The sequence below is a fragment of the Marinobacterium zhoushanense genome, assembly GCF_014641945.1.
Classification (GTDB): domain Bacteria; phylum Pseudomonadota; class Gammaproteobacteria; order Pseudomonadales; family Balneatricaceae; genus Marinobacterium_D; species Marinobacterium_D zhoushanense.
In genome coordinates, this window is the sequence record NZ_BMIJ01000001.1 from 287,480 (window position 1) to 343,907 (window position 56,428).

Here is a 56,428-nt window from a genome sequence, read left to right on the forward strand (position 1 = left end):
GCTGATGACACCTGGCTGAAGGGGTTTATCGCCGATGGGCCGCAGCACACCCTCGATCTTGATTTGAACAGGTGAGTCGGTACTGAAAAACAGGTCAGATGCCCGTTTGTCCACCATCAACCGGAGATACTGGTTCAGATCGAGCATGAATCCTCCCTGCGAATCTCGCGCAACGCGCCTGTTACCGCAGACGCTGCTGGTTACTGTTGCTCGTTATCCCACAGGGAGCGCTTCGCATCAAGCGCATGGTCACAAGAGTTCATCGAAAATGCGACGATTACCGCCAACATCACCACTATAATCAGGCGCCCCATACCTTCCCTCTCCCTTAGCTGTAGACAGATTCAAACACCCGTTTGCAATTGGGATAGGATAACGGCAAGGCGGCACCCGATTAAAGGGTTAATCGCCCCAACTACACGAAGGTACCGTCCCGGTAATCACGCAGCGCCTGTTCGATCTCCTCCGAGGTAGTCATCACGAAGGGGCCGTACTGCACCACCGGCTCACCTATGGGCTTGGCCGCCAGCAGCAGCAACCGCGCCCCATCATCACCGGCGCGCAGACTGACGCTGTCACCCTCGCCCAATTCGGCGGCACTCTCACTGGGCAGATCCTTGTCGCCGATCTTGACCGCTCCTTCGAACAGGTAGACGAAGCCGGCAAGCTCCTGTGCCAAGGGCAGCTCAAGACTCGCACCCGCGGCCAACTGCAGATCGACAAACAGTGGCTGACGGCTGACGCCGGTCACGGGCCCCTTGAGTTGCCGTCCGGCAAAACTCAGCTCCCCGGCCACCAGACGGATCTTATTGCCCTGCTCATCCACCGCTTCCGGCACTTCCTCAGGCTCGATATTCTGATACGCTGCGGGCTTCATTTTCTCTGCCGCCGGCAGGTTGACCCAGAGCTGAAATCCACGCATCAGCCCCTGCTCCTGCTGCGGCATCTCCTCATGGATCACACCTCGCCCCGCCGTCATCCACTGCACCCCACCGGAGCGCAGCAACCCCTCATGCCCGAGATGATCGCGATGCCGCATCAAGCCATCAAGCATATAGGTCACGGTTTCAAAGCCCCTGTGAGGATGGGCGGGAAAACCGGCGATATAGTCATCCGGACTATCGGAGGAGAAGGCATCGAGCATCAGAAAGGGGTCGATGCGCGCGCCCATGCTTTGACCGACACTGCGCTTGAGGCGCACACCGGCACCGTCGGAGCTGTTGACCGCCCGAATGACACGTCGAATCGTTCTGTTACTCATCACCCAACTCCCCGCGCCCATGCGGCGCATCCAGATCGAACTCAGGCCCGACCGGGATCACGCCGCTCGGGTTGATGCCTTTATGACTTCTATAATAGTGCTCTCGTATATGATCGAATCGCGTCGTCGACCGAAATGCGGGGCGCTGATACAGATCGCGCAGATAGCCGGACAGAGCCGGATAGTCCTGTATCCGGTGCAGATCGCACTTGAAGTGGCTGACATACACCGGGTCGAAGCGCACCAGTGTCGTGAACAGCCGGATATCCGCCTCGGTCAGGCTATTGCCGACCAGGTAGCGCTGCCCTGACAGATGCCGCTCAAGGTGTCCCAACACGTCAAACAGTTCATGTACCGCGTCGTCATAGGCGCTCTGACTGGTGGCAAATCCGGCGCGATAGACACCGTTATTGACCGATCGGTAGATCAGCCCATTCCAGTCATCGATCTCCGCCTTGAGCCGCGCCGGGTAATAATCACCCTCTGCCGCCCCCTCTGCATCGAAGGCGGTGTTGAACATGCGGATGATCTCTGATGACTCGTTACTGACGATCGTCTGCCGCTTCTTGTCCCAGAGTAGCGGCACAGTGACCCGACCATTTGCATCCGGCTGTGCCCGTGTGTAGAGCTGGTGCAGATATCCGCTACCGAACAGCGAATCGCCTGTCGCGCCATCGAATCCGCGATCAAAGGTCCAGCCGTTCTCCAGCATCAAGGGGTGCACCACATCAACGCTGATCATCGGCTCCAAGCCCTTGAGCGCACGCATGATCAACGTGCGATGAGCCCAGGGGCATGCGTAGGAAACATACAGATGATATCGCCCGGATTCAGCGGCAAACCCCGCCTCACCGGAGGGGCCTGCCTTGCCATCGGCGGTTACCCAGTTACGAAAACGCGCGGTGTCGCGTTCAAACCGTCCACCCTGTGCCGCGGTGTCGTACCACTGGTCATGCCAGCGACCATTGATAAGCAGGCCCATGCTACCCTCCGTTACGCTGACTTGAGTTATTGAAGCTGCTGCCCCAGCACCTCACGCGCTGCGGACAGCGTCTGATCGCGCAGATCATCCATTGCAAGCCCCTCGGCAAAGATGACTCGGCTATCCTGGAGGCCGATGAAAGAGAAGAACTGGGTCACGAATGGGATCTGGAAGTCCAGCCCCGCATCCTTGTACAGACCGCCACGGGTAGCCAACAGCAGCACCGGCTTATCTTCCAGCAGACCTACAGGACCGGTGTCGGTATATTTGAACGTGACACCAGCGCGCGCCAGATGATCGAACCAGGCTTTCATCTGAGACGGTACACCGAAGTTGTACATCGGCACACCCACTACCAGCATATCGGCCTGACGGATCTCGTCGATCAGCTTATCGGACAGATCCACAATCGCCTGCTGTGCCTGGCTGCGCTCCTCCGCCGGGGCCAGAAAAGCACCGAAGCGCTCGCCATCCAGGTGGGGAATAGCGTCGACAGACAGGTCACGAGTAACAACTTCGCCCTCAGGGTTCTGCGCTTTCCAGTCGTCGATCAGCGTCTGTGCGAGCTGGCTGGACTGTCCCTGGTCACCGAAGATTGAACTTTTTACATACAGCAGCTTAGCCATGCGAACTCTCCTGTTGATTGGATATGCGTCCATTCTCATATCCAGACAAACTATTAAAAACAGTAAAAACCAACGCTTTTTGATCTAATATCTAGATATTTAATTCTGGAGAGGCACTATGCAGATCACATTGGAACAGTGGCAAACGCTGGTCGCGGTCGTTGATCAGGGCGGATATGCCCGTGCCGCCGAAGCCCTGAGCAAAAGCCAGTCGGCGGTCAGCTATGCCATACAGCGCCTGGAAGAGCGCCTGGGCATAGCCGTATTTCGTATCGAGGGCCGCAAGGCGACGCTGACTGAAGCGGGCAAGGCGCTGTACCTCCAGGCTCAAAGCCTGCTCAAGAGCGCACGCTTGACCGAGGAGCTGGCACAGCATTACAGCAGCGGCGCCGAAGCCCGCATTCGCCTGGCGCTCGATATAATCGTGCCGGAGATGCCGATTCTCTGCGCCCTGAGCCGATACGCCGAGGCCTTCCCCTTCGTCCGTATCGAACTGCTGGAAACCGTGCTCAGCGGCACCGACGAAGCCCTGATCAGGGGTGAGGCGGAGATTGTGATCAGCGGCCGAGTGCCTCCGGGCTTCAGCGGCGACCCGTTGATGCGGATGCGCTTCATTGCCGTTGCCCACCCGGACCATCCACTGCACCAGTTCGACCGGCCGTTGACCCACGAGGATCTGCGCCTGCACCGCCAGTTGGTGATTCGGGACTCCGGCAGCCGCAAGCTCGACGCCGGGTGGCTCGGTGCCGATCAACGCTGGACCGTCAGCCATATCAGCACTTCTATCGACTGCGCCTGCCGCGGACTGGGGTTCGCCTGGTATCCGGAATTGAAGATAGCGCGTGAATTAGAGCAGGGTCTGCTCAAACCCCTACCTCTGGAAAGCGGGGCGGAACGCTATGTGGATCTTTACCTGATCCTGCGTGACGCGCATTTGGCGAGCCCCGGGATCAGGCAGTTGGCGGCGCTGATCCGGGAACAGGTCGGCATGCTGTAGCCCTCTGCTCAGCGGTTAGCCCCCTTGTATCAGCCTATCCAGCTCCTCGGGCGGCAGCGGATGACTGAACAGGTAGCCCTGGCCAAAGTCACACCCCAGCTTGGACAGGTAGCCGAGCTGGCTATCGCGCTCCACCCCCTCGGCCATCACCTGCAGATTGAGCGAGCGCGCCAGCGTCACGATAGTGGAGACCAGCGGCTGGTTGATCTCCCCCTCCTCTATATTGCTGACAAAACTGTGGGCGATTTTCAGTTTATTGATATTGAACCGGCGCAGGTATGACAGCGACGAATAGCCGGTACCGAAGTCGTCGATGGCAAGACGAACCCCCAACGCCTTAAGCCGGGCAATACGCTGCTCAATCAAGCCGATACTGTCCATCAGGGCGGTTTCGGTAACTTCGAGCTCAATCACTCCAGGCGGCACACCGGTTTCCAGCACGGCGCGTTCGATACTGTCAACCAGACCTCGATGACGGAACTGCACCGGTGACAAGTTGATCGCCAAGGTGGACAGCTCCAGGCCCCGATCGAGCCAGCTCCGCATCTGACCGCAGGCTTCCTGTATAACCCACTCGCCAATCGATACGATCAGCCCCGTCTCCTCCGCCAGGGGGATGAACTTTTCCGGTGGCAGCACCCCGAGCTCGGGATGACGCCAACGCAGCAGCGCCTCCACGCCCGTGATCTCCCGGTCGCTCAGACGCACCAAAGGCTGATAAAACAGTACGAACTCCTGACGCTCCAGAGCCAAGCGCAGCGCCGCCTCCAGCGCCAGCTTTTCGCGCGCGCTCTGGGTCAACGCATCGGTATAGAAACGGTAGGTGTTACGCCCCCCCTCCTTGGCCTGGTACAGTGCGGCATCAGCATATTGCAGAATATCGTCGGTGCACTCGGCGTCCTCCGGAAACAGGCAGATGCCGATACTCAATCCCAGCGACACATGTCGCCCGTCACCGATATCGAACAGCTCATCGAACAACGTGATCAGATCGCGGGCTACCGAGGCCACGCTCTGCGGGTTGGATAGATCCTCCAGTAACACCACAAATTCGTCGCCCCCCAGACGCGCCAGGGTATCCCCCTCCCGCAGGCGGGTTTTAAGCCGTCTTGCGACCTCGCGCAGCACTCTATCGCCCGCCCGATGGCCATAGCTATCGTTAACCGACTTGAATCTATCCAGGTCCAGAAACATCACCGCACCATGGGCTCCGCTGCGATGCAGCCGCTCCACCGCATGCTCCAGTCGATCACGCATCATCGCCCGGTTCGGCAATGCGGTCAGCGGATCGTGGTAGGCCAGATACTCCAACTGGTCCTGAGATTGCTTGATCACCGAGATATCGGAAAACACACCGACGTAGTTGGTCGCCTCACCCTGTTCATCGAATACCGTGCTGACGGTCAGCCACTCCGGGTAGATCTCACCGCTCTTGCGGCGATTCCAGATCTCCCCGCGCCAAAAGCCACTCTGTTTGATCGAGCTCCACATCTCTTCGTAGAACGTGGTGTTTTGGCGACCGGATTGGAGAATATTCAGATTACGCCCCTTGATCTCATCCTGGGCGTAACCGGTGATTGAGGTGAACGCGGGGTTCACCGCCAGTACGTCCCCCTCCAGGTTGGCGATCACCACCCCTTCGTGTGAGCTGAGGAACACCGTGGCTGCCTGGCGCAGTTCGGAGTTGGCCTCATGGCGTTCTACCGTGCGTCTGCGCCTGAGCTCCGTGATAAGCAAAATAATCCCGCTGCCGCAAAACCAAAAAGCGCCACCACCGAGATAGACGGGGCGCTGCACCTCCGCTTGGCGCTGCTGAAAAGGTGCCAAAGGCACTGAAACACTGATTGCACCGACCCTATCCTCCACCGACCGGCGCAGGTGACAACCCCGGCACCGCGACTCCAGGCCCAAACGCTGGATCACACGCACGGTAGGCTTACGATCAGAATCGACCAGCTCGAACGCCTCACTGCGCTGGCTATCGATCATCCAGTCCAGCATCTTACGCTCCCAATGATCAGGGCGCTCAAGATCGGAGACAGGGGAGGCGCTGATCAGTCGGCTATCGACGCCGAGCTGCTGGCCGAAATGCTGGTAAAAGTGGCGAATCAGGTAGTCTGAGCTCATCAACGTTAGCTGGCGCCCATCGGGGGTCAGCAGACCGTGCGTCGACGCATCCAGCGCCCGGTTTGGCGGCGTATGCTCATTGGTCTCGATATAGAGACCACCGTGCTCGCTGATCCAGGTACGCAACGCGATATCGCGGCCGATGTTAGCTTTCGCCGCCTCCCGCGCCAGCGTCACCGAGCGCGCCTCGGTCAGCGCTTCATACTCCACAAAACCGCCGAGAAACAGCAACGACCAGATCACCAGTGCCAACAACGCATAGCGCTGAATACTGCGACACTCACGTTTGACCTGGTCCGATATATCGCTCATGCCCCTCTCCCTGGCATCGACTATATCCACCCACCCTGACCCGCCTTACTGGCCAGACCCTGCACTTTGCTAAACCCAGCCCACGGGTAAAGGTGCGGCCTCCCGGCCCATCAGGTGATCGGCCAGTGCGACTATTGCCTCGTGCTGATACAGCGTCGCCCGCCACTGAGGCGGAATAGCGTGATAACCGTAAAACGTACCAGCAATCTGTCCGTAAATCGCGCCAGTTGTATCAGAATCTTCGCCTAAATTGACCGCGAGCAAGGCCCCTTCAGAAAAAGTGTCGCTTTTCCCAAACGCCCACATTGCAGCCTCAAGGGCTGAGACCACATAGCCACGACCACGAATCTGCGGTGGCTCACGCTGCAGGAAGGAGCCCTCGGCAAGCTGGCGCAGTTCCCTGTGCTGGATATCGCCCGAGTCATGGGCGAGGGATGCAAACACCTCCTCTTTATCACGCCCCTCCCCCAGCATCCGAACCAGCCTCGCCAGCAACCGGTTCGCCTCGAGACAGCGAAGATCGCCGTGGGTTAACCGACAATGCTCCACTGCCAGCCGTTCCGCCTGTTCAGAGGCACGGTGGTAATAGATCAGCAACGGCGCAAGGCGCATCAGGGCTCCGTTACCCGCCGAGTCGAAAGACTCCTTGCCGGCGAACAGCTCGCCGTCATTTTCAAACCGCGCCAGCGCTTGCCGGGTACGGATGCCGATGTCGAAACAGCGTCCGGTGGAGGAGAGATACCCCTCGCGATACCAGCGCAGGAAACGCTGCATATGGTCTTGCGGATCGAAGCCGCCTCGCAGATACAGACTGACACCGGAACAGAGCGCCATCGAGGTATCGTCGGTCCAGTAGCCTGCCGGCAAACGGTGTGGACCACCGGGACGCATATCGCTCACCGGCTCGAAGCTGCCCGGCTTCATAAACTCCACCGGAGCGCCGAGCGCGTCGCCGACCGCCAGCCCAACCAGCATTCCGCGCAGCCTGTCTTGCTCAATATCCATTTTGCCCTCCCGTTAAGCCGTCGCGCCCCGTCCATCGGACAGTGCGACAGCCTAACACCGCCCCCGACTGTCAGCCCTGCGCCGGATCAACATTGAATCGGGCAAGAAAAACCCGGAGCCCTCGCGGCACCCCGGGTTCGCTTCATGCTGAAAGTAAGCTCACTGGAGAGCTCGCTGGCAGCGCCTCAGAGCCGTTCGAAGATAACCGCAATTCCCTGGCCGCCGCCGATACACATGGTGACCAGCGCGTAACGTCCTTCGACCCGCTGCAGCTCATAAAGCGCCTTGGTGGCGATAAACGCCCCGGAGCAGCCGATCGGGTGTCCGAGTGCAATAGCACCTCCGTTGGGGTTGGTTTTCTCCATATCCAGCCCCAGACCACGGGCAACCGCGATCGCCTGGGCGGCAAAGGCCTCGTTGGATTCGATGACGTCCATCTGATCCAGGGACAACCCGGCCTTCTTCAGTGCCAATCTGGACGCTGGGATCGGTCCTTCGCCCATGATCTCGTTGGAGACACCCGCCACCGCATAGGAGACCAGACGCGCCAGCGGCTTGTAGCCGGCCGCTGCGGCCTGATCGGCTGCAGCCAAGACCAGAAAGGCGGCGCCGTCATTGATGCCGGAGGCGTTGCCCGCCGTCACCGTACCCTCCTTTTTGAATGCCGGTCGCATCTTGGCCAGCCCCTCCAGCGAGGTACCCGGCTTGACATGTTCATCGGTATCGATGACCACGGCACCTTTACGTGTTTCCAGCGTTATAGGCACGATCTGCGATGCGAAACGCCCCTGCTCAATCGCCTGAGCAGCACGACGGTGCGACTCGACCGCCAGCGCATCCTGCTCGTCACGGCTGATCCCCCATTTCTCGGCCAGATTTTCAGCGGTAATACCCATATGGCCGGCCCCGAACGGATCATTCAGCGTTGCCACCATCATATCGACCATACTGGTATCACCCATGCGTGCACCCGAGCGCATCGCCGGTGACAGATAGCCCGCCCGCGACATCACCTCCACACCGCCACCGATACCATAATCGCAGTCGCCCAGCATAATGTTCTGTGCCGTGCTGACCACCGCCTGCAGACCGGAGCTGCACAGCCGGTTAACCGCCATCGCCACCGACTCCATCGGCAGCCCGGCCTGAATCGAGGCTACGCGCGCCACATAGGCGAAACGCGAATCGGTAGGGATACAGTGCCCAGCCGTCACGTAGTTGATCTGATTGGGGTCTACACCGGCACGGCTGACCGCTTCCTTCATCACCTGCCCGGCCAGTTCAGCCGGTTCTATACCGCTTAATCCTCCACCGAAACTGCCGATCGCCGAGCGCACTGCGCTTAGCACTACCACTTCTCTCGCCATCTCCAACCCCCGTGCCTCGTTGTTGTTTTATTGAGCTGTCTCGAGAATAGCACTCCATTCACGAGCGCGGCATTAACACAATGTATCAGCTGCCGGACGGGCTCGAGCGGAAGACCTGGAAGCACGTCGGCCGCGAATCGGTGCGACCATTCCAGTTAGTGGGAGGTAGACGCGCCTCTGTGGCGCCTCTTTGGGGCGAAGGCGACATGCTGATCAACGTCCAGATCCGCCAGCATTCGCGCCAGCACTATGAAGGCTCGGGCAGTCCCCCTTACCAGGTTAATCAGCATCAAACCGAAAGCCTCAGGCTCCTGTTGATGCAGCATCAGGAACTGGTCGGAGCTGATCTCGACCACGACCGATTCCACTTCCGCGACCGCAATCGAAGGCCGATCACAAAGTGCGATCATCGGGATGAAGCTCATATCGTCGCCCGGTTCATGCCGGCGTGCGAGCACTCGCCCTCCATCCGGTCTTGGCATGTAGTTGTTGACGGCTCCTTGTAAAACGATAAAGAAAGAGCCGGCAGGCTCGCCACTGGAATAGAGTGTTTCTCCGGCATCGAGACTGATCACCCGTCCATCGAGTAAAAGCCTATGAACCACTCTTTCCGGCAACGCGCCGAATGTGGATAGCTCTCGAAAATGGGTAACTCCCTGTGCCTGCCAATAATCCCGGGCATCAATTATTTTCATCTGCTGCCCTCTCAACCTTGCCAATATCAGGTTCAGTATAGCCAGCCACCCCGCATTGTAACGGCTATAGCGCCAAGCCCAAGGGCGCTAGGAGGCACTTCTGCGACCCATTTTTTGATAAAGCGCGGCACGGGATATACCAAGCACCCTGGCTGCTTCACTGCGGTTCCCCCCGGACAGCTGCAACGCCTCCTGAATGGCACGTTGTTCAGCCTCACGAAGCCGCTCTTTCAATAACAGCGAGCCCGACCTCATCGACTCTGCTGTCGGCTGAGGCGAACCTGTGTTTTGCCGGGCCAAAGCCGGCTTCGGTTCAGCGTTCAAACCGGGCAACAGTACGCCCAGTGCCTTGGCATCGACGTAAGCGCTGCTTTCGTTCAGGATGCACGCTCGCTCCAGCACGTTGTACAGCTCGCGCACGTTACCGGGCCAGCCGTGACAGGCGAGCAGTTCAAGCCCTTCGCCTGTCAGCACCTTGGTGCTGACCCCGAGACGGGTGCAACACTCATCCAGAATCCGCTCGCTCAGCGCTTCCAGATCGCTCAAGCGATCGCGCAACGCCGGCAGATGGATCGGCATGGCGCTGAGACGGTAATAAAGGTCGGCGCGAAACTCGCCCCCCTCCACCATCGCCAGCAGATCACGACTGGTCGCCGCCACGATGCGGACATCGGTACGCTGCACCTCATTGGAACCGACCCGCTCGAACTCCCGCTCCTGCAGTACACGTAGCAGCTTGGCCTGCAATGCCAGCGGCATATCGCCGATCTCATCGAGAAACAACGTTCCATCGGCGGCGATCTCCAGCTTGCCGGGGCGCCCCTCCTTCTTCGCACCGGTGAACGCGCCGGGGGCCACACCGAAGAACTCTGCCTCGATCAGGGTTTCCGGTATCGCTGCCACATTGATCGATACGAACGGCTTGTCGACTCTGGCGGAAAGATCGTGCAGGGCATGGGCAAACAGCTCCTTGCCGGTACCGGTTTCGCCGGTCAGCAGTACCGACACATCGAAGCGCGCGGCTTGGCGGATCTGCTCTTTGACCAGGCGCATGGCATCGCTCTGACCGGCAATCTGCGACAGCTGATAGCGAGCGGAGCGGGCATCGCGGAAGCGGTTGGCATTGCGAACTTCACGCTGCAACAGGTTGTACTTTTCCAGCAACGACTTCATTCCGGAGCGACTGTCGGTGGCAACGAAACCGAACGCTCCCTCGATCTCTCCGGCCTCGTTATGCAGCGGGATGACACTGACCAATACCCACTGGTTGCGGATCTGCAGCAGGTCCAGCAATACCGGCTCACCGGAGGCCAGCACCTGAGGCACGTAACTGCCCGGGATCACATCGGTGATGTGCTTGCCCAATGGCGGTTCCGACAGACCAAGAAACCGGCAGTAGTCATCACTAATCCAGTTGATGATGCCCTGGCGATCCACGGCGATCGTATCTTGATAAAAGGTTTCGAATGCGCGCTGCAGGTAGGAGAAAAAGCGCTCGCGTACCACTTTCGAAATATGACCGGTCATCGGCATGGCGCTCACCAAACTGTTTATTTTAATAGACAACTACCGTCAACAAATATAGACACTATGTCTATAAAAATACACACACCATTTTACCAAGATGCCAAATAAATATTTTTATCCCTTAAATAACAAAGAATTAAAATAACTGGCAAGCGATCTGCTTTATATGGTCTATACATAAGGGGCCGACGCAAAACGCGAGTGCACCCTGGAACGATCCATAACAATAACAAGGGTCCGACATGCAAACTCCACTCTGGACGCCGTCAACGGCGCGTATCGCATCTACCCGTCTCTGGAGCTTCATCCAGACGCTGAACACTGAGCTGAATCTCGATATCCAGGGCTACCCCGAGCTCTGGCAGTGGAGCGTAGACAATAGCGAAACCTTCTGGAGCCGTTTGTGGGATTACACCGGTATCCAGGCCCAGACCAAGGGTATTAATGTGCTCAAGGATGGCGACCTGATGCCGGGCGCCCAATGGTTCCCGGAAGCTCGTCTCAACTTTGCCGAAAACCTGCTGCGCTGGCGTGACGACCGTCCCGCCGTCGTCTTTTGCGGTGAAGATGGTCGCCGCACCGAACTCAGCCATGCCGAACTCTACCGCCGCGTGGCCGGTCTTGCCGCCGCGCTGAGAGCGCAAGGGATCAAAGCGGGCGATATCTGCTCCGGCTTTATGCCCAATGTGCCGGAAACGCTGATCGCCATGCTCGCCACCACGTCGATCGGTGCGATCTGGAGCTCCTGCTCACCCGACTTCGGTATCCACGGCGTCGTCGATCGTTTCGGCCAGGTAAAGCCCAAAGTACTGTTTACCACCGATGGTTACATCTACAACGGCAAGCGCCTGAACTCTCTCGACAAGGTGGCTGGTATCGTTGGTGATATCGACTCCATTGAGCAGATCGTAGTGGTGCCCTTCCTCGAACAAGCGCCAGACATCAGCGTACTGCCCGGTGCCAAACTGCTCGATGACTACTCGGACGCCAGCGCCACCGAGATCGAGTTTACCCAGCTGCCGTTCGATCACCCGCTCTATGTCATGTACTCCTCCGGTACCACCGGAGTACCCAAATGCATCGTGCACAGTGCCGGCGGCACGCTGATCCAGCACCTCAAGGAGCTGATCCTGCACTCCGATATCGACCGCGACGACCGCTTCTTCTACTACACCACCTGTGGCTGGATGATGTGGAACTGGATGGCCTCGGGCCTGGCCACCGGCTGCACCCTGGTGCTGTTTGACGGTTCGCCGTTTGCACCGGAGCCGGACGTGCTCTGGGATATGGCAGAGCGCGAAAAGATCAGCGTTTTCGGCACCAGTGCCAAGTACCTGGCCGCGCTGGAAAAGGCCGGCGTCAAACCGGGCAAGAGCCATGATCTCGGCGCACTTAAAGCGGTGCTCTCCACCGGTTCACCGCTGTCACATGAAAGCTTTGAGTACGTCTACCGCGATATCAAGGCAGACCTGCAACTCTCCTCCATCTCCGGCGGCACTGACATCGTCTCCTGCTTCGCCCTGGGCTGCCCGATCCTGCCGGTCTGGGCTGGCGAGCTGCAGTGCCGGGGACTCGGCATGGCGGTAGATATCTTCGATGACGAGGGCCGCTCACTGCTGGAACAGAAGGGGGAGCTGGTTTGCACCCGCCCCTTCCCCAGCATGCCGATCAAGTTCTGGAACGATCTGGATGGCCAGCGCTTCCACGACGCCTACTTCGCTCAGTTCGACAACATCTGGGCCCACGGCGACTACGGTGAAATCACCCGGCATGGCGGCGTGATCATTCACGGTCGCTCCGACGCCGTGCTCAACCCGGGCGGCGTGCGCATCGGTACCGCCGAGATCTACCGCCAGGTGGAAAAGGTGGAGGAGGTGCTGGAAAGCCTCTGCATCGGCCAGCCCTGGAAGGACGATGTCCGCGTCGTACTGTTCGTCCGCCTGCGTGAAGGGATCAGGCTGGACGACGCCCTGAACAAACGGATCAAGGACACTATTCGTGCTAATACCACGCCACGCCATGTACCAGCGGTGATCGTTCAGGTCGCCGATATTCCACGCACTATCAGCGGCAAGATCGTCGAGCTGGCGGTGCGTCAGGTGGTGATGGGCGAAAACGTAAAGAACAAGGATGCGCTGGCCAACCCCGAAGCGCTTGAGCTTTTCAGAGACCTGCCTGAGCTCTCCAACTGAGCTTCAGACGCGATCTCGACCGTACAAAAAGAAATGAGGAATTTAGCGATGAGTGTTCGCAAACTGGCACTGGTCACCGGCTCGACCAGTGGTATAGGTCTTGCCATTGCCGAGGTATTTGCCCGCAACGGAATCGAAGTGATTCTGCATGGTCTGGAATCGATTGCCGAGGGCGAGGAGCTGACGGAGCGTTTCGAGCGCGACTACGGCGTGCGCCCGCACTACTATCAATGCGATGTCGGCAGGTCTTCCGAGATCGAGAAGATGATGGCGCGGATCGAATCCGAAGTGGGCCAGATCACGGTACTAGTGAATAACGCCGGCATCCAGTTCACCGCGCCGGTACAGGAGTTTCCGCCGGAGAAGTGGGACAAGATCATCGCCATCAACCTCAGCGCCGCTTATCACGCCATGCGCCTGGCCCTGCCCGGCATGCAGGCGCAGGGCTGGGGTCGGATCATCAACATCTCCTCGGTGCACGGTCTGGTCGCCTCGACCCACAAGGCTGCCTACTGCGCGGCCAAGCACGGGCTGGTCGGCCTGACCCGCGTCACGGCATTGGAAACCGCTGCCCAGGGAGTCACCGCCAACTGTATCTGCCCGGGCTGGACCGACACGCCGTTGCTGAACGACCAGCTGATGGCCTTCGCCCGCGAGCACAACACCAGTTTCGATGAGGCCAAGCAGGGCCTGATCAGCTCTAAAGCGCCCTACCCCGACTTCGTCGCTCCCAGCGAAATAGGGGAACTGGCGCTGTTTCTCTGCTCCGACGCCGCCAGGGCGATCACGGGCACCGCAATGCCAATCGATGGAGGATGGACCGCTCACTGATACTGCTGCAATTGACCAACGCGAACGACCAAGGAACTTGAACGGCTAAAAATAAAAGGGTTAAACCAATGAAAAAAGTACTTCAAGCAACAGCACTGACCGTAACAATCGCCGCATCCACTACCGCCATGGCGGAGTTTGACAGAGTGCGTTGGCAGGTGCCGATGGGCTTCCCCTCCACCCTGACCGCTCTGGGCGACACCATGCCGGAAGTGGCCAAGATGGTAAGCGATATCTCTGGCGGTCGCGTGACTCTACAGACCTTCGAGCCAGGTAAGTTGATCCCCTCCCTGGGTGTATTTGAAAACGTCAGTAACGGTAACCTGCCGGCTGGCTACTCCTGGATGGGCTACGAGTGGGGCCAGATCCCGGCCTCCGCGCTGTTCGGCGCTACCCCCTTTGGCCTGGAGTCTCAGGAGTTTCTGGCCTGGATGTACCACAAGGATGGCGACAAGCTGTTGAAGGAGCTGTTCGCGCCCTACAACGTCTACCCGATCCTGTGCGGCACCATCAGCCCCGAGGCAGCAGGCTGGTTCCGAGAGGAGATGGACAGCGTCGATAAGTTCAAGGGACTGAAGTTCCGCGCCGCCGGTGTCGGCGGTGAAATCATGTCCGAATTTGGTATGTCGGTTACCCTGTTGCCGGGCGGCGAGCTCTACCAGGCACTGGAGACCGGCGTCCTCGACGCCACCGAGTTCTCCCTGCCTACTGTGGATGAGCAGCTCGGCTTCTACCAGGTTGCCAAGCACTACTATCTGCCGGGCTGGCACCAACCCTCCACCAACCAGTTCCTCTACATTAACCTGGATGAATGGAAAAAGCTGAACGGTGAGACCCAGGCACTGATCGAAACCAGCTGCAAGGCCGGCAACACCATGGCTCTGGCCAAGGCAGAAGCGTTGCAGGGTGCCGTACTCAAGCGCTTCAAGGAAAACGGTGTGCAGCTGCATCAGTACAGCCCGGAGATCCTGAATGCATTCCAGGAGGCCACCGACCGCGTGATGAAACGGCGCTCGGAGTCCGACCCGATGTTCGCCAAGATCTACGGCTCTATGAAGGAGTTTCAGGCCGAACATTCCGCGTGGAAGAAGTACGGCTACCTGCCGCGCGACTGGAACATGGATAACGAGTAACTTTCCACCCACCGGATTGACGGATATTCACCATGGCTGAATATGACGTAGATCTGGACCGGATCGAGGAGGCGGTCGCCCACCGGGCGACCGTCTACCCTCGCACTGCGGTCTCCGATCTGTTTGAGGGGATAGTCGAATTTTTCGGCAAATACTCCTCCTATATCTGGGTGGTGCTGATGCTGCTGATCGTCGGTAACGTCGTGATGCGCTATATACTCGGCACCAATTTCATTGCCCTTGAAGAGCTGCAGTGGCACCTGTTCGCCATCGGCTTCATGCTCGCCCTCTCCTACTGCATCGTCCACGACGACCATGTCCGCGTCGATGTTGTGGCGGAGAACCTGAACTGGCGTAAACGCGCGGTGATCGAGTTCCTCGGTATCTCGCTGTTCTTTTTGCCTTTCTGTGGTTTCGTCCTGGCCTACGCCTGGCCGTTTGTCGAACGCGCCTACCAGATTGGCGAGGTATCGGCGGCCCCCGGCGGTTTGCCGGCCCGCTGGCTGATCAAATCGGTGATTCTGTTCGCCTTCGGACTGATGATCCTGGCGGCGGTCGCCCGCTTGTTCAGAGTGCTCTCCTTCCTGAGTGGCTGGCCGCGCCCCCGGCCGGATAAAAGTGCCGACTGATCGGACGACAACAAAAACAATCGAATCGGAGCGGGAGCGCTCCCGGTTCCTGCTGCAGTGAGGTGGATTGCGTAATGGCAACCTACGAATTGATCGTAATCGCGATGCTGGTCAGCTTTATCCTGCTGATCTTCACCGGTTTCCCAGTGGCCTGGATATTGGCCGGCGTTTCCGTGGTCTTCAGCGTATTCTCGGTAATCGCGAGCCAGTATTTCGATGTGGATACCTACTTCCTGACCGACTGGCGCATCTTCGGCGTCATGGTGCAACGCATCTACGCCCAGATGTCGAACTGGGTGCTGGTTGCCCTTCCGATGTTCATCTTCATGGGACTGATGCTTGACCGTTCCGGCGTAGCGGAAAAGCTGATGAGAAACTTCGTCAACCTGTTCGGGCGCTTCCGCGGCGGCCTTGGCGTGGCGGTAGTACTGATCGGCATCCTGCTCGCGGCGTCCACCGGTATCGTCGGCGCTTCCGTGGTACTGCTCGCCATGCTGTCGCTGCCGGCGATGCTGGAGCAGAAGTACTCGAAGTCCTTTGCCTGCGGCATCGTCGCCTCTTCAGGTACCCTGGGGATCCTGATTCCACCCAGCATCATGCTGATCATCATGGCCGACCAGCTGTCGCTGGCCGTCGGCGACCTGTTCATGGGCGCACTGATCCCGGGTGTCATGCTAGGGCTGATGTATATGGTCTACGTGGTGGTGATCTCAGCACTGGTGCCATCGCTGAGCAGCCCGCCCAAGGATCTACCCCCGGTTACAGGTAGGATGGTGATCGACACCCTGAAAGCGGTCGTGCCCTCCCTGGGCCTGATCCTCGCGGTGCTTGGCTCGATCTTCTTCGGTATCGCCACCCCCACCGAGGCAGCCGGGGTCGGCGCCCTTGGCGCCACCCTTCTGGCGTGGATGAACGGCAACCTGAACATGGCGGTGCTGAAGGATGTCAGCATGAAAACCAGCCTGACCACCGCCTTCGTGTTTGGTATTTTCCTGGGCGCCACCTCTTTCGCCGTGGTGCTGCGTTCACTTGGCGGCGACGAGTTCATCGGTAGCCTGCTGCACTCAATCCCGCTGTCGCCGGGCGGCATCGTGGTAGTGATCCTGCTAATCGCCTTTATCGCCGGCTTCTTCCTTGACTGGCTGGAGATCAGCCTGATCCTGCTGCCGCTGGTGGGTCCGGTGGTCAAGGCACTGGGTTTCGACCTGACCTGGTTCGTGGTGTTGTTTGCCCTGGCATTGCAGACGTCCTTCCTGACCCCGCCGGTAGGCTTCTCATTGTTCTACCTCAAGGGAGTGGCGCCGCCAGAGATCCGCACGGTGGATATCTACAAGGGGGTGATTCCGTTCATTCTGATCCAGCTCACAGCCGTGGCACTGGTGTTCTGGTGGGAGGATCTGGTGCTCTGGTTACCCGCGGTACGCTACGGCGCCGGCTGATGCCGGCACCGCAATAACGTCACCTCTCGCACCCTTGATGGGCAGCCCCTGCCGGGTCCTGCCCATCTTTTTTATGAGAATCACTACATGGAGACGGAATCCAGCAGCATCCTCATCGCTTGTGCCAGGGTCTTCTCGGCGTCATGATGCTTGCCCGCCTCATGCTGCTTCATGCCCTCATCGCGCAACGCTTGCACCTCAGCTTTTACTTCATCGCTCAACTCCATCTTGGTCAGCGCAGCGTCGATCGACTTGGCATCCACCGGGCAATGGCTGGCAAAGGCCGGAGCAGACAGAGCCAATGCACACAACGCTGTGGCCAGAGCCGTTTTCACTTTAAACATGTTGGCACCCCCTCTTTAAGGTGGGTCGGTTGGATTACAGACTGAGTATAGTCGCCCCAAGCCACTTCGCTGCCGAGCAACCGACGACCACCGTCTAATGACCGAAAATGTCACGCCTGCCGAAGGTTCAGCCCGCTCATCGATCCCTGTGAAACAAGGTTAACTGCCCCTCTGCCATTTTTTGCCAGCGAATATGGCAGCTTTTGTCATTGGCGACTCGTGGCCTATCGACCATGCTTAAATCCATGGAGCACAGCACTCAAGCCGTGCGTTGCGCCAGGCGCAGATAGCCAGTTGATAGCCCCGTACATAACGACAAGAGGGACGAGTCATGCCGGAATACAAGGCACCTCAACGCGATATTCAGTTCGTGCTCAATGATCTGCTGCAGATGGAGCAGCACTACCAGTCTCTGCCCGGCTGCGAAGACGCCACGCCGGATATGGTCGGCGCTATCGTCGAAGAGGGGGCGCGATTTGCCGAGCGGATACTCTCACCGCTGAACCGTGTCGGCGACGAGCAGGGCTGCACCTTCGAGGACGGCGAGGTGACCACGCCGGAGGGATTCCGCGATGCCTACCAGCAGTTCGTAGAGGGCGGCTGGCCATCCCTGTCGCACAGTCCCGAGTTCGGTGGCCAGGGGCTACCGGAATCGATCGGCATCATCATCAACGAGCTGGTCGGCAGCGCCAACTGGTCCTGGGCGATGTATCCCGGTCTCAGCCATGGCGCCATGAATACACTGGAAGCCCATGGCACTGACGAGCAGAAACAGACCTATCTGACCAAGCTGGTATCCGGTGAATGGACCGGTACCATGTGCCTGACCGAGCCGCACTGCGGCACCGACCTGGGGCTGTTGCGTACCAAGGCGGAACCGAACGCGGACGGCAGTTACGCGATCAGCGGCACCAAGATCTTCATCTCCGCCGGCGAGCATGACATGGCCGACAACATCATCCATATCGTACTGGCCCGCCTGCCGGACGCTCCAGCCGGGGTGAAGGGGATCTCGCTGTTTATCGTGCCCAAGTTCATCCCCACCGCCTCAGGAGAGGTGGGCGAGCGCAACGGCGTCAGCTGCGGATCCATCGAACACAAGATGGGGATACACGGCAACTCCACCTGCGTGATGAACTTCGACGCTGCCACCGGCTACCTGATCGGCCCGCCGAATAAGGGCCTCAACTGCATGTTCACCTTCATGAACACGGCGCGTCTGGGCACCGCACTGCAGGGGCTGGCCCATGCCGAGTGGGGCTTTCAGAACTCACTGACCTACGCTCGCGAACGGCTGCAGATGCGCGCACTGAACGGCCCTGCAGCGCCGGACAAAGCCGCCGATCCGATCATCGTGCACCCTGAGGTGCGCAAGATGCTGCTGACACAGAAGGCGATCGCCGAGGGCGGCCGCGCACTGATCTACCACTGCGCCCAACTGGTGGACAAAACCAAGCTGGCCGGAGATGAAGAGAAGGCGCAGGCCGACACCCAGCTCGCGCTGCTGACGCCGATCGCCAAGGCGTTCCTGACCGAACTGGGTTTCGAGAGCGCCAACCACGCCATGCAGATCTATGGCGGCCACGGCTATATCAGCGAGTGGGGTATGGAGCAGAACGTGCGCGACAGCCGTATCTCCATGCTCTATGAGGGCACCACCCAGATCCAGGCACTGGACCTGCTCGGGCGCAAGGTGCTGATGAGCGAAGGCAAGACTCTGATGGCATTCACCAAGGTGATCCACAAGTTCTGCCAGGCGGCGTCCGAAGAGCCGAAGATGCGCGCCTTTGTCGGCCCACTGGAGAAGCACAACAAGGAGTGGGGCGAGCTAACCCAGCAACTGGGTATGAAGGCGATGATGAACCGCGACGAGGTGGGCGCCGCCTCGGTGGACTACCTGATGTACTCCGGCTACGTCACCCTGGCCTACTTCTGGGCTCGCATGGCACAGGTCGCCCAGCAGAAGCTGGCTGAAGGAACCAGCGACGCCGCGTTCTACCGCGCCAAGCTGACCACCGCCCGCTTCTACTTCGAGCGCATCCTGCCGCGCACCCGCTCGCTGGTGGAGACGATGCTGTCCGGTTCCGATAACCTGATGGCCTTGAGCGAAGAGCATTTCGCCTTCTAAGCTCGATCCGCCGATGGCGTATCTCTTCGGGAGAGGCGCCATCGGACCATCTCTGACACACCCTATAACAACAAATCAGGTAGATGATGGACAACCCAATACGCACCGGCCAAAGCATCCCGGCTGAGCTGAACCCGGAGGGGTACCGCAACATCCCCGAGTTTCTCGACGCGGCCTGTCGCCGCTACGGCGATAAACCGGCATTTACCAGCTTCGGCCGCACACTCAGTTACCGCGAGCTCGATCACCTCTCCGCTGCCTTCGCCGCCTATCTGCAACGGGACACCGACCTGAGGCCGGGCGATCGTATTGCCATTCAGCTGCCCAACCTGATCCAGTTCCCGGTGGTGGTGTTCGGTGCCCTGCGCGCGGGGCTGGTGATCGTCAATACCAACCCGCTTTACACCGCCGCCGAGATGGAACACCAGTTTCGCGACAGTGGAGCCAAAGCCTTGGTAATCCACCAGTCGATGGCGCACAAGGCACAGCAGATCCTTGCCAACACCGAGATCGGACCGATATTCCTGACCCAGGTGGGCGACCTGCATGGCTTCGTCAAACGCCATCTGATCAACGCCGCGGTCAGGTACGTTAAAAAGATGGAGCCTCGCTTCGACCTGCCCGGCGCAACAAGCCTGCGCGATGCGCTGCTGAAATACGCGGATTTTCAGCCCGACCCGGTCAGGCGCGATCCCTGGGACCTGGCTGCACTGCAATACACCGGTGGTACCACCGGCGTATCCAAGGGTGCCATGCTGACCCACGCCAACCTGCTCGCCAACATGCAGCAGGCGTTGCGGGTGATTCGACCAGTGGGTGAAGACTGGGCCGACACGGTGATCGCGCCGCTGCCGCTCTACCATATCTACGCCTTCACTGTGGCCCAGGTGGTACTCGCCAGCGGCGGCCACAGTGTGCTGATCCCCGATCCACGCGATATCCAGGGCTTTGCCAAGGAGCTGAAGAACTGGCGGGTAACGGCATTTATGGGCCTGAACACCCTGTTCATCGCCCTGTGTAACAACACTGCCTTCCGCGGGCTGGACTTCAGCGCTCTGAAAATAACCCTGTCCGGCGGTATGGCACTGAATAATGCAACCTCCAAACGCTGGCTGGAGGTCACTGGCTGCACCATCTGCGAAGCCTACGGCCTGACCGAAACCTCGCCCGCGGTGGCGATCAACCCGCCGCATAATATCCGCGTCGGCACCATCGGCGTGCCGGTACCCTTCACCGAAACCAGCATCCGCAGTGCTGATGGCAAGCCTGTTCCCGACGGTGAGGCGGGTGAATTGTGCATCAGCGGACCTCAGGTAATGGCCGGTTACTGGCAGCGCGAAGACGCCACGCGCGACATATTCACCGCCGACGGCTACCTGAAAACCGGCGATATCGCCGTGCGCGATGAGGATGGCTATCTGCGCATCGTCGACCGTTCCAAGGACATGATCATCGTCTCCGGTTTCAACGTCTACCCGAACGAGATCGAGGACGTGGTCAGCGCCCACCCCGGGGTGGTCGAGTGCGCGGCGATCGGCATTCCCGATCCGGTCTGCGGCGAGGTGGTGAAGCTGGTACTGGTCCGCTCTGACGATCAGTTGGATGTGGAGACGATCCGCGACTGGTGCCGCGAGCGGCTGACCCGCTACAAGGTGCCCAAGGTGATCGAGTTCGCCGATGAGCTGCCCAAGACCAACGTGGGCAAGGTATTGCGCCGGGCACTGAAAACCGGCTGTCCACTGACCGACTGCAGGGAGGCCGCCAATGCCGTTGACTAAGCCGGCACGTCGGCGCCAGATCCACGCTCGAGCGGTGCACTGCCTGGGTTTCGAGCGGGAGGATGGCCTATGGGACATCGAGGCCCGGATGACCGACACCAAAACCCGTGATGTGGAGAACGAATATCGCGGCGGAGGTTACGTCAGCGCCGGCGAGCCGTTCCACGACATGTGGATGCGCCTGACACTGGACCGGCGGCTGACGATCCACCGGGTGGAAGCGAGTATCGATGCCTCACCCTTCCCTAGCTGTCCGGAGATCGCACAGGCGTTTCGACAGCTGGAAGGCAGCCGCATCGGCCCGGGCTGGAACCGACAGGCCAAGGAGTTGCTCGGTGGCATCAAGGGCTGTACTCATCTGAACGAGCTGTTGATACCCCTGGCCACTACCGCTGTGCAGACGCTCTGGCCGGGCGACCGCGAGGACCTCATGGAGCAGGCATCCACTGTGCTGCTCAACAGCTGCCACGGCTGGTCACAAAGCGGCGAGGTGATCCGCAAACATATCCCGCATCTCTATATCCCGGAAGCGGAAGAGCCAACGGAAGATACAGTAGAAGGAAACTGATTCGATGAGCATCCCCGACAACATTCTGGACCACCTGAAGCTACCGCTGGTGGCCGCCCCGATGTTCCTGGTCTCCGGTCCCGAGCTGGTGATCGAGACCTGCAAGGCCGGTGTAATCGGCACCTTCCCTGCTCTAAACGAGCGCACCAGCGACGGCTTCGAACACTGGCTGGACTGCATAGAGGGCGCATTGGCGGAAACGGAGAACCCGGCCCCGTTCGGCGTCAATCTGATCGTGCACCAGACCAACCCGCGTCTGCGCCAGGACCTGGAGCTGATCGTCAAACACCGGGTTCCGCTGGTGATCACCTCTCTCGGTGCCGTGCGCGAAGTGGTTGACGCGGTACACAGTTACGGCGGCCTGGTGTTCCACGACGTCACCAATATCCGCCACGCTCGCAAAGCCGCCGAGGCCGGTGTCGACGGCCTGATCGCCGTCTGTGCCGGTGCCGGCGGCCATGCCGGCACGCTGAGCCCGTTCGCCCTGATTGGCGAGATTCGCCAGTTCTTCACCGGCACGGTGTTACTCTCAGGCTGTATCTCCAGCGGCCGCGATATCGCCACCGCCCGCATGCTGGGTGCCGATCTCGCCTACGCCGGCACCCGTTTCATCAACACCCGGGAAAGCCTGGCCGACGCGGGTTACAAGCAGATGATCAGCGAGTGCGCCGCCGCCGACATCGTCTACACGCCCAAGGTCTCCGGCGTCCCGGCCAACTTCATGCAGCCCAGCCTGGCCAAGGCGGGATTGGATGGCGACTGCGCAGGGCCGACGCAGCTCAATATGGACCAGGACGAAGCCAAGGCGTGGAAAAACATCTGGTCCGCCGGCCAGGGCGTGGGCGCTATCAACGACCAGCCGCCAGTCGCGGAACTGATCCAGCGCATGCGGCACGAGTTCAACGACGCCGTGAACAGCTTCAATCATGACAACGCCCGGTTTATGGAGTGACTATGAGCGTCGAACGAATCGAACATCCCCAGGGCGTGGTCGAACTACGCCTGAGCCGCCCGGAGAAGAGAAACGCCCTGACCCTGGCGATGTATGGCCAACTGGTCGAGCTGTTGAATGCCGCTACCGAGGACAGCGATACCCGCGTGGTGGTGCTCAGCGGCGCCGGCGAAGCGTTCTGCGCCGGTAACGATATCGCCGACTTCCTTAATGGCGCATCGGACCCGACCCAGCTGCGCATCATCATCCGCTTCCTGCACACCCTGGTCGACTTCCCCAAGCCTTTGCTCGCCGCTGTGCAGGGTGACGCCGTCGGTATCGGCACCACCATGCTGCTGCACTGCGACCTGGTGATTGCCGCCGACACGCTGAAATGCCAGCTGCCCTTCGTCCGCCTCGGTCTGGTACCCGAAGGCGGCAGCAGCCTGTTGATCACCCAGCGACTCGGCCAGCGTCAGGCGTTCGAGCTGCTGATCGAGGGCAAGCCATTTGGTGCCGAGCATGCAATGCAGGCGGGACTGGTGAACCAAGTGGCACCGGAAACGGAGCTTGCTGCCACCGCTCTGGCCCGCGCCGGCGCTCTCGCCGCGCTGCCGCCGGAGGCGGTGAGGCTGAGCAAGCGCTTGTTGAGGGATACCCAACGGGAAGAACTGCACAGGGTGATCGATACCGAAGCGACCCTGTTCGCCCAGAGGCTCGGTTCAGCCGAAGCACAGACCGCCTTTAAGGCGTTTCTGCAAGGCTGAGCTGCGCGGTCCGCTTTACGCGTATAGCGCAGTGAACAGGACATACCCGGCCATGATCAGCACCGGCAGCGAGCTGAAGGTCCAAAAAGTGGCCCGGATATCGTGCACCTGCGCCGTGACATAGGCGCAAAAATGCGCCACCCTGGCCACCACGTACGTCCACATCAACACCTGTGCCAGCCACAGAGGAGGGCCCGTCAGCACGAATAGGAAGCCGGCCGCCAGGTAGCCGGGAATACTCTCCAAGTCGTTCAAATTCAGCCGCCGCGAGCGGTCGACATATTCGTTCAGGTCAAGCTGACCGGGTTCCGGATTGGGATTGAGCGGCGTCCTCTTCGCATCTTCCGGGCTGCGAAAGCCACTGCGGACCTTCATCATGCGATAAACCGTCATCCAGGGCTGCAGCATCAGTTTCAGTATCACAATGGACGCGGTAATCAGGTAGGTGACAAAAACCGGGTTATCCATACTCAGTATCGAGGGTTCGACAGGCATCGCATCGTCCTCCACAGACAGTGTTCGCCACGTATGGCGTGCATCTATCCTGTTGGTATAGGTAATGCCCGTCGACCGGTCAATTTTGGCTAAGGTCTGGATTTGGAAACGCGACTACCCGGCAGCCAACACCTGCCTGACCGACTCGGCAATCGGCGTCGTGGCCCGCCCAATCAGCGCACTCAACTGCTTGCCGTCGTCAAACAACCCACCTTGCGCGGCGCCTGTGTCCGACTCTGCCAACAGGTTGGCGATGGGCTCGGGTAAACCCGCGGCAACCAATGCCTGCCGATACTCGGCCTCCGGCAGATTCTGATAACTGACCGCCTGGCCAGACTGAGCGCCGATCTCCGAGGCAAGCTCACTCAAGCTATAGGACTGGTCACCTGCCAGTTCATACACCCGCCCGGCCTGATCATCAGCCAGCAACACCGCCGCAGCAGCGGCAGCATAATCGGCACGCGCAGCGGATGAGATACGCCCCTCACCGGCACAGCCCATAACCGCGCCGAACTGCAATGCCACCGGCACACTGGCGGTATAGTTCTCGCTGTACCAGCCGTTGCGCAGGATCACATGGGGAATACCGGACTCGACCAGTTTCTGTTCGGTCTGCTTATGCTCAAGGCCCAGCGGCAGCGGTGTGGTATCGGCACGCAGAATACTGGTATACGCCAGCAGCCCTACCCCGGCCCTTTTTGCCGCATCGATCACGTTAGCGTGCTGGGGTAAACGCTGACCAACCTCGCTGGAGGAGATCAGCAACACTTTGTCCGCTCCTGCAAAGGCGTCTGTCAGCGTGGACGGCTCGTTGTAATCCGCCATTCGCACCTCCACCCCCTGCGCCACCAGATCGGCCACGCTGGCGGGGTTGCGCACGGCCGCCACCAGCTCTGAGGCGGGAACAGACTTCAACAGCTCGGCGATTACCAGTCGGCCCAGCTGGCCGGATGCACCTGTTATTACGATCATCATCTATCTCCTAATGCGTTGTGTCAGAAATCAGTGGTGCCAGCTTAGCGGACATGCTAACTTTCAGTAAGTACGCACAAAAAGGTAAGTATGATGAACAAGAAACTGGATGCGGAGCCGCCTATGGGGCTGAGCGAGCGCATTGAGCGGGGCAACCTGTTCGCCGCCCCCTGCCCGTCACGAGCGGTACTCAATCACGTGTGCAGCCGCTGGGGGGTCTTGATCCTGATAGCACTGCGCAGCGGCACCCACCGTTTCAGCGAACTGCGTCGCAAGATGGGTGGGGTCAGCGAAAAGATGCTTGCACAAAGCCTGCAGGCACTCGCGCGCGACGGTTTTGTGCTCAGAGTGTCCCACCCGGTAGTACCGCCTTTCGTGGAGTACAGCCTGACCCCCATGGGCGAAGAGGTCGCGGGGAAGGTCGCCGAGCTGGCCGATTGGATAGAGTTGAATCTGGTGCGGGTGATGGATGCGCAATCATTCGCAGACGACAGCAGCGTCGGCAACTAAACTTCGTGTCAGACTTTTCGACGTTGTACAGGAGGTCTTCGGCACATGCGGGCCTTGATCTTGAGCTAACCAGACAGCTCCTGACCTGCCCCAAAGTTCTAATCCACGGAGGATTTAGTAGTGTTGATCGAATTGATTAAGCTGTTTTCCACACCGGCATTTTCGGTTCAGAAGCAAGTAACAGCATGCGCCTGAGAATACTGTCCGACCTGCACATTGAGCACTTCCCGGAAGGACGTGCGCTACCGGAGGTGGCTGCGGATGCGGTGATACTGGCTGGCGATATCCACACCGGAACCCAGGGGCTCGGGTGGGCTGCCCGTCATTTCCCCGGCCTACCGGTGCTGTATGTACCCGGCAACCACGAATACTACGGCTACTCGATGCCGGCACTGCGCACTGAGTTTCAGGCAGAGGCCAAACGTCTCGGCATTCACCTGCTCGATAACACCAGTATTGTCATCGATGGTGTGAAGTTTCTGGGAAGCACACTGTGGACGGACTTCGCACTCTATGCGGACACCCCCGATGAGTGCGCCGAACTCACCTATGCAAAAGCGCTGTCGGTGATGCCGGATTTCACCATCATCGAGCAGCCCGAAGGGGTCGTCTTCTCCCCCAAGGAGAGTCAGCGACTGCACAGCTGTGCGATCAGCTGGCTGGAAAAAGAGCTATCGGTTCCATTCGCCGGGCCCAAGGTTGTTATCAGCCACCACGCACCACTTCCCGCCTGTATTCCGCCGCGTTACCGGGGCGACCTGCTCTCCCCCGCCTTCGCCTCGCGACTGACCCACCTGATGGGCAACGCGGCGCTCTGGGTCCACGGGCACGTGCACGAGCCGGTCAATCTCGAGTGCTGCGGAACAAGGATTATCGCCAACCCCGGTGGCTATCCAGATGAGTTCAACCCACCCTGCTTTATCCCCGGTCTTGTTATCGAGCTACCTCAGGTCTGATCAGGCAGTGGCCTCCTGCGCTTTCAAGCGTGCCAACAGCGCCTGACATTTGTTCATCTGATCCTCCATTCCCGGCAGCACCTCCAGGGCCTGAGTCATCAATGTGTAGGCCTCGATCAGCCGGGCATACTCGGGAAAACGCTTATGCAGACCCATGAGCAGTTGCACCGCAGTTTTGGCATCACCGCTGCTGTAGTATTCGTTGGCGAGATGAAAGCGAAGGTGGGCATATTCGGGCATATAGTCCGGCAGCAGGCTCTGCAGTTTTTTCGCATCCCTGAGCATGCGGAAGGTCTGGGCGCTCTCCAGCAGATGGTGAAAATAGCGGTCGGCGATCTTCTGCAACGCAGACCGGTCTTCCAGACGGCAGAGTATCTCGAAGTACCGCTGCCACAACCGGGTGTTCTTCGGGTCGCTGGCGATTGCCTGCTGCAGAATCGTCTTCACCCGTGAGTAGTCGCCCGCCTTTAAACACACATTGGTGTGGGCAAATGCCACACTCGCCGGACTCTGCGCCTTCAACAGCTTGTCTTCGATATCATGGGCGGTGATACCGAGCCTGTCCTGATGCTGGTACAACAAGTAGCCCATCAGGTGGAACTCGACCATCGCGTAGTAGGAGGATATCGAGGACTGAACAAAGGCGGAGAACGCCTGCTGCTCGTCCCCGATCAACGAACTGAGCAGCGACACGGAGCTGAGCATGATGAACAGGAAGATGACCAATACCCAGTAGGGCAGGCCCGTGTTCTTGATCAGACCGAAGAAGTTGACCGGGTTGATCGCACCCAGGATATGGTCGGTCATGGCGAAGCACATCAGGATCGCCGGGAGTACGACGACCAGTGTCAGTATCAGAATAATCGCCGTAATCGGCCCCAGATGCTGGCCGAGAAAAATCACCGAGAAACCGATCAGGAAAAAGGTCGCGAACAGGCGGATCAGGATACTGAACGAACCCTCCACCGCCTCGCTCAAGCCCGGCGGCTCCATATGGCCAACCGAGGTCGCCTTCAGGCAGAGAAAGCTGTAGTTCACCGCCAGACCGCTACAGAACAGCATGGCAATAAATTGCAGGAGCCCGCCGATCGGCATCAACGACAGTGCCGTGGTCACCAGGCTTAAACCGATGATGAACCCCACCGCGTTGCGGTTCAGCGGGTAGAGAAACGCTTTCTTCAGCCTCTTGGACAGTGGGTCGACGCTATCCGAGGTGACCCGCACCCGCACCAGAGCACCGCACTGGAAGCAGCGCGCTTCGCCGGCAACGGAGTGATCCACGCATTGGCTGCAGAAGCTCTCCTGGCACTCGTCACAACGGAAATTGGGCGCCGTATCCGGGTGGTATTTACATGACTCCATTGTGACCATCCTTAGTCAGTTGCTGTGCATACTGCTGGTACTTCATGGCGTTGTTCTTATCTCTCAGTTCCGCATAGCGGGTCGCCAGCCGTTGCGAGAGCAGCAGTACCTCATTGGGCTTGAAGCTCTGAGCAAAGAGATGATCGGCAATAGCCGCCGCCCCTTTCAGATCTTTCAGCGTGGTGAAGCGGAACGCCAGCTCCAGCTGGTCCTGTTCGGGCAGCAACTCCTGCGGGCTCACCTCCTCCTGCCACACCTGGTTCAGATCGCTGATCTGTGCCGCTGACAGGTTTTTCTGTGTCATCAGCGCGCAAAAGCTGGGGATGAACTGTTCCCCTCTTTTTATTTTCTCCAGGTTGTAACGCACCCTGGCGAGCTGGAAATCGTTGCCGACGCTCTCCACCAGTGCCGCCAGCTGCTTGATCGCCTCATCAAAACGCAACGCTTCGATAAGACGGTAGACCTCGGCCAACCCCTTATTGCGTTGGGACGGGCCCTGATCCTGTTCGACGTACGCCTCGTTCACCACATTTCGGCTGAACAGCATCGCCAGCCCTATCAGCAGGGCGCCGGCAACGAAACCACCGGCGTGGGCCATATAGGCCACGTTGGAGCCGTCGATACTCAGGTACTGATACACCTCCTTGCCGATATACAGCGGCAGTATCAGCAGCGCCGGAGCACGGAAGTAACCAACAAAGAACAGCACCCAGTAGAAAAACTCGATCTTTTTCAGCCGGAAGATCGCCAGGTACATCGCCATGACGGCGGATATGGCGCCGGATGCACCAATCAGCGGCGTATCGCTACCGAGAGTAAACAGCACCTGGGTCAGCCCGGCACATGCGCCACCGACAAGATAGAACAGCAGAAAGCGCAGGTGGCCGATCGCCGCCTCCACCGCAAAGCCGAACAGCAGCAGGAACAGCATGTTGCCAAAAATATGCTCGAAGCCACCGTGCAAGAATTGATGACTGATAAGCGTGACGAAGGAGACCTCCGCCGCCCTCAGGCCGTAGGCAAAGCTGCTGATGGAGTCGAAGGTTGCCTGGAATTGCTGCCGCTCCGCCTGCCAGCGCTGGTAGAGATCGGGCTCAAATGCGAAGGGTGCCTTGTTGGAGATGTGGCGGTAATAGCTATGATCCATCAGCATCTCCTGCGCAATGCTGTAGGGATCACCCGCTTGGTAGGCTTGCTGCAGCGCGTTCAGGTCGTCGTCGCGCCCCTCCAGTTCGAGGTAGCGCTTGTATATCGGCCATTCGCTGTCGATATACTGGGACTCGGCGAAACCGGTTACCGCCGCCTCGCCCTTCTCCCCGTCACCGCTCTGATAGAGCAGGAACACCAGCAGATTCAAGATCAGAATCGCGATCAGTACAAACGGCGTGTTTCTCCATTCCAGCCGTTTTTCGGTGGGTACGATTATCATCGACTGTCAGCCCTCACAATTCCTTTTGGGGGTGGTCGGCGCCCGCTCGTAGAGGGACCTCAACTCGCTACTATCCTAGCTCGCCAAACCAGGGGTTCACAAGCAATCATGCCCGTGCTGCACCGGCTGCAGTGCTAGCCATTCGCAGCCTGGGTTCTCTCCCCTAGCGACGAAACTTGGTCTCCAACACCACCGACGAAGTGGTGCGATCTACCCCGTCGAGGTTACCGATCTCATCCAGCACGGCACTAAGCTCCTCCAGCGAAGGTGCCTGCACAATCGCGATCAGGTCATATTCGCCGCTCACAGCGTAGAGCTGAACCACCCGATTGATCTGCTCAAGTTCCAGATTCGTCTTTGCCGTCAGTTTCTGCTGCACCTTGATCGAGACATGCGCCTCCACCCGGTTGAGCGCGTACTCCCCGCCCAGCTCCACAGAGTAGCTGCGGATGACGCCGCTGGCCTCCAGCCGGTTGATACGGTTCTGCACAGTGGAGCGGGACAGGTCCAGCGCCTTCGCCAGTTCGGTGACGCTGGCGCGGGCGTTACGGCGTAACAGTTCGATCAGCCTGTGATCCTGCTTACTTAACATTTCGAGAATCTATTTAGTCAATTTGATAAATTTTTGCACCAATTCGCTCGATATGAAACTGCATTTTAACATCCAAGCCAACCATAATTCCCGCATCGCTACGGTTTACGGCAGCGTCACACGTTCAGAGTCGCGCGACATGAGAATAACAAGGAGAGCGCTATGATCATTCGTCCGATTACCGATCAGGATCTCGAGGCCCTCTATCAGATTGCCGTCGAGTCGGGGCCTGGCTTCATGTCCCTACCCAACGATCGCGACTTTCTCAAACGCAAGATCCGGCGCTCGGTCGACAGTTTCACACGCGCCGCGACAGAGCCCGGCGGCGAGAGCTACCTTTTTGTACTCGAGGACAGCGAGACCGGCGACGTGATGGGCACAACCGGCATCGAGTCGTCGGTTGGCCTGCGACAACCGCTTTACCATTTCCAGCACAGCCGCCAAACCTATCGCTCCCGCGATCTGAATATCAGCAATCATGTCGAGATGCTGAACCTGTGCAGCCACTACACCGGCTGTACAGAGATCTGTACCCTCTATCTGCGCCCCCAGTACCGTCAAAAAGATTACGCTCAGCAGGAGCAGCATCGTCAGTACGCTGGCAAACTGCTGTCCAAGGTGCGTTTTCTGTTCATGGCGCAGCACCCGGAGCGCTTCGCTGAGACGGTGATCGCCGAGATGCGCGGCGTCTCCGACGAGGCTGGCCGTTCCCCCTTCTGGGACTGGATGCGACAGCACTTTCTGGATATGGATTTCGCCACCGTCACGCTGCTGGCCGGCTCCGGCAACAGCGATTTCATCGCCGAACTGATGCCCCGCTATCCTCTGCACACACATCTGCTGAGTCCAGCGGCGCAGAGTGTCATTGGCGAAGTGCACGATAAAACCCGGCCGGCATTGAAACTGTTGCAGAACGAAGGCTTTGTACATCGCGGTTATGTCGACCCATTCGACGCCGGCCCCACGGTCGAGGCGAAGCTCACCGAGATCCGCAGCATCGCCGGGTCGACTCCGTGTCGGATTGAGCTTGCCGACGACGATCAACAGCTGGAGCAGGTCTCGGATAGCCTGATCATGCTGGCGAATACCTCGGTTAAGAGGTTCCGCGCCGGCATCGCCGACAAGGCCCTTTACCACCCCGCAGACGGGGTACTCGAGATCTCCCACGCCCTGGCCGAGTCGCTGCAGTTACGCCAGGGCGAAAGCGCCCGTTTTCTTCAACTACCGCTATCCGGCACCCCCGCTATGGACGCGGTGTTCGCAGTTCCAGCTGACAAGGAGCAGATTCATGCACGCTGATCGCGATACGTTATTTCGCCACCTTTGGAATCAGTACCTCAAAGTAACACCCTCGGCACAGGAAGTTCATCGTATTCTCGGCGATACCCAGGACAGCGATATCGTCAACGACCATATTGCACTGCGAACCTTCAACCTCGAAAAGGTGAAGCTGGCGAAGCTCGCTGAGCACTTCCTGACCCTGGGATACCGGCAGTGTGGCGAGTACCGTTTCGAGGCCAAGAAACTCTACGCCCGCCACTATGAACACGACGATCCTACCGCACCGAAGGTGTTTATATCGGAGCTGCTGGTCGAGGAGTTCTCGCCGGAACTGCAGGCGATCGTGAGCAACCTGGTCGGTCAGGTCAACGCCAGCGCGGTATTGGCGGAGGATTTCCTCTACTCCGGCCGCCATTGGCAGATCGACTACGCCAGTTACCAGAGATTGCTGGCGGAGAGCGAGTACGCGGCCTGGCTGGCGGCCTGGGGCTACCGAGCCAACCACTTCACCGTCAGCGTCAACCATCTGCTGCGATTTGACTCGATCTACGCTGTCAACGAGGCGCTGAAGGCTCACGGCTTCGCCATCAACAGTGCCGGCGGCGAAGTAAAAGGCACGCCGGAAGAGCTGCTGGAACAATCGTCAACGCTAGCGGACAAAGCCGAGGTGGTGTTCAGCGACCGCACCGTTAGCATCCCGAGCTGCTTCTACGAGTTTGCCCGCCGCTATCCGAAAAGCGATGGCGACCTCTACACAGGCTTTATCGCCGCCTCCGCCGACAAGATCTTCGAGAGTACCCACGCGATGATGTAAGCAGCTCTAACAGCGGCGCTCTGTTGCCGTTGTTCAGCTTGCCTATGGCGATGTAAGCGGAGATAGTAGTCGCCACTTCATATGCAGCCTTAACAGCCACAATGATCGACGCTATCAACCGCAAAATTATCGCCGCCCTGCAACAGAACGCCCGGATCTCCTACGCGGAGCTGGGCAAGAAGGTCCACCTCTCCGCTCCGGCAGTGGCTGAGCGGATACGCAAACTGGAGAGCGCTGGCATCATCACCGGTTACAGCGTGAAGGTGGACCTGGATAAACTGGGCTATCCCATCCTGGCGATGGTGCAGTGCAAGGTGTACCGCGCCAAGGAGCGCGAGTTCAAGGCGTTGCTGCTCAGCTACGACGAAGTGATCGAGTGTATCAACGTGACCGGGGAGCAGGCGTTTCTGGTCAAACTGGCAGTGGAGTCGCTGTCTCAGTTGGACGCGATTTTGGAGGCGTTTATCGATCTCAGTGATACCAACACCATGATGATCCTTTCCACACCGGTGGATCGCGCCCTGCCCGAAACCTTCATCAAGTAGGGCACCTCTCGCCGGTCTTAGCTCTGGCTCGGTAGCGGCTGCTTCCGCCGCGCAGGCCACTGGGTGACCAGCATCCCCGCCAGCATCAGGCTGCAGCCGAGCAGCTCCTTGCTGCCGAACTGCTCATCCAGCAACAACCAGCCACCGAGTACCGCGAACACCGCCTCCCCCGATAGCAACAGTGCCGTAACGCCGGGCTCAACCTTGCGCTGAGCGATGATCTGCAGGGTAAAGGCCACGCCGCTGGAGGCGACGCCTGCATAAACCAGTGGCAGCCAGGCTGACTGGAGTGCTGGCAGTGTGGGCGATTCCAAGGCAAGTGCCGCGATACTGGCCCAAACAGTCGCCACGACGAACTGCAGAATCGATAGCTCGATGGCATCAACCCGGCGGGAAAGCCAGTTGATCAGGATCACATGGGCGGTCCAGAACAGAGCCCCGATCAGTTCGAGAAAGTCCCCGTAGCCGACCGACAGATCCGGCCCCACCGACAGGCTGTACAGGCCGAGCAGGGCCAGGATCACACCGCTCCAGGTTTGCAGATTGGTGCTATGGCCCAGCAGAACTCCCGTCAACGGCACAAAGACGATATACATGCCGGTGATAAAGCCGGCATTCCCGGCCGTGGTGTGCAGCAGACCTATCTGTTGAAAGCTGAAGCCGCCGAACATGATCGTGCCCGCCGCCAGCCCGCCCAGTAGCAACGTCCGACCGTTACGCGTCCCTTCCCGTCGCAGTAGCAACCAAAGCGGCAGCAGCGACAGCGCACCGAGGAGAAAACGCGCGGCATTGAAACTATGGGGACCAAGCGTTTCCATACCCGCGCTCTGGGCCACGAATGCGAAGCCCCATATGGCCGCGACAGCGACCAGCAACAGGTGGGAGGGAGTAACCAAAGGCATTGATTTTTCTCTATGAATTTAATGGGTTAACGGTCAATATTGTACGAATGTGGGGATTGACTCAGACAGTAGAAAACTAACGATTCACAAGCAACTATCTTTATTTTTGAAGCCGAAACACCAAAATCTCTTTTGAATCAAAAGCCGGCTCACCGAAGAGTGAGGCTCTCTCTTTTTCGGCCCAAACCCGCTTTCAGACGATCGACCCGATCACTAGTCAGCGAATTCTCTATTACTGCCTCAGACAGGACATACCTCCTTGAGGAGATCAATATGGGTACCCTAGAGATTCGCTCATAGAGCCAGATGGGAGGCTTGAAGCTCTACACAAGAGCCGGCGAGTAGTCCGCACAACCACCCTCGACCGCAGCTCATATCCTTACCGCGACTGACCAATATTCGACGCTTGCAAAGCGTCAAATCTATTAAAAGACTGTATAATTCGGGCACGTAGAAAAATAATGTTTTAGCGAGGCCAATCTACATGTCTGCTTCCAAACGACAGCGCACTTTCAGTAGCCTTTTTATAGGAAGCAACCAGGCTTTTATCGAAGGAAAAAACGCCGAAGATATAGGCCCCGTTCGAATCGGTTTTATCCTCCTCGAGAACTTTTCCATGATGGCATTTACCGGTGCCGTCGATGCACTGGTTACCGCCAATCTACTGAGCAGTACTCCGCTTTACCGCTTCGAAACTATTGGTATCGACAGCTCGACGGTACGTTGCGATCTGGGGTTCGATATCTCGGTCAGCTCTCAAATCAGGGGCTTCCAGGTAGACGATCTGGACATGATATTCATCTGTGGCGGATACCGCTCTCCGCTCAAACCCAACGACCAGCTGTTCGATCTGCTGCGCACTGCCGACAAGAAAGGACTGGTTCTCGGCGGTCTCTGGAATGGCAGTCTGTTTCTGGCCTGGGCCGGATTGATGGACGGCTACGAGTGCACCCTGCACCCCGAAAACCGGGCCTGTCTGGAAGAGACCTGCCCCAGGGTGATCCCCTCGACACAAGCGTTCGTGATCGATCGCAACCGCGTATCCTGCGCCGGCGCCAGCAGCGCGCTCAATATGATGCTGGCCACCATCAAGAAACACTATGGCAAGAATGTGGTCCGCGGGATTGAAGAGGTGCTCACCTGCGACAAGATCAGTGAAGAGTCGGGTCGCCCCATCCTCACGGCCACCAGCGACCCGATGCTGCCGGAAAAATTCAAGGAGGTTTTACAGCTGATGGAGAGCAACATCGAAGAGCCCCTTGGCATCGATGAGCTCGCCAACTTCGTTGGCCTGTCACGCCGACAGATCGAGCGCCTGTTTCATCGATATGCGGACACAACGCCGTCGAAATACTACTTAGAGCTGCGCATAACACGCGCCAGACGGCTATTACTTCAGACCAATGAGTCCGTTACCAGTATTGCGGCTGCATGCGGTTTTCTGACTCAACCACATTTGAGCCGTTGCTATCGCGACTATTTTGGCATCTCTCCGACTGAAGCTCGTCAGGCGCGTGATAGAGAGGCTTAAACCCAGCCTATTAAAATAATGAGGGTAAGCAAATTTAAACTTAAATTCTATTTTCTTTTTTAACGTTAAAAGACAACGAAGCCCCCTTTTAAGCGGAGTTAGGTCGGTGTGTTTTTCATTCAAGCTACCTTCAGTAAGAGTGCAGTTATACGCTCACACGTCTATGTAGAGTAGAATCTCGATCTCCAGATCCCAGTTCACTGCGCTATCGGCATCTGTGGCAGCTCAGAGCAGCCGTCAAGCCCCACCTCCGCCGCTGAGATGCTGTCCATGCTTGTCCGCATGCACGAAATTGTCATACCAAATCCATCCTATCCTCCTCTACATACTAGGCAATGACCGATAACGTCAGATAGCTTGGCGAATCCTGTCATTGTCGAATTTCGTCCCTGCCCTAGACTTAGAACACCAGAAACAACAAGAAACGGGTGGCGTCATCCATCGTCGCCCAACACTGCTACGGAGCCTGACCATGTTGATGGAAGGAAAAACGATTCACGTCGCAGCGGTTGATGAGGGTGTCTACGAGTTGGTGTTCGCCAGCGAGCACTCCGTCAACACGCTGAACCGGGCCACCCTGGCCGAGCTGCAGGAGGCATTGACCGCCCTCAAAGCAGCACCGGATGTTAAAGGCTTGCTGATCTCCAGCGCCAAGGACAGCTTTATCGTCGGCGCCGATATCACCGAGTTCATGGGGATGTTTGCCGCCGGTGAAGCGGCGATCGTCGACGCTCTGGCGCAGATCAACGCGCTGTTTAACAGCATCGAGGCGCTGCCCTTCCCCACTGTGGCCGCGATCAATGGCTTGGCGCTCGGCGGCGGTTTCGAGATCTGCCTGACCTGCGACTACCGGGTGCTGGCCGCCGGCGCCAAGGTCGGTCTGCCGGAGGTGAAGCTGGGGATCTATCCGGGCTGGGGCGGCACCGTACGCCTGCCGCGGCTGATCGGCGTGGATAACGCCAACGAGTGGATCTGCGGCGGTGCCGAGAACCGCGCCGACAAGGCGCTGAAGGATGGCGCGGTGGATGCCGTGGTCGCGCCCGAGCAGCTGCGCGACGCCGCACTGGAGCTGCTGCGCGGCTGTATCGCCGGCAAGTTCGACTACCGCGCTCGCCGGGTGGAGAAGCGCAGTCCGATCAGCCTGAACCAGATCGAGATGATGATGGCGTTTGAATCCGCCAAGGGTGTGATCGGTGCCAAGGCCGGGCCCCACTACCCGGCGCCGATGGCGGCAATCAAGACCATGCAGAGTCATGCCACCAAGGAGCTGGATGATGCCCTGGTGATAGAAGCGAAGGGCTTCGCCAAGCTGGCCACCAACGAGGTCACCCCGGCGCTGGTCGGGCTGTTCCTGAAGGACCAGCTGGTCAAGAAAGTGGGCAGGAAGTACGAAGCCGACACGGCACCGGTAAAACAGGCCGCGGTTCTGGGCGCCGGTATCATGGGCGGTGGTATCGCCTATCAGAGCGCCTCGCGCGGCACGCCGATCCTGATGAAAGATATCAACGAGGATGCCCTGCAGCTGGGTCTGGATGAGGCGGCCAAGCTGCTCAACAAGCAGCTGGAGCGCGGCAAGATCGATGCCCCGAAGCTGGCCAAGGCGCTAGGCCATATCCGCCCCACGCTGAGCTACGGCGACTTCGGCAACGTGGATCTGGTGGTCGAAGCGGTGGTCGAGAATCCGAAGGTGAAGAAGGCGGTGCTGGCTGAGGTGGAAGCTCAACTGCCGGAGGGCGCGATCCTCGCCTCCAACACCTCTACCATCTCGATCACCGAGTTGGCCACGGCGTTGCAACACCCGGAAAACTTCTGCGGCATGCACTTCTTCAACCCGGTACACCGGATGCCGCTGGTCGAGGTGATCCGTGGCGAGAAAACCTCGGATGAAGCGGTGGCGCGCACCGTCGCCTATGCCAAGGCACTGGGCAAGACTCCGATCGTGGTCAACGACTGTCCGGGCTTCCTGGTCAACCGTGTGCTCTTCCCCTACTTCGCTGGTTTTTCCGCCCTGCTGCGCGACGGCGCCGACTATCAGCAGATCGACAGGGTCATGGAGGGGTTCGGCTGGCCCATGGGACCGGCCTACCTGCTCGACGTGGTCGGTATGGATACCGCCTGCCATGCCGATGGCGTGATGGCTGCTGGTTTCCCGGACCGCATGGCCCACGAGGGCGAAACCGCCATCGAGCGTCTGTACAGCCTCAAGCGTCTGGGCCAGAAGAACGGCCAGGGCTTCTACCGCTACGAGATCGATCGCAAGGGCAAACCGAAGAAGGTTGTGGACGAGGAGCTGCCGAAGCTGCTCGAAGGTGCCGTGGGTAGCCCGCGCGAGTTCGGCAACGAGGAGATCGTCGCCCGCATGATGATCCCGCTCTGCATCGAAACCGTGCGCTGTCTCGAAGAGGGGATCGTCGGCTCTGCCGCCGAGGCGGATATGGCCCTGGTCTACGGCATCGGCTTCCCGCCGTTCCGCGGCGGTGCGCTGTACTACATCGATCAGATGGGACTGGACGCCTTCTGTCAGCTGGCTGACAAGTTCAGCGGCCTGGGCAAGCTGTACCAGCCCACCGACAAGATGCGCGAGATGGCCACCAACGGCCAGAGCTATTTCGCAACTGCCCAGAGCGGCTCAGGACATTGATAGGAGAACAGAGCATGAGCCTGAAACCAACAGATGTGGTCATCGTCGATGGCCTGCGTACCCCGATGGGACGCTCGAAGGGTGGTTGCTTCCGCAATGTTCGCGCCGAAGAACTCTCCGCCGCCACCATCCGCGGCCTGCTGGCGCGCAACCCGCAGGTGGACCCGAACAGCATAGAGGATGTGATCTGGGGCTGCGTCAACCAGACCCTGGAGCAGGGCTTCAATATCGCCCGTAATGCCTCGCTGCTGGCCGGTCTGCCCCATACCGTGGCCGGCCAGACCGTCAACCGCCTGTGCGGCTCGTCGATGTCGGCACTGCACACCGCCGCCCAGGCGATCCAGACCGGCAATGGCGATATCTTCATCGTCGGTGGCGTCGAGCATATGGGCCATGTGGCGATGGATCATGGCGTGGATATCAACCCCGCGCTGTCCAAACAGGTGGCCAAGGCGTCGATGATGATGGGCCTGACAGCCGAGATGCTGGGCCGGATGAACATGGTCTCGCGCGAGGAACAAGATGCCTTCGGCGCCCGCTCTCACCAACGTGCGCATCAAGCCAGCCTCGATGGACGTTGGGGAAACGAGATCCTGCCGATTGAAGGTCACGACGAGCGCGGCTTCAAAATCCTGGTCGAGAGCGACGAGGTGATCCGCCCCGAAACCACGGTGGAAACCCTGGCTGCGCTGAAACCGGTATTCGTGCCCAAGGTGGGTACCGTCACCGCCGGTACCTCGTCGGCGATTTCCGACGGCGCCTCGGCGATGCTGGTGATGTCGGCGGCCCGTGCCAACGAGCTGGGTCTTACGCCCCGCGCTCGCATCCTGAGCATGGCGGTGGCTGGCTGCGACCCGTCGATCATGGGCTACGGCCCGGTACCGGCGTCACAGAAAGCGCTGCAGCGTGCCGGACTGACCACCGCAGACCTGGATATCGTCGAGTTGAACGAAGCGTTTGCGGCCCAGGCGATCTCAGTGCTCAAGGGGTTACGCCTGCTCGATGAGCTCGACACCAAGGTCAACCTCAACGGCGGCGCCATCGCCCTGGGTCACCCGCTGGGCTGCTCCGGCACCCGTATCTCCACCACGCTGCTGAATGTGATGGAGCAGCAGAATGCCACGCTCGGCCTGGCCACCATGTGTATCGGCATGGGTCAGGGCATCGCTACGGTGTTCGAGCGGTTGAACTAAGCCTTCAGGCAAATAGCAGCCGGACCTACCGGTCCGGCTCACACCTCAGGAGTATCATCCACCCTGATGATACGGGAGCCGCTGTCGGTGATCGTTTTGACCAGCTTGCTAAGGTAGCCTTCGTAGCGAGGCTGATCATGTACCTTCTTGGTAAAAAGCATGTAACCCTTGGCCGTAAGCTATCTCTTATTAACCGGCGTCCCCCAAGTGAACTAGAAGGGTCCATCCCCAACGTGGAAGGGGCGCATCATTTCGTGATCCTCGTGTGACAGAATATGACAGTGCCAGACGAAGCGCCCCGGCTTATCGAAGCGAGCCTTAATCAGGGTGACCTCACCCGGCAACGCCATCACCACATCACGCCGGGTCTGTTCTTGCGGGTTGGGCGCGCGCAGGTTACCCAGACGTTTAATATGCTCGAGCCGGTAGCCGCTGCCCCAACTACCATCGGATTCCTCTACCGGTTGCTCCACAAGGACGGCCTTGAATCGCTGACGCCCCACCACCTCGAAATGCACCAGATGTAGATGGATAGGATGGGCGTCGCCGGTCGCGTTGTATATCTCCCAGATCTCAGTGGCGCCGAGAGCCGGGTTCTCGGTGATCGGCGCGAACCAGGGCAGCGCACCATTGACGTTCTGCCCCTCCACATCCAAGGTTGGCTCCGCGGTGCCGAGCAGCGGCTGCAGACGGCCGTACTGATCCCGCCCCTCGAACAACGCCAGCCTGCGGATCAGACCGGCCTCACCCAAGTCGGTACCACCCCCCAAAGGATAGCCGTTCACAATATCGCTATCGGCCGTTGCAGACAGGGGCAACATCACATCAAAGGCCATGACGCGGTCGGTACGGCGGTCCGGGAACAGATCATCCATCTTCGACCGATCACCGCCGAACGGCGCATCACCGAGCAGGTTTTGCAGGATCACGCGGCTACCGGCCGGCACCGCTTTGAAGTCGATGATCAGGTCCAGACGCTCACCGGGCGCAAACTCCACCTCCTCCACTTCGGCAGCGGAGGCACGCAGGCTCTGATCCGAGCCGATCACGTAAAACGGCACCCGGCTACCCTGACCTGTCCGCGGGGTGGTGTCCGGATAGGGCACGAGATTGAGGCACAGGCGCATGAAGCGACTGTCACAGCCGTTCAGCAGGCGTATCCGGTACTGACGCGGCTCCACATCGTACTTGGGCCAGATAATGCCGTTGACCAGCATATGGTCACCGAAGAACTCCGCCAATGCCGTCGGGCCGCCCTCCGGAAACAGGTCATCCGGCAGCTCGACGCCCTCTTCGTCGATAAAGTCGAAATAGCCGGGATCCTCCGGGAAAGCGGGATAGAACAACTCACCATTGCTGCGGAACATCCGGTCCTGTACCGCAAAGCCCAGTTCGTAGGGCTCAACGGGTAGCCCCAGTGGGTTATCGGGCAAACCGGTGTCGGCCTCGTCACGTACGATGAAAAAGCCCGCCAGCCCGGCGTAGACATTGAGTCGGGTGATCCCCAGCGCATGATCGTGATACCAGCAGGTGCCGGCGACATTGTTCCAGTCAGGCCCGCCATAGACGTAGGTTTCGCTTTGCCAGCGTGGCCCTTTGACCGCGAACCCCGGCGTGAAAAAATACTCCGGATTGCCGTCGAAAGCACCGTCGTTGTGCCCGCCGTGCACATGGACCACGACCGGCACACCGGCCGTGTCGATCTGATAGTCATATCCGGGCAGGGTGTAAGCCCAATGAATACTGGTATCGACCGGGACCAGGTGCAGCAGCGGAGTCCCCCCGTCCGCCAGCTCGTTCAGCCAGGTGATCGAGAGCGGCTCGCCATTGGCGGCCAGTTCTACGGTACGCCCGGGCCAGGTTACCGCTTCGCCAGCCGCGCCGTAGCCCCACACCTGGGTGGAGACGGGGCTGGCATCCGGTCCGAGCAAACCGGTCCAGTGGGTAACCTGCGCCATACGTATACTGAGCTGTGCCGCTTGCGGCACATACTTGAAAGACGATGCCAACGCATTGGGCGCCAAGTGCTCGAACAGCGGCTGCATGGCCGGGTCGGACAGGCCCGCCCCCAGTAGCGCCGCATGGCTGCTATGGGCGCGTAAGAGCGCCAGGGGAATGCTGGCGGTCAATCCAGCGGCCATGGCGGAACGGATACTCAGGGTAAGGAAATTGCGACGTTTCATCCCTTCGCCTCCTGATTCTGATTGCCGTATGGCTACAACTCGCAGCCAATACCCTCCCGTATGCAGTAGGGAGGTGCCAAGCCAAAGCAAAAACGGTGCCGTTGCGTTAATTGTTTTTTAAATCAATTAGTTGGGGATATAAGAAAGGAAACGCAGGTGTAATTCTGCAAAGCGGGTGTAACAGGACTGAACAGCGGCCGGATACTCTCCCGCGGAGCAAACGACGGGGCAGCGCTCTTCGGGAGGGTCAGCGCTCTTCGGGAGGGTCAGCGCTCTTCGGGAGGGTCAGCGCAGCTGGCTGTCCTTGCTGCCCCGGCGGTTGTACGGCGACTCGGCTTTCTCGTTCTGTTCGAGTTCGGACTGGCATTTTATGCACAGGCGCACACCAGGAATTGCCAGCCGCCGTTTTTCCGGGATAGGCGCATCGCACTCCTCGCAGTGAGTCAGGCTCTCCCCTTTCGGTATCCGGCTCTGCGCCCGCTGTACCGCCGATTCCACCGTCGCATCGATCTGATCCTGCACTGCGCCATCTTGCGCCCAGCCACTTGCCATCAAGAAACCCCGAAACATTGAACACTACTGCAACTTTACGCCGGAGCGGCATGGTGAAGAATGTCTGATTGCGACACCCACTCTGTCCTTTCATGTCGTCATTTATCGGCAGTGTCATTAGAATGGAGTGATCTTCCGCAATATGACTGATGAGCCTCCGCTAATGAAGGACTTCGATCCCCTGGCCCTGGATAACCAGCTCTGTTTCACGCTTTACTCCACCTCGCTGGCGATGACCCAGATGTACAAGCCGCTGCTTGATCCCCTCGGCCTGACCTATCCACAGTATCTGGTAATGATGATCCTGTGGCAGGAGGATGGCATTGGGCTCAAGGACATAGGGGCCAAACTGGGCCAACAATCCGGAGCGTTGACACCGGTAATCAAACGGCTGGAGCAGGAGGGCAGGGTCCGCCGGGTACGCGATCCACAGGACGAGCGGGCACTCTGCATCCAACTGACCCCCGAGGGGAAAGCCTTACGTCAGCAAGCCCTTGGCATCGGCCAATGCGTGCTCGACGCCTGCGGTTTTAACCTGGAAGAACTGGTTGATTTAAAAAGAAAAATAGATCAGCTGCGCAGAAATATTCAAAACAGCACGCAATAACACTTGCGCGATAACAGTTATCGCGATAACTTAATGAACAGAAACGAGGCCGGTCAGGTCTTTTCTTTAAACCAATTACTTATCGCGATAATTAAATAGAGGCACGGTCATGGATATTCTGTACACCGCTCAAGCAACCTCCACCGGTGGCCGCGACGGCCGCTCCATCTCCTCCGACGAACGCCTGAACGTTAAACTGAGCACCCCGAAAGAGCTGGGTGGTGCCGGCGGCGAGGGCACCAACCCGGAACAGCTGTTTGCTGCCGGCTACTCTGCCTGCTTTATCGGTGCGATGAAGTTCGTCGCCGGCCAAAATAAAGTCAAGCTGCCCGCCGAGCCGAGCGTTACCGGCGTGGTCGGCATCGGCGCCAACACCAAGGGTGTGGGTTTCGCAATCGATGTCGAACTGCATATCGACGTGCCGGGCATGGAGCGCGAAGCCCTGGCAGCACTGGTCGACAAGGCACACCAGGTCTGCCCCTACTCCAACGCCACCCGCGGCAATATCCGCGTTGAGCTGGTGCTTAAGTAATCTGCACCGAGCGCGGCTCCTATTATGAAGGAGCCGCGCCAACCCCAAAAATCCCAATCCCCAATACGGCTCTCGGTTACTCTCACCACCAACCCGCCAGAGTGGTCAGACCGATCCCCACAACTCGTAAGCGCTCAATGCATCGTCGGCGGTAAAATTCCGATCCAGTTCCTTGGGATAAGTCGTGATCATATGAGCAAGAAATTCCACGACAAATGCTTTCTGCTCCACTGAGCAGCTGTTCCGCAGGCGGTTGTCCGGCCCTCCTACAGCAAGGTGAAACAGCATCTGATCGAAGTAGCTCTCATCCGTTATCGTCTTCAGGCTTAGCCTGATCATCGCCGGCAGGTAGTATTGTAAGCCCTCCGCAGAACAGAAACAGAGCGGATCCCAGGCGGGACTGCCCAGTTGCGCAAGCCCGATACTGTCCACCGTGTGCATACGCAGCGTCTCGTCATGCTCGGCACATTCGCAGCAGTGCTGAAAATTGGTGAAATGCGCGGGCTTGTCTACCGCAAATAGCCGTTTGGCCTCTGCTGTCCAATCCCTATCCATTCCACACCTCTAGCTGCTCCTTGGGGCCCAACCCCAGTCTAGGCTAAACGCTGAGGCCCCGATACCGCTTACAGGCTGGTCTGCACCACCCTTTTCCGCTCCCGCACCGGGTTGAGCAGGCAGGTCAATGCCGGCAGCAGGATCAGCGCGCCGAGCATGTTCCACAGGAACATGAAGGTCAGCAGCAGCCCCATATCGGCCTGGAAGCGGATCGGCGAGAACACCCAGAGCACTACGCCGATAGCCAGGGTCAGGCCGGTGAACGCCACCGACTTACCGGTGCTGCGCAGGGTTTCGTAATAGGCGCTGGGCAGATCCATCCTCTGCTGTAGCAGGGTGTTAAGCCGCGAGTAGATGTAGATGCCGTAATCCACCCCGATACCAACCCCGAGCGCGATCACCGGCAGTGTCGCCACCTTGACCCCGATACCGAGTTGCGCCATCAGCGCCTGACACAGCAATGAGGTCAACGCCAGTGGGGCAATGATGCAGATCACCGTCTTGATCGAGCGGAAGGTGAGCAGGCAGAGCAGGCTGACCACCGCGTACACCCAGAACAGCATCTTGTACTGCGCTTCGGCGATTACCTCGTTGGTGGCTGCCTCGAAACCGGCATTGCCCGCCGCCATCAGAAACTGGATGCTGTCGCTGTTGTACTGCTCGGCAAAGGTATCGACAGAGGCGGTAAGACCGGCCAGCGTTTCGGCCCGGTGGTCCGCGAGGAAGACAATCACCGGCATCAGCGAACAGTCGTCGTTCATCAACCCCTGGGGTACGTAGCGCAGAGAGGAGTTGATCACGTACTGATTGCGGCTGACACTGCGCCACTTCAGGTTGCCCTCGTTGAGGCCGGCGGTCACACGTTCGGCCACATCCACCAGCGAGATGCTGCTCTGCACCCCAGGCGTATTGCCGAGATAGAACTGGAACCGGTCCACCAATTGCAGGGTCTGGAAGCTGCTGCACTGTTCGCTGGCGGTTTTCACCATCACCACAAACACGTCGCTTGAGTTGGCGTAGTGCGAGGTGATGTAGGCGTTGTCCAGGTTATAGCGCGAGTGCGCGCGCAGCTCTGGAGCACCGGCGCTGAGATCACCGATCTTCAGCGACTGACTGGCCTGCACGCCGATCCAGGCCAGCAGTACCGAGACAGCAACGGCGATAAGCGCACCGCGCGGACGGGCAAAGCGGGTCAGGGCCCGCCAGACCACAGCGCTATGCTCCTTGCCATGACGCGCCTTGTGGATCGCCCGCGCACCGACACCTGTCCAGGAGATCAGTAGCGGCAGCAGCAGCAGGTTGGTCAGCACGATCACCATGACGCCCAGGGCCGCGGCTACCGCCAGATCCTGGATCACCTGGATATCGATCACCATCAGCGTCACGAAGCCGAGTCCGTCGGAGAGCAACGCCGTGAGTCCAGCGATATAGATGGTGCGAAATGCTAGCCGGGCGGCATCAAACTTGTTGGCCCCTGCAGCCGCCTCGATCCGCACATTGTTGACCACCTGCACGCCGTGACTGACACCGATGGCGAACACCAGGAAGGGTACCAGCATCGAGTAGGGGTCGAGTCCGTAACCGAATAGGTGCAGCAGGCCGAGCTGCCAGATCACCGCCACCAGCGAGCAGAACAGTGGAATCAGCGTGCCGGTCAGGCTGTGTGAGTAGAGGTAGAGCAGCACCAGGGTGACCAGCAGCGCGATGCCGAAAAACAGTGCCACCTGCACCGCGCCGTCGATCAGGTCACCCACCACCTTGGCAAAGCCGGTGATATGGATGCTGACTTGGTCGGAGCTGTACTTGTCGCGCACCAGTGTTTCCAACTGCTGCGAGAACTGCTGGTAGTCCAGTTTATTGCCGGTTTCCGGATCGCGGTCGAACAGCGGCACCTGGATCAGCGCCGAGCCAAAATCGTTGGCCACCAGGCGCCCCACCTGTCCCGAGCGCAGGATATTGACCCGCAGTTGCTCCAGTTTCTCCGGCGAACCGTCATAGCCATCCGGAATCACCGGGCCGCCGACAAACCCCTCTTCGGTGACCTCGGTCCAGCGTACGTTCGGGGTCCAGATCGATTGCAGCGCCGAGCGGTCCACACCGGGAATGAAGAACAGCTCGTCGGTGATCTCCTTCAGCGTCTGCTGAAAGTCGGCCTGCAGGATATCGCCCTCGGTCGGCGCCACGACCACGCGGATACTGTTGCCAAGTCCGGCCAGGTCATCGCGATAGTCCAGATAGTTGGCCACCCAGGGGTGCGAGGTGGGGATCATCTTGACGAAACTGGCGTCGGGGCGGATCTGTACTGCCTGCCAGCCCAGAACCAGCGTCGCCAGCAGGAACAGCAGTGCCACCGGCAGACGGTAGCCAAACAGCAGCGCTTCAAGCAAACGCTCACTGGCCTTGATCGGCGCCAGCAGTGCACTGTCCATGCGGCTCATTGTGCACCTCCCGCCAGATCGACCTCATTCAGGCCGCCCTCACCGACCAGCCAGAGCCGGTCGTGCAACGCCGCGCCGGCGGTGAAACTGCGCCGTTTCGGCACATCAACCCTGACGAACTCTTCCCCTTTCCGGGCCAACAGCAGCCCACTCTGGCCCAGCACATAGAGCTGACCGCGATGGCTGACCGCGCTGTTCAGCGTGGCATCGCTGGGCACCGGCAACGCGCTCCATTCGATGCCATCCTCAGAGCTGAACAGGTGACCGCGCAGCCCCATCAGGTACAGCTGATCACTTTCACTGAGACCAAACAGCGAGCCTTGGTAGGGCGAGTCGGCCCACTGCCACACCTGTCCCCGATCATCACTGTACAGTAGCAGCCCCGCTTCGCCCGCGATCAGTAGCCGACCGCTGCGGCTAAGCAGGATAGCATTGAGGTGCAAACGATCGGGGTTGGGCAGGCGGTAACCGATGCTGCGCCAGTGCACACCGGCATCATCGGTTTCGAACAGCGCCCCGTAAGAGCCCAGAGCAAAGCCATGCTGGTTGTCGATAAACAGCAGATCCAGCAGCACCGGCATCGCCCCCTCCTCGAGTGCGAACTCCACGTCCTCCAGTTGATACTGCCAGTCGTCGAGCTGCTGAGGCGTTGCGCCTTCCGGCGTCGAATCGAGCAGATGTTGCAGGGTGTCTCGCTGCAGTTCGACCAGCTCCAGGCCCGATCGCTGCAGCTGCCAGCTGAGGCCGCCATCGCGGCTATGCAGGATAGTGCCGTCGTGACCTGCGGCCCAGCCATGTGTGGCATCGCTGAAACTCAGCGCCGTCAGCAATACCGACACCGGGGTCTTCGCCTGCTGCCAGGTAGCGCCCTGATCATCGGAGTACAGGATCACCCCCTGCTCGCCTGCAGCCACCAGTCGTTCACTGCCTGGCGGCACCTGAATATCCAGCAGAAAGGAGCGGGTGGCGGTGGATGACGCCAGCGCAGGCGTCTGTAAACGATCGAACTGAGCGGCATAGCCCTGACCGACGGCCAATGTCAGGCAGAACAGGAGCAGAATACGTGACAAGGGTTTACGCATGGATTCCCCGGTTTTTATCGTCGTTATCGGGTGAGGATAGTCTGATGCAGAAGCATCTCCAGCGGGGCCGGAATCGGCAATGGCAAAACGACGCTGATCCACTGACAATTTCCGTCACCCTGTACCGCCATCGCCAACTCGCAGGCTCAGTTATGCATCAGATGTTGCTGGTAGGCGTCGCTGCGACGGTACTCACCCGGCGTCATGCCGGTCCAGCGTTTGAACGAGCGGAAGAACGCCGAAGGTTCGTCAAAGCCCATCAGTTCGGCTACATCGTTGATCGACAGCTGGGGTGAACTCATATAGTGCAGCGCGGCGGCCCGGCGACACTCATCCTTGATAGCCTGGTAGGAGGTATCCTCCTCCAGCAGACGTCGGCGCAGTGTCGATACTGACAGATTCAGCGCCTTGGCCACCTCCTCCGCGCTGGGCAGCTCACGGCTGAAATCCTTGCCGATCAGCGCCACCACCTGGGATTTCAGCGAGGGGTCGTCGTTGACCATGGCGATCAGCTGGAACGGAGCGGTCTTGAGAAAGTTGCGCAAGCTCTCTTCGGTCTGCACCAGCGGTTGATCCAGATAGCGGGCGGGAAAGACGAAGGCATTTTCATGCTGCTCGAACCTGAGCTCCGACTGGAACAGCTTGTGGTAGACCTCCAGATCCGCAGGTTGGGCAAAGGTGAAATAGGCCGCCTTCAAGTCGATGCGTGTACCAAGCAGCCAGCTGATGAAGTGGTGCCACATCGACAACGAGGTGCGGATCCGCTCGGGCGGTTCATTGGCCAGGAAGGCGTCGAAATCGAACTCCGCGTTATCGGTGGCAGCAAAGGTGATCTTGGCATAGCGCCCCTTACGCACCAGCACCGGCTTGATCTCGGCGCCGCGACAGATCTCATGGAAGGCGCTGGCCCGGTAGATCGCTCTCTCCAGAGTTTTGCAGTGGATAATGGCGTGACACATCATGCGGAAAGTGCCGTTGGGTACCTTGCCGCCGCTGAGCATGCCGAAATACTCATCCTGAGCGATATACATGATGCGCTGGTACAGCGCGCCGAACCGTTCGGCACTGAATTCGGTCTGCGACTCGATCTCCTGCGGGTCGATGCCAACCGCGTGCAGCAGCTCGTCGATATCGAACCCCTGGGCACGTGCCTGATGCAGCAGGTTTCTGACGTATCCGGTCGGTACGGTAACGGTACGGTTCATCGCGTTTCGTTGCCTTTGTTCAGGTTATTTTTCTTTCAATTTAATTCAGACGGATCGCTTTTGTCAGTCAAACTGCACACGAATGTCATTGTTAAAACACTGGCCGATCCGGAATATGAGCTAAAGCCGGGGGAGGCGTAATCGTCTCGGAAAGTTAAAAAGCCTGATTTTTCGGCAGCTTAGACCTTCCAGATCGGACCACCCCTAGAGCCTGATAAAAATAACAATTTCTGGTGAACGAAATGGAAATAAAAAACGGCGCCGATACGCCTGCTGGCCGCCCCCCCTTTCTGGTTCGTCCAACGACACTGGCATTAATGATCAGCGCAGCACTTGCACCAACCGCCCATGCGCTGCAGTTCACGCTTGGCGAGATCGAGGGACGTTTCGACTCCCAACTCTCTGCCGGCGCCAGCTGGCGGGTAGCCGACCAGGATAGCGATCTGATCTCGGAGCCCAACGGCGGACGCAGCAAGGGGTCGGGCAGCTACGATGACGGCGACCTGAACTTCGAGCAGGGCGATACCTTCTCCCGCACCATCAAGGGCGTGCATGATCTCGACCTGCGCCGCGACAACCTGGGCCTGTTCATGCGCGGCAAGTACTGGTTCGATTTCGCTCTGGAAGACGACAGCCACCCACACGGCAATACTGCGAACGGCTATGAACCCGACAGTGAATTGAGTGACGAGGGTTTCAACGACTACGCCAAGTTCTCCGGCGCAGAACTGCTCGATGCCTACGTTTACGGCAGTTTCGATCTCGGCAGCGAAGCGCAGTACCCGCTTGATCTGCGTATTGGCCGTCAGGTGGTCAACTGGGGGGAAAGCGCCTTTATTCAGGGTGGCTTGAACAGCATCAGTCCACTCGATGTCAGCGCCATCCGCCGCCCCGGCGCCGAGGTCAAGGATGCGCTGCTGCCTACCAACCAGCTGTTCGCCTCTCTGGGCCTGACCTATAACCTCAGCGTAGAGGGCTTCTATCAGTTGGAGTGGGAGCCCACCGCCATCGACGGCTGTGGCACCTACTTCTCCACCAACGACTTCGCCGCCCAGGGCTGTAACGGTATCCGCGTACCGCTTGGCCTGACCGATCAGCAGTATTTCGATACCGCTTTCACCGGTGCCGCACTCGGCTTCGATCCGGTGGTCTATCGCAATGAAGATGGCTACCGCCCCGCCGAAGATGAAGGCCAGTTCGGTATCGCCTTGCGCTACTTCGCCGAGAGCCTGAACAGCACCGAGTTCGGCTTCTATGCCACCCGCTACCACAGCCGCCTGCCGATCAGCAGCGGCGTGAATACCGACCTCAGCGCCGCCGATCTGAGCGCGATAGGTACCGCAGCGGCTACCCAGTGGATCATCGACAACGCCGCCAACCCGTTGGCACCGACCGCTGCCGAACTGACAGCAGCCCAGGCCGCCGGCACCGCCGCAGCCACTGCCGCCGGTACCGCAGGGGTGTTCCAGAGCACCTACTTCAGCGAATACCCGGAAGATATCGACATGGTCGGCCTGAGCTTCAACACCAATCTGGGCGACATCGCCTGGTCCGGTGAGGTCTCGTTCAAACATGACATGCCGATCCAGATCAACGGCCCGCTGCTGGTCGGCGCGATCCTGACCCAGTTCTCCGGCGGTATAGGTAACAACGCTGCCGATCAGCGTGTCGCCGATGCGGGCCCCGGCGGCACCGTCAACGGCTATGAGCGCTTCGATGTCACCCAGATACAGACCAGCTTCGTCAAGTTCTATGATCGCGTGCTCGGCGCCAGCCGACTGTCCCTGATCGGCGAGCTGGGCTGGACCCATATCCACGGATTCGACGAGGGCAGCGATGCGCTCAAGTTCGGCCGCCCCGGCGCCTATGGCTACACCGCGGGTGACGACGAGGGCTTCGTTACCGCCGACTCCTTTGGCTATGTGGCTCGCGCGGCTCTGACCTACCCCAATGCACTGGCAGGCATCAACCTGACGCCACAGCTCAGCCTCAAGCATGGTATCAAGGGTAACGGCCCGGAGCCGGGCGCGGCGTTCCGCGAAGATGAGAAGGCATTGGGTCTGACGCTGACTGCAGACTACCAGAACCTGTACCAGGTACAGATGGGCTACACCACCTACTTCGGTGGCGACTACAACGCTCTGGCCGATCGGGATTACTTCTCACTGAGCGCTTCGCTGTCCTTCTGAACACCCCGCAGAACTGAATATGCGCAGGAGATAGAATAATGACTACACGCTCCATTTACCGACACCTCTCCCCTCTTACCCTGGCCCTGGGCCTGTCACTGACGGCGGCCAGCGGTTTCGCCGCGGTATCGGAACAGCGCGCCGCGGAACTTGGCAACACCCTGACACCGCTGGGCGCCGAACGCGCCGGCAACGCGGATGGCACTATTCCGGCCTGGGATGGCGGCCTGAGCAAGAGCGCCGAGCGCTATGCCGATCCCTTTGCCGATGAGCAGCCACTGTTCACCATCACCGCGGCCAATGCAGCGCAGTATGCGGACAGGCTAAGTCCCGGTCAGGTGGCGATGCTCAAACGCTACCCTGACAGTTTCCGGATGCCGGTCTACCCAAGCCATAGAACCGCCGCCTATCCCGATGCGATCTATGACCGGGTAATGTGGAACGCGACGCACACCGAGCTGTCGGACGGCGGCAACGGCCTGACCACCTTTCGCGAAGCGATCCCCTTCCCGATTCCGCAGAATGCACTGGAGGTGGTGTGGAACCACCTGACCCGTTATCGCGGGGGATCACTGGAGCGCACCTTCGTACAGGTACCGGTGCAGGCCAACGGCGATTTCACCCCGGTCAAGATCAACGAAAAACTGAGCTGGCCGGAATACCTGGAGGACAACCCCGACAGCAGCCAGACCGCCAATATCCTCTCCTTCTTCGTGCAGGAGGTGTTGGCCCCGGCGCGTCTGACCGGTGATGTCTTGTTGATCCATGAAACGCTGAACCAGGTCCAGCAGCCGCGCCAGGCCTGGACCTACAACACCGGACAGCGTCGGGTGCGCCGCGCCCCGCAGATCGCCTACGATGCACCGGGAACCGCATCGGACGGCCTGCGCACCACCGATAACCTGGATATGTTCAACGGTGCCCCCGACCGTTACGACTGGACCCTGGTGGGCAAGCGTGAACTGTATATCCCCTATAACAGTTTCAAGCTCGCCGACCGTAAGCTGAAATACACAGACATCCTCAGCAAGGGCCACATGAACCCGGAGCATACCCGCTACGAGCTGCACCGGGTCTGGCAGGTGGAAGCGAAGCTGAAAGCGGGTGAGCGCCACGTCTACAGCAAACGTACGTTCTTTATCGACGAGGACAGCTGGCAGATCGCCATCGCCGATCATTACGACGGTCGCGGTGAGCTCTGGCGCGTGGCGGAAGCGCACGCCTTCCCCTATCGCGACGCCCAGGTACCCTGGATCGCGGCGGAAGCCCTGTACGACCTGCAGTCTGGCCGTTACCTGGTGGGTAGCCTGACCAATGAAGAGGGCCAGGGCTTCGACTTCGGCCAGCGCTTCGCGTACAAGGACTTCACCCCACAGGCGATCCGGCGGCTGGGGCGTTAACAGAAGTCTATATGGATAGAGTGATAAGGGAGTAGAGGGCAAGGTGACTTGCCCTAAATCGCAGATTCCTGAGTAGGACGTGACCTCCCTTCGCCAACGACTTACTGCACATAGCTGCGCGCATACTTGGCTACTTTGCGTGATGGGGATTTCTCCGCCACATCTGCCAGAAAACTGCGGTACTGTGCCGCTGCATTCTGCCCAATCGCCTTGCATAACCAGGCGATGGTATCCTCGGTTTCGCCGTCCATCCCGACGTCGAGGTATTTCTCCTGTATCAGCTCAGCAGAACGCTTTAACAAGCCGGCATCGGCGATTCGTTCATGAAAGATGGCGCGAGCAGCCAAGCGTTGAACAAAGACATTGTCGGTATTCAGCATCTGCATATAGGTGGCCGACTCTATGCTTTGACCCGGCGCTGGAGTTGGTTGGCCAGGCAGCAGCGCCCACCAACCGGAGAAGGCAGAAAGATCACCCAGCGCGCGCTTGGCATGAGAGCGCAGTTTGGAGTCGCTGGCCTGCTCACTCACCAGGGCCAGGGTCGGACGATATTTTTCATTGCCGCTGTACCCGAGAGCACGGGCATGATGGGCCATGAGTCCAGCCAGGGCGCGATCGTCTGTCTGCTGGTGCGCCAGCAAACGCTGCTCGATCACATCATACAGTGCCGGATCAGACAGTCCTGACCACTGCAAACGGCTTAGCATCTTTTGCTGCTGGTCGTAATTGTTGCTACCCAGCAGGCTGACATAGTTCGCAATCCGCTCTTCATTCGTCTGAAACGCAGCCGCGGACTGCGCTAAACATACAGCCACCAGGGTCAGTATCAGTTTTATACGCGTCATCTCCGAACTCCCTTTATCGAGACATCAACTCAGTTCCATCGTTTAAATATCAGCGACGTATTGATGCCGCCGAAAGCGAAGTTGTTACTCATGACATACTCCGTATCGATCCGACGCCCTTCGCCGACAAGGTAATCGAGATCAGCGCACTCCGGATCCACATTGTCCAGATTGATGGTGGGGCAGAACCAGCCCTCATTCATCATCTCGATTGCGCTCCAGGCCTCCAGCGCACCACAAGCCCCCAGGGTATGGCCGGTATAACTCTTCAGCGAGCTGATCGGCGTCGAGTTACCGAATACCGCTGCGGTTGCCTGACTTTCGGCAATATCCCCACGGTCAGTAGCCGTGCCGTGGGCACTGATATAACCGATCTGCGCAGGTGACAGTGCCGCCCCCTCCAGCGCCTGGCGGATCGCGATCTCCATGGTCTCGGCGCTGGGCTGAGTGACATGACTGCCATCCGAGTTGGTGCCGAAGCCGACGATTTCGGCGTAGATTCTGGCGCCGCGGGCCAACGCATGCTCCAACTCCTCGAGCAGAAGGGTACCGCCGCCCTCCCCGATGACCAAGCCATCGCGATCCCGGTCAAACGGACGGGGCGTCAGCTGCGGGGTGTCATTCTTGATGCTGGTAGCATAGAGGGTATCGAACACGGCAGCTTCGGTCGCACACAAGCCCTCACTGCCACCCGCCACCATGATGTCCTGGCTGCCGGACTTGATCGACTCATAGGCATAGCCGATCCCCTGACTACCCGAGGTACAGGCACTCGACGTGGTGATCACCCGGCCGCGAAGACCGAAGTAGACACCGATATTCACCGGTGCGGTATGTGACATCATTTTGATATAGGAGTTGGCGTTGAGACCGTCCGCGGTGTTGTTCATCAACATGTTGCCAAAGTCGACAAACGCGCGTGTATCGCCAGCCGACGATCCATACGCTATACCGACACGGCCATTACCGAGTGTCTCGTTTCCGAACAGACCGGCATCACGCAGTGCCAGCTCTGTGGCATAAACGCCAAACTGGGCTACCCGGCCCATGCTGCGCAGGGCTTTTCGGGTGTAGTGCGACGGCATCGAAAAATCCTGAACCGGAGCCGCCAGCCGCGTGTTGAGCCCCTCGAAACGGTCCCAGTCATCCATTCTGACGATACCGCTACGACCGGCAGCGAGATTTTCCCTGATCGTCCGCCAATCGTTCCCGATCGGTGAAAAACCCGCCATACCTGTTACAACCACCCGTTTCATCAATGCATACCACCATTTACCGAGATCACTTGACGGGTTATGTAGCCTGCTCCCTCCGACATCAGGAAGCTGACGGTGGCCGCTACCTCGCTAACGCTGCCTACCCGCTGCATCGGGACCATTTTAAGTGCCTCATCCAGCGGCAGGTGTTCGGTCATCTCAGTTTCTATCAGACCGGGGGCGACGCAGTTCACCGTGATCCTGCGCTTTGCCAACTCCACTGCCAGCGCCTTGGTCGCGCCGATAATACCGGCTTTGGCGGCACTGTAATTCACCTGCCCGCGGTTACCCATTTCGCCAGATACCGACGACAGGGTCACGATACGCCCGGGCTGGCGACGTCTGACCATCGGCATCACCAGCGGGTGCAGCACGTTGTAGAACCCGTCCAGATTGGTTTTCAGTACCTGATCCCAATCCTCCTCCGGCATCGCCGGAAAGGCGTTATCACGGGCCACGCCCGCGTTACAGACCACACCGTAATAGGCGCCGTGCTCCTCCACATCCTGCTCCAGCACCCTGCGGCACTGATCCCGGTCGGCGATATCGAATTGCAGGATGCGCACCCGCCGTCCCAGCGCGTCTATCTCGTTTGCTACACTCTGCGCGGCATCAAGCCCGGAACGGCAGTGAAGTACGATATCGTAACCCTCCTGGGCCAGGCGCAGTGCGATCCCCTTGCCTATGCCACGGCTGGAGCCGGTCACTAAAACTGTTGCTGTCATTGCTGCGCTTCCCGTAAAAATGTATCCGCATCATCTGGCTGGAAAATATTCAGACTTGCGACGGCTTCAAAGCGCTGTCCGTGTAGTTCACAGTCAAAGGCACACAAACCGTTCTCCGCTTCCATGTTCTTGGTTACCCTCACCTCAATCCGCTCACCAAGTACGAAATAGGCCACCGGTACGCTGTATTTGCGGGTACCGAGCAGAAAGCCCAGTTTCGGCTCCCGCCCCTGCTTGCGCTCCTGCAGACCGGCATAGGCACCGATCGCCTGTGCCATGTATTCCAAGCCAACCCAGGCGGGCACCCCTTTCTCGTCGGCAAACATGGAGGTCGGTGTGATGTCGACCGCCGCCGATAACCACTCCTCGCCATAATCGGTGATCTCCGATAGCAGGCTCATCTGTCCAGAATGGGGCACCAGCTCATCTACAGTAAATTCAGGTTTCATTAGGTGCGTCTCAGAATCAACGAAATATTGTTGCCACCAAATGCGAAGGAGTTGCTAAGCGCGTATTCGAGGCCCTTAACATCCCGTTGCCCGCCGGTCAGGTTCAAGGTGGGTAACTCGGGATCGGGCTGCGCATCCCATACATGACGCGGTACCAAGCCTTCGTTCAGCGCCAGCCAGCAGATCGCCGCTTCCAGCGCGCCTGCCGCACCGAGGGTATGCCCGGTAAGCGGCTTGGTGGAGCTACAGGGTAGGGTGTCGCCAAAGACCTCCGCCACAGCCCGCGCCTCCATCTGGTCATTCAGCGTTGTCGCCGTGCCATGTAGATTGACGTAGCCAATCGCTTCAGGTGAGAGGTCCGCATCCGCCAATGCCGCTCGCATACAGCGGATCGCGCCAGCACCACTGGGGTCAGGGGCCGAGATATGATGCGCGTCCGAGCTTTCGCCGACACCGGCAAGCTCCACGCTCCCCCTGTCGCGGGTAACCAGGAACAGTCCCGCGCCCTCGCCGATATTGATCCCCTGGCGATTCACGCTGAACGGATTACACGGCGCATCGCTGACCGCTTCGAGCGCAGTAAAGCCCTGCACGGTAAGGTGGCACAGGGTGTCTACACCACCGGCGATCACGGCGTCACAGACCCCGGCTCGCAATAGCCGGCGGGCCGATGCCAGCGCTTTGGCGCCGGACGAACAGGCCGTCGATATGCCGTATACTGGCCCGGAAAGGTTCAACCAGGCGGCAATAAAGGCCGCCGTTGCCCCCATCTCCTGCAAGCGGTAATCGTACTCCGGCGGCATCCTGCCCATCTTGGCACGCTGCTTCAGAAATCCTTCACTGTCACCAATGCCCGAGGTTGAGGTACCGATCACCACACCGATACGCTGCTGTCCGAATCGGCCAATCGCGTCATCAACCGCACCCTGAATCTGGCTCAGTGCGGCCAGTGCCATACGATTATTGCGGCTGTGCCAGTGGGGTTCCTCCAGGCTTATACTGGGCAAAACGCCGGTATAGAGTCCCAACGGCATCGGCTGACCAGGACTGAACTGATCGGTCAGCGTAAGCCCGGCATCCCCGGTGCTCAACTGATGATATGCCGCTTCCCGACTGTCCCCCATGGCACTGACCATCGCCATGGCATTTAAATAGCACCGCATCGCTGTTCTACGTCCCTAAGTTCATTTCCTCAAGCGTCTGGATCCTGACCTGATACGCTCGCAAATAGTCGTGCACCAGCGTGATATCGGCGTCATAAATGATGTCGAGGAGAAGTGCTCCATGATGCCACAACTGCCGCCTGTTGGTCTCTGCACTCAATGTCCAGCCCTGCTCCGGGCGATAATGTCTGCGCAGTGAGGGCTCAGGCCAAAGGGCAAACTGTATTGTCGCCAGTATCGACTCTGCGGGAAGGTTCACAGGAACCGAAACCGTCTGCTGCAACTGCTTTCCGTCATATTCCAGCGCCGTGAGCGGCTGACCGGTCGGCAACAGCGCGACCAACTTGACCTGCTGTCGCTCAAACCGGCTCACGACAAGAAAAGC

52 protein-coding genes (2 of these 52 cut by a window edge) are annotated in these 56,428 nt (G+C 59.3%); 23 read left to right on the forward strand and 29 right to left on the reverse strand.

Annotated features, from left to right (window positions below):
• From IEX40_RS01415 to IEX40_RS01430, 4 genes are all read right to left on the reverse strand, one after another.
• Nucleotides 1–147, reverse strand: partial view of a PilT/PilU family type 4a pilus ATPase gene (locus IEX40_RS01415; protein ID WP_188745318.1) — the 5' end (the start) only. Its footprint begins 921 nt before the window's first position; the window shows 147 of its 1,068 coding nt (coding positions 1–147); its start codon is at nucleotides 145–147; the stop codon falls past the left edge of the window.
• Between the two features lie 268 nt (nucleotides 148–415).
• Complete coding sequence (locus tag IEX40_RS01420) at nucleotides 416–1,261, reverse strand: pirin family protein (protein ID WP_188745319.1); 846 nt, start codon at nucleotides 1,259–1,261, stop codon at nucleotides 416–418.
• Complete coding sequence (locus IEX40_RS01425; protein WP_188745320.1) at nucleotides 1,254–2,243, reverse strand: glutathione S-transferase family protein; 990 nt, start codon at nucleotides 2,241–2,243, stop codon at nucleotides 1,254–1,256. The genes IEX40_RS01420 and IEX40_RS01425 overlap by 8 nt, the downstream gene beginning before the upstream one ends.
• Nucleotides 2,244–2,269: 26 nt before the next feature.
• Complete coding sequence (locus tag IEX40_RS01430) at nucleotides 2,270–2,869, reverse strand: FMN-dependent NADH-azoreductase (protein ID WP_188745321.1); 600 nt, start codon at nucleotides 2,867–2,869, stop codon at nucleotides 2,270–2,272.
• Nucleotides 2,870–2,987: 118 nt separating this feature from the next.
• Here IEX40_RS01430 and IEX40_RS01435 point away from each other — a divergent pair, with 118 nt between their 5' ends.
• The gene (locus IEX40_RS01435) at nucleotides 2,988–3,866 is read left to right on the forward strand and encodes a LysR family transcriptional regulator (RefSeq protein ID WP_188745322.1); all 879 of its coding nucleotides are present in this window, start codon (nucleotides 2,988–2,990) and stop codon (nucleotides 3,864–3,866) included.
• A gap of 15 nt (nucleotides 3,867–3,881) precedes the next feature.
• Here the strand turns inward: IEX40_RS01435 and IEX40_RS01440 are convergent, their stop codons facing one another.
• From IEX40_RS01440 to IEX40_RS01460, 5 genes are all read right to left on the reverse strand, one after another.
• Nucleotides 3,882–6,305: an EAL domain-containing protein gene (locus IEX40_RS01440; RefSeq protein WP_188745323.1), complete on the reverse strand. Its 2,424-nt coding sequence runs from the start codon at nucleotides 6,303–6,305 to the stop codon at nucleotides 3,882–3,884.
• Between the two features lie 69 nt (nucleotides 6,306–6,374).
• Nucleotides 6,375–7,310 carry an ADP-ribosylglycohydrolase family protein gene (locus tag IEX40_RS01445; RefSeq protein WP_188745324.1) on the reverse strand — a complete coding sequence of 312 codons (936 nt, stop codon included), beginning with the start codon at nucleotides 7,308–7,310 and terminating at the stop codon, nucleotides 6,375–6,377.
• Nucleotides 7,311–7,495: 185 nt separating this feature from the next.
• Complete coding sequence (locus IEX40_RS01450) at nucleotides 7,496–8,677, reverse strand: acetyl-CoA C-acyltransferase family protein (RefSeq protein WP_188745325.1); 1,182 nt, start codon at nucleotides 8,675–8,677, stop codon at nucleotides 7,496–7,498.
• Between the two features lie 155 nt (nucleotides 8,678–8,832).
• Nucleotides 8,833–9,372 carry a cyclic nucleotide-binding domain-containing protein gene (locus IEX40_RS01455; protein WP_188745326.1) on the reverse strand — a complete coding sequence of 180 codons (540 nt, stop codon included), beginning with the start codon at nucleotides 9,370–9,372 and terminating at the stop codon, nucleotides 8,833–8,835.
• A gap of 87 nt (nucleotides 9,373–9,459) precedes the next feature.
• Nucleotides 9,460–10,899, reverse strand: coding sequence for a sigma-54 interaction domain-containing protein (locus IEX40_RS01460; RefSeq protein ID WP_229680461.1), 1,440 nt, complete (start codon nucleotides 10,897–10,899; stop codon nucleotides 9,460–9,462).
• Between the two features lie 242 nt (nucleotides 10,900–11,141).
• Between IEX40_RS01460 and IEX40_RS01465 the strand changes: the two genes are divergently transcribed.
• The 5 genes from IEX40_RS01465 to IEX40_RS01485 all read left to right on the forward strand — a co-directional run bounded on the left by IEX40_RS01465 (nucleotide 11,142) and on the right by IEX40_RS01485 (nucleotide 17,123).
• Nucleotides 11,142–13,091, forward strand: coding sequence for an acetoacetate--CoA ligase (locus IEX40_RS01465; protein ID WP_188745328.1), 1,950 nt, complete (start codon nucleotides 11,142–11,144; stop codon nucleotides 13,089–13,091).
• Nucleotides 13,092–13,139: 48 nt separating this feature from the next.
• Nucleotides 13,140–13,922, forward strand: coding sequence for a 3-hydroxybutyrate dehydrogenase (locus IEX40_RS01470; protein ID WP_188745329.1), 783 nt, complete (start codon nucleotides 13,140–13,142; stop codon nucleotides 13,920–13,922).
• Nucleotides 13,923–13,990: 68 nt separating this feature from the next.
• Entirely contained in the window at nucleotides 13,991–15,055 is a 1,065-nt protein-coding gene (locus IEX40_RS01475) for a TRAP transporter substrate-binding protein (RefSeq protein WP_188745330.1), read from the forward strand.
• Between the two features lie 32 nt (nucleotides 15,056–15,087).
• Nucleotides 15,088–15,684, forward strand: a complete 597-nt coding sequence (locus IEX40_RS01480) for a TRAP transporter small permease subunit (RefSeq protein ID WP_188745331.1) — start codon at nucleotides 15,088–15,090, stop codon at nucleotides 15,682–15,684.
• Nucleotides 15,685–15,758: 74 nt separating this feature from the next.
• Nucleotides 15,759–17,123 (forward strand): TRAP transporter large permease, encoded by a 1,365-nt coding sequence (locus IEX40_RS01485; RefSeq protein WP_188745332.1) that lies wholly within the window; start codon nucleotides 15,759–15,761, stop codon nucleotides 17,121–17,123.
• An 83-nt stretch (nucleotides 17,124–17,206) separates the two neighbouring features.
• Here IEX40_RS01485 and IEX40_RS01490 read toward each other — a convergent pair whose 3' ends face one another.
• Nucleotides 17,207–17,467 (reverse strand): PA2433 domain-containing protein, encoded by a 261-nt coding sequence (locus IEX40_RS01490; protein ID WP_188745333.1) that lies wholly within the window; start codon nucleotides 17,465–17,467, stop codon nucleotides 17,207–17,209.
• A 331-nt stretch (nucleotides 17,468–17,798) separates the two neighbouring features.
• On the opposite strand from IEX40_RS01490, the gene IEX40_RS01495 reads away from it, so the two are divergent.
• The 5 genes from IEX40_RS01495 to IEX40_RS01515 all read left to right on the forward strand — a co-directional run bounded on the left by IEX40_RS01495 (nucleotide 17,799) and on the right by IEX40_RS01515 (nucleotide 23,639).
• Entirely contained in the window at nucleotides 17,799–19,595 is a 1,797-nt protein-coding gene (locus IEX40_RS01495; protein ID WP_188745334.1) for an acyl-CoA dehydrogenase C-terminal domain-containing protein, read from the forward strand.
• Between the two features lie 86 nt (nucleotides 19,596–19,681).
• A complete protein-coding gene (locus tag IEX40_RS01500) occupies nucleotides 19,682–21,373 on the forward strand; it encodes an AMP-binding protein (RefSeq protein WP_373286468.1) in 1,692 nt (563 codons plus the stop codon).
• Complete coding sequence (locus IEX40_RS01505) at nucleotides 21,360–21,941, forward strand: DUF2889 domain-containing protein (protein ID WP_188745336.1); 582 nt, start codon at nucleotides 21,360–21,362, stop codon at nucleotides 21,939–21,941. Before IEX40_RS01500 ends, IEX40_RS01505 begins: the two co-directional genes overlap by 14 nt.
• Before the next feature lie 4 nt (nucleotides 21,942–21,945).
• A complete protein-coding gene (locus tag IEX40_RS01510; protein ID WP_188745337.1) occupies nucleotides 21,946–22,893 on the forward strand; it encodes an NAD(P)H-dependent flavin oxidoreductase in 948 nt (315 codons plus the stop codon).
• A 2-nt stretch (nucleotides 22,894–22,895) separates the two neighbouring features.
• Nucleotides 22,896–23,639, forward strand: a complete 744-nt coding sequence (locus tag IEX40_RS01515; RefSeq protein ID WP_188745338.1) for an enoyl-CoA hydratase-related protein — start codon at nucleotides 22,896–22,898, stop codon at nucleotides 23,637–23,639.
• Between the two features lie 15 nt (nucleotides 23,640–23,654).
• Here IEX40_RS01515 and IEX40_RS01520 read toward each other — a convergent pair whose 3' ends face one another.
• Both IEX40_RS01520 and IEX40_RS01525 read right to left on the reverse strand, forming a co-directional pair.
• Nucleotides 23,655–24,134, reverse strand: a complete 480-nt coding sequence (locus IEX40_RS01520) for an MAPEG family protein (protein ID WP_188745339.1) — start codon at nucleotides 24,132–24,134, stop codon at nucleotides 23,655–23,657.
• Nucleotides 24,135–24,248: 114 nt separating this feature from the next.
• On the reverse strand, nucleotides 24,249–25,109 hold the full coding sequence (locus IEX40_RS01525) for an SDR family oxidoreductase (RefSeq protein ID WP_444543212.1): 861 nt from the start codon (nucleotides 25,107–25,109) through the stop codon (nucleotides 24,249–24,251).
• Between the two features lie 90 nt (nucleotides 25,110–25,199).
• On the opposite strand from IEX40_RS01525, the gene IEX40_RS01530 reads away from it, so the two are divergent.
• Together IEX40_RS01530 and IEX40_RS01535 are read left to right on the forward strand one after the other, a co-directional pair.
• A complete protein-coding gene (locus tag IEX40_RS01530; protein WP_188745340.1) occupies nucleotides 25,200–25,616 on the forward strand; it encodes a winged helix-turn-helix transcriptional regulator in 417 nt (138 codons plus the stop codon).
• A 185-nt stretch (nucleotides 25,617–25,801) separates the two neighbouring features.
• Entirely contained in the window at nucleotides 25,802–26,572 is a 771-nt protein-coding gene (locus IEX40_RS01535; RefSeq protein ID WP_188745341.1) for a metallophosphoesterase, read from the forward strand.
• On the opposite strand, the gene IEX40_RS01540 is transcribed toward IEX40_RS01535, so the two are convergent.
• The 3 genes from IEX40_RS01540 to IEX40_RS01550 form a co-directional block, all read right to left on the reverse strand.
• On the reverse strand, nucleotides 26,573–27,934 hold the full coding sequence (locus IEX40_RS01540) for a hypothetical protein (protein WP_188745342.1): 1,362 nt from the start codon (nucleotides 27,932–27,934) through the stop codon (nucleotides 26,573–26,575).
• Entirely contained in the window at nucleotides 27,921–29,363 is a 1,443-nt protein-coding gene (locus IEX40_RS01545) for a rhomboid family intramembrane serine protease (protein WP_188745343.1), read from the reverse strand. The genes IEX40_RS01540 and IEX40_RS01545 overlap by 14 nt, the downstream gene beginning before the upstream one ends.
• 163 nt (nucleotides 29,364–29,526) lie before the next feature.
• A complete protein-coding gene (locus tag IEX40_RS01550) occupies nucleotides 29,527–29,955 on the reverse strand; it encodes an Lrp/AsnC family transcriptional regulator (RefSeq protein WP_188745344.1) in 429 nt (142 codons plus the stop codon).
• Between the two features lie 162 nt (nucleotides 29,956–30,117).
• On the opposite strand from IEX40_RS01550, the gene astA reads away from it, so the two are divergent.
• The 3 genes from astA (at nucleotide 30,118) to IEX40_RS01565 (ending at nucleotide 32,595) form a co-directional block, all read left to right on the forward strand.
• The gene (gene astA, locus IEX40_RS01555) at nucleotides 30,118–31,254 is read left to right on the forward strand and encodes an arginine N-succinyltransferase (RefSeq protein ID WP_188745345.1); all 1,137 of its coding nucleotides are present in this window, start codon (nucleotides 30,118–30,120) and stop codon (nucleotides 31,252–31,254) included.
• Nucleotides 31,244–32,050, forward strand: coding sequence for a DUF1338 domain-containing protein (locus IEX40_RS01560; protein WP_188745346.1), 807 nt, complete (start codon nucleotides 31,244–31,246; stop codon nucleotides 32,048–32,050). The genes astA and IEX40_RS01560 overlap by 11 nt, the downstream gene beginning before the upstream one ends.
• 101 nt (nucleotides 32,051–32,151) lie before the next feature.
• Complete coding sequence (locus tag IEX40_RS01565) at nucleotides 32,152–32,595, forward strand: Lrp/AsnC family transcriptional regulator (protein WP_229680463.1); 444 nt, start codon at nucleotides 32,152–32,154, stop codon at nucleotides 32,593–32,595.
• A gap of 17 nt (nucleotides 32,596–32,612) precedes the next feature.
• Here IEX40_RS01565 and IEX40_RS01570 read toward each other — a convergent pair whose 3' ends face one another.
• The gene (locus tag IEX40_RS01570; RefSeq protein ID WP_188745347.1) at nucleotides 32,613–33,497 is read right to left on the reverse strand and encodes a DMT family transporter; all 885 of its coding nucleotides are present in this window, start codon (nucleotides 33,495–33,497) and stop codon (nucleotides 32,613–32,615) included.
• Nucleotides 33,498–33,981: 484 nt separating this feature from the next.
• Between IEX40_RS01570 and IEX40_RS01575 the strand changes: the two genes are divergently transcribed.
• The 3 genes from IEX40_RS01575 to fadA all read left to right on the forward strand — a co-directional run bounded on the left by IEX40_RS01575 (nucleotide 33,982) and on the right by fadA (nucleotide 38,862).
• Nucleotides 33,982–35,028, forward strand: a complete 1,047-nt coding sequence (locus IEX40_RS01575) for a GlxA family transcriptional regulator (RefSeq protein WP_188745348.1) — start codon at nucleotides 33,982–33,984, stop codon at nucleotides 35,026–35,028.
• Between the two features lie 472 nt (nucleotides 35,029–35,500).
• Nucleotides 35,501–37,669 carry a fatty acid oxidation complex subunit alpha FadB gene (gene fadB / locus IEX40_RS01580; RefSeq protein ID WP_188745349.1) on the forward strand — a complete coding sequence of 723 codons (2,169 nt, stop codon included), beginning with the start codon at nucleotides 35,501–35,503 and terminating at the stop codon, nucleotides 37,667–37,669.
• 14 nt (nucleotides 37,670–37,683) lie between these two features.
• The gene (gene fadA / locus IEX40_RS01585) at nucleotides 37,684–38,862 is read left to right on the forward strand and encodes an acetyl-CoA C-acyltransferase FadA (RefSeq protein WP_188745350.1); all 1,179 of its coding nucleotides are present in this window, start codon (nucleotides 37,684–37,686) and stop codon (nucleotides 38,860–38,862) included.
• Between the two features lie 38 nt (nucleotides 38,863–38,900).
• Here fadA and IEX40_RS22155 read toward each other — a convergent pair whose 3' ends face one another.
• The 3 genes from IEX40_RS22155 to IEX40_RS01595 form a co-directional block, all read right to left on the reverse strand.
• Nucleotides 38,901–39,023: a hypothetical protein gene (locus IEX40_RS22155; protein ID WP_268235754.1), complete on the reverse strand. Its 123-nt coding sequence runs from the start codon at nucleotides 39,021–39,023 to the stop codon at nucleotides 38,901–38,903.
• A 51-nt stretch (nucleotides 39,024–39,074) separates the two neighbouring features.
• Complete coding sequence (locus tag IEX40_RS01590) at nucleotides 39,075–41,045, reverse strand: multicopper oxidase family protein (protein WP_188745351.1); 1,971 nt, start codon at nucleotides 41,043–41,045, stop codon at nucleotides 39,075–39,077.
• Between the two features lie 285 nt (nucleotides 41,046–41,330).
• Nucleotides 41,331–41,597, reverse strand: coding sequence for a DksA/TraR family C4-type zinc finger protein (locus IEX40_RS01595; RefSeq protein ID WP_188745352.1), 267 nt, complete (start codon nucleotides 41,595–41,597; stop codon nucleotides 41,331–41,333).
• A gap of 142 nt (nucleotides 41,598–41,739) precedes the next feature.
• Here IEX40_RS01595 and IEX40_RS01600 point away from each other — a divergent pair, with 142 nt between their 5' ends.
• Both IEX40_RS01600 and IEX40_RS01605 read left to right on the forward strand, forming a co-directional pair.
• Nucleotides 41,740–42,204 carry a MarR family winged helix-turn-helix transcriptional regulator gene (locus IEX40_RS01600; protein ID WP_229680467.1) on the forward strand — a complete coding sequence of 155 codons (465 nt, stop codon included), beginning with the start codon at nucleotides 41,740–41,742 and terminating at the stop codon, nucleotides 42,202–42,204.
• A gap of 109 nt (nucleotides 42,205–42,313) precedes the next feature.
• On the forward strand, nucleotides 42,314–42,736 hold the full coding sequence (locus tag IEX40_RS01605; RefSeq protein ID WP_188745353.1) for an organic hydroperoxide resistance protein: 423 nt from the start codon (nucleotides 42,314–42,316) through the stop codon (nucleotides 42,734–42,736).
• A 105-nt stretch (nucleotides 42,737–42,841) separates the two neighbouring features.
• On the opposite strand, the gene IEX40_RS01610 is transcribed toward IEX40_RS01605, so the two are convergent.
• The 4 genes from IEX40_RS01610 to IEX40_RS01625 form a co-directional block, all read right to left on the reverse strand.
• Nucleotides 42,842–43,291 carry a hypothetical protein gene (locus IEX40_RS01610; protein WP_188745354.1) on the reverse strand — a complete coding sequence of 150 codons (450 nt, stop codon included), beginning with the start codon at nucleotides 43,289–43,291 and terminating at the stop codon, nucleotides 42,842–42,844.
• A gap of 68 nt (nucleotides 43,292–43,359) precedes the next feature.
• Nucleotides 43,360–45,729, reverse strand: a complete 2,370-nt coding sequence (locus IEX40_RS01615; protein ID WP_188745355.1) for an efflux RND transporter permease subunit — start codon at nucleotides 45,727–45,729, stop codon at nucleotides 43,360–43,362.
• On the reverse strand, nucleotides 45,726–46,811 hold the full coding sequence (locus IEX40_RS01620) for a WD40/YVTN/BNR-like repeat-containing protein (protein WP_188745356.1): 1,086 nt from the start codon (nucleotides 46,809–46,811) through the stop codon (nucleotides 45,726–45,728). Before IEX40_RS01620 ends, IEX40_RS01615 begins: the two co-directional genes overlap by 4 nt.
• Nucleotides 46,812–46,957: 146 nt before the next feature.
• Nucleotides 46,958–48,016 (reverse strand): AraC family transcriptional regulator, encoded by a 1,059-nt coding sequence (locus IEX40_RS01625; protein ID WP_188745357.1) that lies wholly within the window; start codon nucleotides 48,014–48,016, stop codon nucleotides 46,958–46,960.
• A gap of 242 nt (nucleotides 48,017–48,258) precedes the next feature.
• Between IEX40_RS01625 and IEX40_RS01630 the strand changes: the two genes are divergently transcribed.
• Nucleotides 48,259–50,205 carry a DUF1302 domain-containing protein gene (locus IEX40_RS01630; RefSeq protein WP_188745358.1) on the forward strand — a complete coding sequence of 649 codons (1,947 nt, stop codon included), beginning with the start codon at nucleotides 48,259–48,261 and terminating at the stop codon, nucleotides 50,203–50,205.
• A gap of 38 nt (nucleotides 50,206–50,243) precedes the next feature.
• Nucleotides 50,244–51,605 carry a DUF1329 domain-containing protein gene (locus tag IEX40_RS01635; RefSeq protein WP_188745359.1) on the forward strand — a complete coding sequence of 454 codons (1,362 nt, stop codon included), beginning with the start codon at nucleotides 50,244–50,246 and terminating at the stop codon, nucleotides 51,603–51,605.
• 101 nt (nucleotides 51,606–51,706) lie between these two features.
• Here IEX40_RS01635 and IEX40_RS01640 read toward each other — a convergent pair whose 3' ends face one another.
• The 6 genes in view from IEX40_RS01640 to IEX40_RS01665 are tightly spaced (at most 29 nt apart) and all read right to left on the reverse strand, a layout consistent with a single transcriptional unit that may run on beyond the window.
• Nucleotides 51,707–52,450: a hypothetical protein gene (locus IEX40_RS01640; RefSeq protein WP_188745360.1), complete on the reverse strand. Its 744-nt coding sequence runs from the start codon at nucleotides 52,448–52,450 to the stop codon at nucleotides 51,707–51,709.
• Nucleotides 52,451–52,479: 29 nt separating this feature from the next.
• Nucleotides 52,480–53,706, reverse strand: coding sequence for a beta-ketoacyl-ACP synthase (locus IEX40_RS01645; protein ID WP_188745361.1), 1,227 nt, complete (start codon nucleotides 53,704–53,706; stop codon nucleotides 52,480–52,482).
• On the reverse strand, nucleotides 53,706–54,431 hold the full coding sequence (locus tag IEX40_RS01650; RefSeq protein WP_188745362.1) for a 3-ketoacyl-ACP reductase FabG2: 726 nt from the start codon (nucleotides 54,429–54,431) through the stop codon (nucleotides 53,706–53,708). The genes IEX40_RS01645 and IEX40_RS01650 overlap by 1 nt, the downstream gene beginning before the upstream one ends.
• A complete protein-coding gene (locus IEX40_RS01655) occupies nucleotides 54,428–54,880 on the reverse strand; it encodes a hotdog family protein (RefSeq protein WP_188745363.1) in 453 nt (150 codons plus the stop codon). The genes IEX40_RS01650 and IEX40_RS01655 overlap by 4 nt, the downstream gene beginning before the upstream one ends.
• A complete protein-coding gene (locus IEX40_RS01660) occupies nucleotides 54,880–56,043 on the reverse strand; it encodes a beta-ketoacyl-[acyl-carrier-protein] synthase family protein (protein ID WP_188745364.1) in 1,164 nt (387 codons plus the stop codon). The genes IEX40_RS01655 and IEX40_RS01660 overlap by 1 nt, the downstream gene beginning before the upstream one ends.
• A gap of 7 nt (nucleotides 56,044–56,050) precedes the next feature.
• On the reverse strand, nucleotides 56,051–56,428 hold the 3' portion of the coding sequence (locus IEX40_RS01665) for a DUF3261 domain-containing protein (protein ID WP_188745365.1). It continues 177 nt past the right edge of the window; the window shows 378 of its 555 coding nt (coding positions 178–555); the start codon falls outside the window, past its right edge; it ends in the stop codon at nucleotides 56,051–56,053.

Excerpts from the sequence above, each read along its gene's own strand:
- IEX40_RS01420 (WP_188745319.1), bottom strand. The coding sequence starts at position 1,261 with ATGAGTAACAGAACGATTCGACGTGTCATTCGGGCGGTCAACAGCTCC.
- IEX40_RS01425 (WP_188745320.1), bottom strand. The coding sequence starts at position 2,243 with ATGGGCCTGCTTATCAATGGTCGCTGGCATGACCAGTGGTACGACACC.
- IEX40_RS01430 (WP_188745321.1), bottom strand. The coding sequence starts at position 2,869 with ATGGCTAAGCTGCTGTATGTAAAAAGTTCAATCTTCGGTGACCAGGGA.
- IEX40_RS01435 (WP_188745322.1), top strand. The coding sequence starts at position 2,988 with ATGCAGATCACATTGGAACAGTGGCAAACGCTGGTCGCGGTCGTTGAT.
- IEX40_RS01440 (WP_188745323.1), bottom strand. The coding sequence starts at position 6,305 with ATGAGCGATATATCGGACCAGGTCAAACGTGAGTGTCGCAGTATTCAG.
- IEX40_RS01445 (WP_188745324.1), bottom strand. The coding sequence starts at position 7,310 with ATGGATATTGAGCAAGACAGGCTGCGCGGAATGCTGGTTGGGCTGGCG.
- IEX40_RS01450 (WP_188745325.1), bottom strand. The coding sequence starts at position 8,677 with ATGGCGAGAGAAGTGGTAGTGCTAAGCGCAGTGCGCTCGGCGATCGGC.
- IEX40_RS01455 (WP_188745326.1), bottom strand. The coding sequence starts at position 9,372 with ATGAAAATAATTGATGCCCGGGATTATTGGCAGGCACAGGGAGTTACC.
- IEX40_RS01460 (WP_229680461.1), bottom strand. The coding sequence starts at position 10,899 with ATGACCGGTCATATTTCGAAAGTGGTACGCGAGCGCTTTTTCTCCTAC.
- IEX40_RS01465 (WP_188745328.1), top strand. The coding sequence starts at position 11,142 with ATGCAAACTCCACTCTGGACGCCGTCAACGGCGCGTATCGCATCTACC.
- IEX40_RS01470 (WP_188745329.1), top strand. The coding sequence starts at position 13,140 with ATGAGTGTTCGCAAACTGGCACTGGTCACCGGCTCGACCAGTGGTATA.
- IEX40_RS01475 (WP_188745330.1), top strand. The coding sequence starts at position 13,991 with ATGAAAAAAGTACTTCAAGCAACAGCACTGACCGTAACAATCGCCGCA.
- IEX40_RS01480 (WP_188745331.1), top strand. The coding sequence starts at position 15,088 with ATGGCTGAATATGACGTAGATCTGGACCGGATCGAGGAGGCGGTCGCC.
- IEX40_RS01485 (WP_188745332.1), top strand. The coding sequence starts at position 15,759 with ATGGCAACCTACGAATTGATCGTAATCGCGATGCTGGTCAGCTTTATC.
- IEX40_RS01490 (WP_188745333.1), bottom strand. The coding sequence starts at position 17,467 with ATGTTTAAAGTGAAAACGGCTCTGGCCACAGCGTTGTGTGCATTGGCT.
- IEX40_RS01495 (WP_188745334.1), top strand. The coding sequence starts at position 17,799 with ATGCCGGAATACAAGGCACCTCAACGCGATATTCAGTTCGTGCTCAAT.
- IEX40_RS01500 (WP_373286468.1), top strand. The coding sequence starts at position 19,682 with ATGGACAACCCAATACGCACCGGCCAAAGCATCCCGGCTGAGCTGAAC.
- IEX40_RS01505 (WP_188745336.1), top strand. The coding sequence starts at position 21,360 with ATGCCGTTGACTAAGCCGGCACGTCGGCGCCAGATCCACGCTCGAGCG.
- IEX40_RS01510 (WP_188745337.1), top strand. The coding sequence starts at position 21,946 with ATGAGCATCCCCGACAACATTCTGGACCACCTGAAGCTACCGCTGGTG.
- IEX40_RS01515 (WP_188745338.1), top strand. The coding sequence starts at position 22,896 with ATGAGCGTCGAACGAATCGAACATCCCCAGGGCGTGGTCGAACTACGC.
- IEX40_RS01520 (WP_188745339.1), bottom strand. The coding sequence starts at position 24,134 with ATGCCTGTCGAACCCTCGATACTGAGTATGGATAACCCGGTTTTTGTC.
- IEX40_RS01525 (WP_444543212.1), bottom strand. The coding sequence starts at position 25,109 with ATGATGATCGTAATAACAGGTGCATCCGGCCAGCTGGGCCGACTGGTA.
- IEX40_RS01530 (WP_188745340.1), top strand. The coding sequence starts at position 25,200 with ATGAACAAGAAACTGGATGCGGAGCCGCCTATGGGGCTGAGCGAGCGC.
- IEX40_RS01535 (WP_188745341.1), top strand. The coding sequence starts at position 25,802 with ATGCGCCTGAGAATACTGTCCGACCTGCACATTGAGCACTTCCCGGAA.
- IEX40_RS01540 (WP_188745342.1), bottom strand. The coding sequence starts at position 27,934 with ATGGAGTCATGTAAATACCACCCGGATACGGCGCCCAATTTCCGTTGT.
- IEX40_RS01545 (WP_188745343.1), bottom strand. The coding sequence starts at position 29,363 with ATGATAATCGTACCCACCGAAAAACGGCTGGAATGGAGAAACACGCCG.
- IEX40_RS01550 (WP_188745344.1), bottom strand. The coding sequence starts at position 29,955 with ATGTTAAGTAAGCAGGATCACAGGCTGATCGAACTGTTACGCCGTAAC.
- astA (WP_188745345.1), top strand. The coding sequence starts at position 30,118 with ATGATCATTCGTCCGATTACCGATCAGGATCTCGAGGCCCTCTATCAG.
- IEX40_RS01560 (WP_188745346.1), top strand. The coding sequence starts at position 31,244 with ATGCACGCTGATCGCGATACGTTATTTCGCCACCTTTGGAATCAGTAC.
- IEX40_RS01565 (WP_229680463.1), top strand. The coding sequence starts at position 32,152 with ATGATCGACGCTATCAACCGCAAAATTATCGCCGCCCTGCAACAGAAC.
- IEX40_RS01570 (WP_188745347.1), bottom strand. The coding sequence starts at position 33,497 with ATGCCTTTGGTTACTCCCTCCCACCTGTTGCTGGTCGCTGTCGCGGCC.
- IEX40_RS01575 (WP_188745348.1), top strand. The coding sequence starts at position 33,982 with ATGTCTGCTTCCAAACGACAGCGCACTTTCAGTAGCCTTTTTATAGGA.
- fadB (WP_188745349.1), top strand. The coding sequence starts at position 35,501 with ATGTTGATGGAAGGAAAAACGATTCACGTCGCAGCGGTTGATGAGGGT.
- fadA (WP_188745350.1), top strand. The coding sequence starts at position 37,684 with ATGAGCCTGAAACCAACAGATGTGGTCATCGTCGATGGCCTGCGTACC.
- IEX40_RS22155 (WP_268235754.1), bottom strand. The coding sequence starts at position 39,023 with ATGCTTTTTACCAAGAAGGTACATGATCAGCCTCGCTACGAAGGCTAC.
- IEX40_RS01590 (WP_188745351.1), bottom strand. The coding sequence starts at position 41,045 with ATGAAACGTCGCAATTTCCTTACCCTGAGTATCCGTTCCGCCATGGCC.
- IEX40_RS01595 (WP_188745352.1), bottom strand. The coding sequence starts at position 41,597 with ATGGCAAGTGGCTGGGCGCAAGATGGCGCAGTGCAGGATCAGATCGAT.
- IEX40_RS01600 (WP_229680467.1), top strand. The coding sequence starts at position 41,740 with ATGACTGATGAGCCTCCGCTAATGAAGGACTTCGATCCCCTGGCCCTG.
- IEX40_RS01605 (WP_188745353.1), top strand. The coding sequence starts at position 42,314 with ATGGATATTCTGTACACCGCTCAAGCAACCTCCACCGGTGGCCGCGAC.
- IEX40_RS01610 (WP_188745354.1), bottom strand. The coding sequence starts at position 43,291 with ATGGATAGGGATTGGACAGCAGAGGCCAAACGGCTATTTGCGGTAGAC.
- IEX40_RS01615 (WP_188745355.1), bottom strand. The coding sequence starts at position 45,729 with ATGAGCCGCATGGACAGTGCACTGCTGGCGCCGATCAAGGCCAGTGAG.
- IEX40_RS01620 (WP_188745356.1), bottom strand. The coding sequence starts at position 46,811 with ATGCGTAAACCCTTGTCACGTATTCTGCTCCTGTTCTGCCTGACATTG.
- IEX40_RS01625 (WP_188745357.1), bottom strand. The coding sequence starts at position 48,016 with ATGAACCGTACCGTTACCGTACCGACCGGATACGTCAGAAACCTGCTG.
- IEX40_RS01630 (WP_188745358.1), top strand. The coding sequence starts at position 48,259 with ATGGAAATAAAAAACGGCGCCGATACGCCTGCTGGCCGCCCCCCCTTT.
- IEX40_RS01635 (WP_188745359.1), top strand. The coding sequence starts at position 50,244 with ATGACTACACGCTCCATTTACCGACACCTCTCCCCTCTTACCCTGGCC.
- IEX40_RS01640 (WP_188745360.1), bottom strand. The coding sequence starts at position 52,450 with ATGACGCGTATAAAACTGATACTGACCCTGGTGGCTGTATGTTTAGCG.
- IEX40_RS01645 (WP_188745361.1), bottom strand. The coding sequence starts at position 53,706 with ATGAAACGGGTGGTTGTAACAGGTATGGCGGGTTTTTCACCGATCGGG.
- IEX40_RS01650 (WP_188745362.1), bottom strand. The coding sequence starts at position 54,431 with ATGACAGCAACAGTTTTAGTGACCGGCTCCAGCCGTGGCATAGGCAAG.
- IEX40_RS01655 (WP_188745363.1), bottom strand. The coding sequence starts at position 54,880 with ATGAAACCTGAATTTACTGTAGATGAGCTGGTGCCCCATTCTGGACAG.
- IEX40_RS01660 (WP_188745364.1), bottom strand. The coding sequence starts at position 56,043 with ATGCGGTGCTATTTAAATGCCATGGCGATGGTCAGTGCCATGGGGGAC.